Origin of the sequence: Luteibacter rhizovicinus DSM 16549 (genome assembly GCF_001887595.1) — a bacterium.
Taxonomy (GTDB): Bacteria; Pseudomonadota; Gammaproteobacteria; order Xanthomonadales; family Rhodanobacteraceae; genus Luteibacter; species Luteibacter rhizovicinus.
This window is the reverse complement of the sequence record NZ_CP017480.1, coordinates 4,706,092-4,759,548: the sequence shown is the minus strand read 5'-3', so window position 1 is coordinate 4,759,548 and position 53,457 is coordinate 4,706,092. Positions and strand designations below refer to the sequence as shown.

General features: G+C 64.5%; 63 protein-coding genes, 2 tRNA genes and 1 other RNA gene (2 of these 66 cut by a window edge). 44 read left to right on the top strand and 22 right to left on the bottom strand.

Going from position 1 to position 53,457, the window contains the following annotated elements:
• Positions 1-393: the 5' portion of a PP2C family protein-serine/threonine phosphatase gene (locus BJI69_RS21825; protein ID WP_046968804.1), read on the bottom strand. Its footprint begins 312 nt before the window's first position; 393 of the gene's 705 nt are visible here — the first part of the coding sequence; it begins with the start codon at positions 391-393; the stop codon falls past the left edge of the window.
• Between the two features lie 142 nt (positions 394-535).
• On the opposite strand from BJI69_RS21825, the gene BJI69_RS21820 reads away from it, so the two are divergent.
• The 4 genes from BJI69_RS21820 to BJI69_RS22460 all read left to right on the top strand — a co-directional run bounded on the left by BJI69_RS21820 (position 536) and on the right by BJI69_RS22460 (position 2,128).
• A tRNA-Ser gene (locus BJI69_RS21820) sits at positions 536-625 on the top strand.
• A 143-nt stretch (positions 626-768) separates the two neighbouring features.
• Positions 769-1,107: a hypothetical protein gene (locus BJI69_RS21815; protein ID WP_125903160.1), complete on the top strand. Its 339-nt coding sequence runs from the start codon at positions 769-771 to the stop codon at positions 1,105-1,107.
• A gap of 88 nt (positions 1,108-1,195) precedes the next feature.
• The gene (locus BJI69_RS21810) at positions 1,196-1,522 is read left to right on the top strand and encodes a hypothetical protein (protein WP_046968772.1); all 327 of its coding nucleotides are present in this window, start codon (positions 1,196-1,198) and stop codon (positions 1,520-1,522) included.
• A 66-nt stretch (positions 1,523-1,588) separates the two neighbouring features.
• A complete protein-coding gene (locus tag BJI69_RS22460; RefSeq protein WP_125903159.1) occupies positions 1,589-2,128 on the top strand; it encodes a hypothetical protein in 540 nt (179 codons plus the stop codon).
• A gap of 235 nt (positions 2,129-2,363) precedes the next feature.
• On the opposite strand, the gene BJI69_RS23215 is transcribed toward BJI69_RS22460, so the two are convergent.
• Entirely contained in the window at positions 2,364-2,525 is a 162-nt protein-coding gene (locus BJI69_RS23215) for a hypothetical protein (RefSeq protein WP_425476888.1), read from the bottom strand.
• A gap of 28 nt (positions 2,526-2,553) precedes the next feature.
• Between BJI69_RS23215 and BJI69_RS21795 the strand changes: the two genes are divergently transcribed.
• Both BJI69_RS21795 and BJI69_RS22455 read left to right on the top strand, forming a co-directional pair.
• A complete protein-coding gene (locus BJI69_RS21795; protein WP_162200997.1) occupies positions 2,554-5,196 on the top strand; it encodes an RHS repeat-associated core domain-containing protein in 2,643 nt (880 codons plus the stop codon).
• Between the two features lie 11 nt (positions 5,197-5,207).
• Positions 5,208-5,417: a hypothetical protein gene (locus tag BJI69_RS22455; RefSeq protein WP_125903158.1), complete on the top strand. Its 210-nt coding sequence runs from the start codon at positions 5,208-5,210 to the stop codon at positions 5,415-5,417.
• A 145-nt stretch (positions 5,418-5,562) separates the two neighbouring features.
• Here BJI69_RS22455 and BJI69_RS21790 read toward each other — a convergent pair whose 3' ends face one another.
• The 3 genes from BJI69_RS21790 to BJI69_RS21780 form a co-directional block, all read right to left on the bottom strand.
• Positions 5,563-6,852, bottom strand: coding sequence for a peptidoglycan-binding domain-containing protein (locus tag BJI69_RS21790; protein ID WP_046980296.1), 1,290 nt, complete (start codon positions 6,850-6,852; stop codon positions 5,563-5,565).
• 29 nt (positions 6,853-6,881) lie between these two features.
• The gene (locus BJI69_RS21785) at positions 6,882-7,751 is read right to left on the bottom strand and encodes a DUF4189 domain-containing protein (RefSeq protein ID WP_046968769.1); all 870 of its coding nucleotides are present in this window, start codon (positions 7,749-7,751) and stop codon (positions 6,882-6,884) included.
• A 372-nt stretch (positions 7,752-8,123) separates the two neighbouring features.
• A complete protein-coding gene (locus BJI69_RS21780; protein ID WP_046968768.1) occupies positions 8,124-8,423 on the bottom strand; it encodes a hypothetical protein in 300 nt (99 codons plus the stop codon).
• Positions 8,424-9,112: 689 nt separating this feature from the next.
• Here BJI69_RS21780 and BJI69_RS21775 point away from each other — a divergent pair.
• The 4 genes from BJI69_RS21775 to BJI69_RS21760 all read left to right on the top strand — a co-directional run bounded on the left by BJI69_RS21775 (position 9,113) and on the right by BJI69_RS21760 (position 11,761).
• Positions 9,113-9,526, top strand: a complete 414-nt coding sequence (locus BJI69_RS21775; RefSeq protein WP_046968767.1) for a hypothetical protein — start codon at positions 9,113-9,115, stop codon at positions 9,524-9,526.
• Positions 9,527-9,687: 161 nt separating this feature from the next.
• Positions 9,688-10,566 carry a tetratricopeptide repeat protein gene (locus BJI69_RS21770; RefSeq protein WP_162200996.1) on the top strand — a complete coding sequence of 293 codons (879 nt, stop codon included), beginning with the start codon at positions 9,688-9,690 and terminating at the stop codon, positions 10,564-10,566.
• 151 nt (positions 10,567-10,717) lie between these two features.
• Entirely contained in the window at positions 10,718-11,368 is a 651-nt protein-coding gene (locus BJI69_RS21765; RefSeq protein ID WP_244890725.1) for a sulfite exporter TauE/SafE family protein, read from the top strand.
• A gap of 42 nt (positions 11,369-11,410) precedes the next feature.
• Entirely contained in the window at positions 11,411-11,761 is a 351-nt protein-coding gene (locus tag BJI69_RS21760) for a DUF3147 family protein (RefSeq protein WP_046968765.1), read from the top strand.
• 6 nt (positions 11,762-11,767) lie between these two features.
• Here BJI69_RS21760 and BJI69_RS21755 read toward each other — a convergent pair whose 3' ends face one another.
• Entirely contained in the window at positions 11,768-12,289 is a 522-nt protein-coding gene (locus tag BJI69_RS21755; RefSeq protein WP_052767296.1) for a lipocalin-like domain-containing protein, read from the bottom strand.
• 143 nt (positions 12,290-12,432) lie between these two features.
• Here BJI69_RS21755 and BJI69_RS21750 point away from each other — a divergent pair, with 143 nt between their 5' ends.
• On the top strand, positions 12,433-13,341 hold the full coding sequence (locus tag BJI69_RS21750) for a LysR family transcriptional regulator (protein WP_046968764.1): 909 nt from the start codon (positions 12,433-12,435) through the stop codon (positions 13,339-13,341).
• Between the two features lie 63 nt (positions 13,342-13,404).
• On the top strand, positions 13,405-14,421 hold the full coding sequence (locus BJI69_RS21745) for an alpha/beta hydrolase (RefSeq protein WP_046968763.1): 1,017 nt from the start codon (positions 13,405-13,407) through the stop codon (positions 14,419-14,421).
• Here BJI69_RS21745 and BJI69_RS21740 read toward each other — a convergent pair.
• The 3 genes from BJI69_RS21740 to BJI69_RS21730 form a co-directional block, all read right to left on the bottom strand.
• Positions 14,418-14,870, bottom strand: coding sequence for a tautomerase family protein (locus BJI69_RS21740; RefSeq protein ID WP_046968762.1), 453 nt, complete (start codon positions 14,868-14,870; stop codon positions 14,418-14,420). The two genes, BJI69_RS21745 and BJI69_RS21740, sit on opposite strands and share 4 nt — an antisense overlap.
• Before the next feature lie 93 nt (positions 14,871-14,963).
• Complete coding sequence (locus tag BJI69_RS21735; RefSeq protein WP_046968761.1) at positions 14,964-15,344, bottom strand: tautomerase family protein; 381 nt, start codon at positions 15,342-15,344, stop codon at positions 14,964-14,966.
• Between the two features lie 34 nt (positions 15,345-15,378).
• Positions 15,379-15,825 (bottom strand): MarR family winged helix-turn-helix transcriptional regulator, encoded by a 447-nt coding sequence (locus BJI69_RS21730; protein WP_071925117.1) that lies wholly within the window; start codon positions 15,823-15,825, stop codon positions 15,379-15,381.
• Positions 15,826-15,883: 58 nt separating this feature from the next.
• Between BJI69_RS21730 and BJI69_RS21725 the strand changes: the two genes are divergently transcribed.
• Positions 15,884-16,744 (top strand): fumarylacetoacetate hydrolase family protein, encoded by an 861-nt coding sequence (locus BJI69_RS21725; protein WP_046968760.1) that lies wholly within the window; start codon positions 15,884-15,886, stop codon positions 16,742-16,744.
• A gap of 24 nt (positions 16,745-16,768) precedes the next feature.
• Here BJI69_RS21725 and BJI69_RS21720 read toward each other — a convergent pair whose 3' ends face one another.
• From BJI69_RS21720 to BJI69_RS21705, 4 genes are all read right to left on the bottom strand, one after another.
• The gene (locus BJI69_RS21720) at positions 16,769-17,698 is read right to left on the bottom strand and encodes a VirK/YbjX family protein (protein WP_052767294.1); all 930 of its coding nucleotides are present in this window, start codon (positions 17,696-17,698) and stop codon (positions 16,769-16,771) included.
• A 96-nt stretch (positions 17,699-17,794) separates the two neighbouring features.
• On the bottom strand, positions 17,795-18,037 hold the full coding sequence (locus tag BJI69_RS21715; protein WP_046968759.1) for a hypothetical protein: 243 nt from the start codon (positions 18,035-18,037) through the stop codon (positions 17,795-17,797).
• Between the two features lie 78 nt (positions 18,038-18,115).
• On the bottom strand, positions 18,116-19,042 hold the full coding sequence (locus tag BJI69_RS21710; RefSeq protein ID WP_046968758.1) for an alpha/beta hydrolase: 927 nt from the start codon (positions 19,040-19,042) through the stop codon (positions 18,116-18,118).
• Positions 19,043-19,077: 35 nt separating this feature from the next.
• Positions 19,078-19,506, bottom strand: a complete 429-nt coding sequence (locus BJI69_RS21705) for a ferredoxin reductase domain-containing protein (protein ID WP_046968757.1) — start codon at positions 19,504-19,506, stop codon at positions 19,078-19,080.
• A gap of 149 nt (positions 19,507-19,655) precedes the next feature.
• Between BJI69_RS21705 and BJI69_RS21700 the strand changes: the two genes are divergently transcribed.
• Positions 19,656-20,939 carry an Nramp family divalent metal transporter gene (locus tag BJI69_RS21700; RefSeq protein WP_046968756.1) on the top strand — a complete coding sequence of 428 codons (1,284 nt, stop codon included), beginning with the start codon at positions 19,656-19,658 and terminating at the stop codon, positions 20,937-20,939.
• Positions 20,940-20,941: 2 nt separating this feature from the next.
• On the opposite strand, the gene BJI69_RS21695 is transcribed toward BJI69_RS21700, so the two are convergent.
• Both BJI69_RS21695 and BJI69_RS21690 read right to left on the bottom strand, forming a co-directional pair.
• Positions 20,942-22,051: an FAD-dependent oxidoreductase gene (locus tag BJI69_RS21695; RefSeq protein WP_046968755.1), complete on the bottom strand. Its 1,110-nt coding sequence runs from the start codon at positions 22,049-22,051 to the stop codon at positions 20,942-20,944.
• Between the two features lie 64 nt (positions 22,052-22,115).
• Positions 22,116-23,078: an NAD-dependent epimerase/dehydratase family protein gene (locus BJI69_RS21690; protein WP_046968754.1), complete on the bottom strand. Its 963-nt coding sequence runs from the start codon at positions 23,076-23,078 to the stop codon at positions 22,116-22,118.
• 90 nt (positions 23,079-23,168) lie between these two features.
• Between BJI69_RS21690 and BJI69_RS21685 the strand changes: the two genes are divergently transcribed.
• A complete protein-coding gene (locus tag BJI69_RS21685; RefSeq protein ID WP_046968753.1) occupies positions 23,169-24,092 on the top strand; it encodes a LysR family transcriptional regulator in 924 nt (307 codons plus the stop codon).
• Between the two features lie 17 nt (positions 24,093-24,109).
• Entirely contained in the window at positions 24,110-24,514 is a 405-nt protein-coding gene (locus BJI69_RS21680; protein ID WP_046968752.1) for a DUF6165 family protein, read from the top strand.
• An 87-nt stretch (positions 24,515-24,601) separates the two neighbouring features.
• Here BJI69_RS21680 and BJI69_RS21675 read toward each other — a convergent pair whose 3' ends face one another.
• A complete protein-coding gene (locus BJI69_RS21675; RefSeq protein WP_046968751.1) occupies positions 24,602-25,627 on the bottom strand; it encodes a glycosyltransferase family 9 protein in 1,026 nt (341 codons plus the stop codon).
• A 96-nt stretch (positions 25,628-25,723) separates the two neighbouring features.
• Here BJI69_RS21675 and BJI69_RS21670 point away from each other — a divergent pair, with 96 nt between their 5' ends.
• The 8 genes from BJI69_RS21670 (at position 25,724) to BJI69_RS21635 (ending at position 30,634) form a co-directional block, all read left to right on the top strand.
• Entirely contained in the window at positions 25,724-26,452 is a 729-nt protein-coding gene (locus tag BJI69_RS21670; protein ID WP_046968750.1) for a 3-deoxy-D-manno-octulosonic acid kinase, read from the top strand.
• Positions 26,449-27,207, top strand: coding sequence for an MBL fold metallo-hydrolase (locus tag BJI69_RS21665; protein WP_046968749.1), 759 nt, complete (start codon positions 26,449-26,451; stop codon positions 27,205-27,207). Before BJI69_RS21670 ends, BJI69_RS21665 begins: the two co-directional genes overlap by 4 nt.
• A gap of 94 nt (positions 27,208-27,301) precedes the next feature.
• Positions 27,302-27,392 (top strand) — tRNA-Ser (locus tag BJI69_RS21660).
• Between the two features lie 25 nt (positions 27,393-27,417).
• Positions 27,418-27,514: signal recognition particle sRNA small type (gene ffs / locus BJI69_RS21655), an RNA gene on the top strand.
• Positions 27,515-27,605: 91 nt separating this feature from the next.
• Complete coding sequence (dnaX, locus tag BJI69_RS21650) at positions 27,606-29,330, top strand: DNA polymerase III subunit gamma/tau (protein WP_046968748.1); 1,725 nt, start codon at positions 27,606-27,608, stop codon at positions 29,328-29,330.
• Entirely contained in the window at positions 29,327-29,650 is a 324-nt protein-coding gene (locus BJI69_RS21645; protein WP_046968747.1) for a YbaB/EbfC family nucleoid-associated protein, read from the top strand. The genes dnaX and BJI69_RS21645 overlap by 4 nt, the downstream gene beginning before the upstream one ends.
• Positions 29,651-29,669: 19 nt before the next feature.
• A complete protein-coding gene (recR, locus tag BJI69_RS21640) occupies positions 29,670-30,272 on the top strand; it encodes a recombination mediator RecR (protein ID WP_046968746.1) in 603 nt (200 codons plus the stop codon).
• 17 nt (positions 30,273-30,289) lie between these two features.
• Positions 30,290-30,634 (top strand): histidine triad nucleotide-binding protein, encoded by a 345-nt coding sequence (locus BJI69_RS21635; RefSeq protein WP_046968745.1) that lies wholly within the window; start codon positions 30,290-30,292, stop codon positions 30,632-30,634.
• Positions 30,635-30,675: 41 nt separating this feature from the next.
• On the opposite strand, the gene BJI69_RS21630 is transcribed toward BJI69_RS21635, so the two are convergent.
• The 4 genes from BJI69_RS21630 to BJI69_RS21615 all read right to left on the bottom strand — a co-directional run bounded on the left by BJI69_RS21630 (position 30,676) and on the right by BJI69_RS21615 (position 35,216).
• On the bottom strand, positions 30,676-31,278 hold the full coding sequence (locus tag BJI69_RS21630) for a Slp family lipoprotein (protein WP_046968744.1): 603 nt from the start codon (positions 31,276-31,278) through the stop codon (positions 30,676-30,678).
• Positions 31,279-31,321: 43 nt separating this feature from the next.
• The gene (locus BJI69_RS21625; protein ID WP_046968743.1) at positions 31,322-33,322 is read right to left on the bottom strand and encodes a transglutaminase TgpA family protein; all 2,001 of its coding nucleotides are present in this window, start codon (positions 33,320-33,322) and stop codon (positions 31,322-31,324) included.
• Complete coding sequence (locus BJI69_RS21620; RefSeq protein WP_244465315.1) at positions 33,319-34,212, bottom strand: DUF58 domain-containing protein; 894 nt, start codon at positions 34,210-34,212, stop codon at positions 33,319-33,321. The genes BJI69_RS21625 and BJI69_RS21620 overlap by 4 nt, the downstream gene beginning before the upstream one ends.
• Before the next feature lie 62 nt (positions 34,213-34,274).
• On the bottom strand, positions 34,275-35,216 hold the full coding sequence (locus BJI69_RS21615; RefSeq protein ID WP_046968741.1) for an AAA family ATPase: 942 nt from the start codon (positions 35,214-35,216) through the stop codon (positions 34,275-34,277).
• 83 nt (positions 35,217-35,299) lie between these two features.
• Between BJI69_RS21615 and BJI69_RS21610 the strand changes: the two genes are divergently transcribed.
• The gene (locus BJI69_RS21610) at positions 35,300-36,883 is read left to right on the top strand and encodes an ArnT family glycosyltransferase (RefSeq protein ID WP_052767293.1); all 1,584 of its coding nucleotides are present in this window, start codon (positions 35,300-35,302) and stop codon (positions 36,881-36,883) included.
• Here BJI69_RS21610 and BJI69_RS21605 read toward each other — a convergent pair.
• Together BJI69_RS21605 and BJI69_RS21600 are read right to left on the bottom strand one after the other, a co-directional pair.
• The gene (locus tag BJI69_RS21605; protein WP_244465314.1) at positions 36,851-37,435 is read right to left on the bottom strand and encodes a Maf family protein; all 585 of its coding nucleotides are present in this window, start codon (positions 37,433-37,435) and stop codon (positions 36,851-36,853) included. The genes BJI69_RS21610 and BJI69_RS21605 overlap by 33 nt on opposite strands.
• Entirely contained in the window at positions 37,436-37,882 is a 447-nt protein-coding gene (locus BJI69_RS21600) for a hypothetical protein (RefSeq protein WP_046968740.1), read from the bottom strand.
• A gap of 157 nt (positions 37,883-38,039) precedes the next feature.
• Here BJI69_RS21600 and BJI69_RS21595 point away from each other — a divergent pair, with 157 nt between their 5' ends.
• The 19 genes from BJI69_RS21595 to nuoE all read left to right on the top strand — a co-directional run.
• Positions 38,040-38,555 carry a YceD family protein gene (locus BJI69_RS21595; protein WP_046968739.1) on the top strand — a complete coding sequence of 172 codons (516 nt, stop codon included), beginning with the start codon at positions 38,040-38,042 and terminating at the stop codon, positions 38,553-38,555.
• 17 nt (positions 38,556-38,572) lie between these two features.
• On the top strand, positions 38,573-38,767 hold the full coding sequence (gene rpmF / locus BJI69_RS21590; RefSeq protein ID WP_046968738.1) for a 50S ribosomal protein L32: 195 nt from the start codon (positions 38,573-38,575) through the stop codon (positions 38,765-38,767).
• A gap of 137 nt (positions 38,768-38,904) precedes the next feature.
• Positions 38,905-39,873 carry a beta-ketoacyl-ACP synthase III gene (locus BJI69_RS21585; protein ID WP_125903157.1) on the top strand — a complete coding sequence of 323 codons (969 nt, stop codon included), beginning with the start codon at positions 38,905-38,907 and terminating at the stop codon, positions 39,871-39,873.
• A gap of 257 nt (positions 39,874-40,130) precedes the next feature.
• Positions 40,131-41,081, top strand: coding sequence for an ACP S-malonyltransferase (gene fabD, locus BJI69_RS21580; protein WP_046968736.1), 951 nt, complete (start codon positions 40,131-40,133; stop codon positions 41,079-41,081).
• Positions 41,082-41,107: 26 nt separating this feature from the next.
• Positions 41,108-41,851, top strand: a complete 744-nt coding sequence (gene fabG, locus BJI69_RS21575; RefSeq protein ID WP_046968735.1) for a 3-oxoacyl-ACP reductase FabG — start codon at positions 41,108-41,110, stop codon at positions 41,849-41,851.
• A 186-nt stretch (positions 41,852-42,037) separates the two neighbouring features.
• Positions 42,038-42,277 carry an acyl carrier protein gene (gene acpP, locus BJI69_RS21570; protein WP_046968734.1) on the top strand — a complete coding sequence of 80 codons (240 nt, stop codon included), beginning with the start codon at positions 42,038-42,040 and terminating at the stop codon, positions 42,275-42,277.
• 149 nt (positions 42,278-42,426) lie between these two features.
• Positions 42,427-43,743 (top strand): beta-ketoacyl-ACP synthase II, encoded by a 1,317-nt coding sequence (gene fabF / locus BJI69_RS21565; protein ID WP_046968733.1) that lies wholly within the window; start codon positions 42,427-42,429, stop codon positions 43,741-43,743.
• Between the two features lie 5 nt (positions 43,744-43,748).
• Positions 43,749-45,095, top strand: coding sequence for an aminodeoxychorismate synthase component I (locus BJI69_RS21560; RefSeq protein WP_046968732.1), 1,347 nt, complete (start codon positions 43,749-43,751; stop codon positions 45,093-45,095).
• 2 nt (positions 45,096-45,097) lie between these two features.
• Positions 45,098-45,925: an aminodeoxychorismate lyase gene (gene pabC / locus BJI69_RS21555; RefSeq protein WP_244890702.1), complete on the top strand. Its 828-nt coding sequence runs from the start codon at positions 45,098-45,100 to the stop codon at positions 45,923-45,925.
• Positions 45,925-46,953: an endolytic transglycosylase MltG gene (gene mltG / locus BJI69_RS21550; RefSeq protein WP_046968730.1), complete on the top strand. Its 1,029-nt coding sequence runs from the start codon at positions 45,925-45,927 to the stop codon at positions 46,951-46,953. Before pabC ends, mltG begins: the two co-directional genes overlap by 1 nt.
• Positions 46,944-47,594, top strand: coding sequence for a dTMP kinase (gene tmk, locus BJI69_RS21545; protein WP_046968729.1), 651 nt, complete (start codon positions 46,944-46,946; stop codon positions 47,592-47,594). The genes mltG and tmk overlap by 10 nt, the downstream gene beginning before the upstream one ends.
• Positions 47,591-48,526: a DNA polymerase III subunit delta' gene (holB, locus tag BJI69_RS21540; RefSeq protein WP_046968728.1), complete on the top strand. Its 936-nt coding sequence runs from the start codon at positions 47,591-47,593 to the stop codon at positions 48,524-48,526. The genes tmk and holB overlap by 4 nt, the downstream gene beginning before the upstream one ends.
• Positions 48,527-48,589: 63 nt before the next feature.
• Positions 48,590-49,552 carry a PIG-L deacetylase family protein gene (locus tag BJI69_RS21535; RefSeq protein ID WP_052767292.1) on the top strand — a complete coding sequence of 321 codons (963 nt, stop codon included), beginning with the start codon at positions 48,590-48,592 and terminating at the stop codon, positions 49,550-49,552.
• A 37-nt stretch (positions 49,553-49,589) separates the two neighbouring features.
• Positions 49,590-49,949 carry a PilZ domain-containing protein gene (locus BJI69_RS21530; protein ID WP_046968726.1) on the top strand — a complete coding sequence of 120 codons (360 nt, stop codon included), beginning with the start codon at positions 49,590-49,592 and terminating at the stop codon, positions 49,947-49,949.
• A gap of 268 nt (positions 49,950-50,217) precedes the next feature.
• Positions 50,218-50,574, top strand: coding sequence for an NADH-quinone oxidoreductase subunit A (locus tag BJI69_RS21525; RefSeq protein WP_046968725.1), 357 nt, complete (start codon positions 50,218-50,220; stop codon positions 50,572-50,574).
• Complete coding sequence (locus BJI69_RS21520; RefSeq protein ID WP_046968724.1) at positions 50,565-51,119, top strand: NuoB/complex I 20 kDa subunit family protein; 555 nt, start codon at positions 50,565-50,567, stop codon at positions 51,117-51,119. Before BJI69_RS21525 ends, BJI69_RS21520 begins: the two co-directional genes overlap by 10 nt.
• Positions 51,120-51,132: 13 nt before the next feature.
• Positions 51,133-51,861 carry an NADH-quinone oxidoreductase subunit C gene (locus BJI69_RS21515; protein WP_046968723.1) on the top strand — a complete coding sequence of 243 codons (729 nt, stop codon included), beginning with the start codon at positions 51,133-51,135 and terminating at the stop codon, positions 51,859-51,861.
• 27 nt (positions 51,862-51,888) lie between these two features.
• On the top strand, positions 51,889-53,118 hold the full coding sequence (locus BJI69_RS21510; RefSeq protein ID WP_244465317.1) for an NADH-quinone oxidoreductase subunit D: 1,230 nt from the start codon (positions 51,889-51,891) through the stop codon (positions 53,116-53,118).
• A gap of 21 nt (positions 53,119-53,139) precedes the next feature.
• Positions 53,140-53,457 carry the 5' portion of an NADH-quinone oxidoreductase subunit NuoE gene (gene nuoE / locus BJI69_RS21505; protein WP_046968721.1) on the top strand. 210 nt of this gene lie beyond the right edge of the window, so 318 of the gene's 528 nt are visible here — the first part of the coding sequence; its start codon is at positions 53,140-53,142; the stop codon falls past the right edge of the window.

Below are 53,457 nucleotides of genomic sequence, written 5' to 3'. Positions count from 1 at the left end.
CAGGGCTTCCACGATGGAATGATCGTGCGAGAGGCGCTTGAGTTCGCCGTCCCAGATGTAGATGCGACTGTCGCCGACCCAGGCGGCCTCGTAGGAGCGCCCGACCAGCCGTACGGCGGCGATCGTCGTGCCCATCGGCCGGGACTCGGAGAGCCCGCTGGAGCGGGCGATCAGCGCCTCGTTCACCCGCTGGATCGCGTCCACCAGCGACTGGCCGGCGGTGACCTGGGCCACCACGCCGTCGCGCGCCGTGGCCGACGCCACCTCGCCATGCTTATGGCCGCCCATGCCGTCCACGACCAGGAACAACCCCAGCCCGGCGTCGGCGTAATAGGTGTCCTCGTTACGCGTGCGGCGAAGACCCGTATGCGTGCCGTGTCCGAACTCGATCATGGTGGCCTTGGAAGCGGGGAAGGGCGCCACGGCGCCGGAATGCACCGGCAGAATGCCCCATCAAAAGTCTGTTGTCACGGCAAGAGAGACCCACTATCATTGCGGGCCCGGCAGAGCGAAAGCCCTGCCGTCGACCGTTCACGGAGAGGTGGCAGAGTGGTCGAATGTACCTGACTCGAAATCAGGCGTTGGTGAAAGCCAACCGTGGGTTCGAATCCCACCCTCTCCGCCAGCTGTACTAAGGGGTCACGCCAAAAGCGTGACCCCTTTTTTATTGCCGACGAACGGGCCCAGTCTCGCTCGGTGGCGTCGATGGCTCGATAGGTGAATACTCTGACGAAGCCTTCGGTGGCAGGGACAGCGGCAGGGGACAATATGAAGCTTCTTATTGGCATCGCGCTAGTTGGTGCGCTCGTCGGGTGCAGCACGTATCAAGCGCATAGCAATGTACCGACGCCTTACGCGCGGACAAACGCAAGCCAGGTGCAGATTCTTTACTCGCCGCCGCAGCGTGCGTACACCTCGATTGGCATCGTTTCTGCCACGCGCTATAAGCCGGGTTGGACTGATCCCTCGGTAAGCGATGCCATTCCGCAGCTACAGGCAGCGGGTGCCGAGATCGGCGCCGATGCCGTGATCGTGCGCAGCGATCGCAGCAATAACGACAGACATGTGGTGGTCGAGGGTGAGGCGATCAAGTTCACGAGTCGTTAAAAAGTCACGAAGGTAATGTCGCAAACGGTGGCAACTAACCAGTCGGTGGCTTGTCCGGAATGCCTACGTTCTTAAGGAGCTACGATTGATGAAAGTCGTGTTGACTATCGCGATGTTCGCCTTGTTAGGTCTCCCTCTCGAGGCTGCCTCCGCCCAGCCCCGCGCTGTCGCTTTCGAGGTTTCTGGCTGTGGAGGGTGGGCCGCCTTCGCCAACGACACCATTGAGCGCAACAGCGAGCTCAATTGGTTCCGGGGTTTCGTCTCCGGGCGTGATTTCACAGCGAACTCGAAGCGCAGCAGTGTTCGTGTCGTATCGGACGCTACCATCGTGGGTAGTGTCGACGCATTCTGTCGAGATCACCCGGACCAGAACATGCTCCACGCGGCCCTGAACCTGGCCTCCCAACTGCCTTGAGGCTGACTTTATCCGAGAGGCGCAAGAAGACGGTTGGCCAAGCACGCGTTAACAGGGGACGTGGACATGAAGCGGTTTCGATCGTGGCTCGCAGCATCCATCGTGCTTGCCTCAACTTCGTCCTCATGCTTCGGCGAAGGCTTGGTGACTTGCAAAGATCTCGGAGCGGTATCGACCGGCATCGGATGGCCTGCTCGTGGAAAGTTCTCGAACGAAGACTATGGATTCTCAGTCCGTGTCCCGAGGAACATCACGGCCTGGTCCGGTGTCGCCAAAGCGGCGCCCTTCCACGGTTTCGGCTTCAGTCTCGATAAAACGCGTCACAGTTGTATCGACTTTTATCTGGAATGGCGGGTGGACAGAGACGAGCCGCCATCGTTGTCGACCGGATTGAAGCCTATTTCGATGGTGGGCGCTACGGCGAACGTCGGTGAGACTCGTGGTGAGATCCAGGGCAAACCGTATCTAAATAGGGTCGTATATTTCACGAGAAAGCACGGGAAAGGCTTCGTTGACGGTCGTATCAGCCTGATCGTCGCTACCCAGGATGAGAAGCGAGCGCGCGAAATATTCGATGCGTTCGTGCGCTCGCTGACGTTTCCGTGAGTGCGGTGGCATCCGTGTCGACTAACTTCCCGATCCCATGGCTCTTATCACCGTGTCATCGTCGGAGCCGCTGATTGCTGGACGGAGTCGGTGATGCGGTCGACGCCACCTGGTGCTGGACCTGCTGTTGATCTTGCATCTGCTGACGAGCGTTGTTCTGCACGTCGACCGCCGAATCACGGCTGCTCTGAGCCAGCGGCGCCTGCTATGGCAAGTATGCCTTAAACGAGTCGCTTCAAAGAATTCCCTCGGAACAATCCGTGCGAACTTCCCTGCACGTTTGTCCGCCGGCTGCGTTGCATGCAGCCATGGCTTTCGTTACCGCTGCTTTCTCATCCTTTGGGTCGGGTGTTCCGGCCCCGAATGGACGGTCGGATGCGTCACGTACGAGGGAGATGCATCCGTCCTGTTGCTGGACCAGGATCGTGCAGTCCTGGCGATTGCAGTCGCCTTCCTCGCTCTTTCACGACACGGTCTCGTACGCCTGGTATCCGACTACCGATGAATCGGGTTGCGACACTTCGGGCGGCGCCTGCCACCACCTTGGTGACCTCAAGTCCAGCACCGATGGCGCCGGTCTTGTCACGACGTACGTGAGCTACGACAAGGCCGGTCGGGTGACCCGGGTCAAGGACCCGAACGGTGTCCTTACCGACTTCGTCTACACGCCACGCGGCTGGCTTGCCAGCAAGACCATCCGTGCCAACGCCTCGGCCGTCGCTTCGCCGTCAGACGCGGTCACCACGGTGGCCTATGACCCGACCGGCACGGTCCATTCGGTCACGGACCCTGACGGTGTGGTGACCACATACACCTATGACGCCGCCCATCGGCTGACTGACATCACCGATGCTTCGGGTAACCACATCCACTACACGCTGGACCTCGCAGGCAATCGAACATCCTCTCAGGTCCTAACGCTGGCCGGCACCGTAGTCCGCTCGCAGGGGCGTACGTTCAATGCCCTGGGGCAGCTGACCGTGCTCGCGGATGGCCTCAACCGAACCGTGTTCAGTGCCGCCTTCTCCGATAGCTATGACGCCAACGGAAATCTCGTCCACAGCCAGGACGGCCTCGGGCACCAGACGAAGCAGGCGTTCGATGGGCTAAACCGCCTCGTGTCCACGTTGCAGAACTACCAGGGCACCGACACGGCAACGGCCAACAGCCAAACAGCCAGCAACCTCGATGCCCTCGACCGGGTCAATGTTTTCAGTGACCCGGATGGACTGAACACGACCTATGACATCGACGCCCTCGGCAACTCGGTTGGCTTGCACAGTCCGGACACGGGCACGACGACGCATTCGTTCGACGTCGCGGGCAATGCCGTCACATCGATCGATGCGACGAACAACAGTCGCGCCAGAACCTATGACGCTGACAACCGGCTACTGACGGAAACCTTCGCCGACACCTCCCTCAATGTGCAGTACAAGTACGACGAGGCGGACACGGTAACTGGTTGCGCCGGGAGCTTTGGCAAAGGACGTCTGACGCGCGTCATCGAAGGCAGCGGCGGCATCATCTGGTGCTATGACAATCGCGGCAACGTGGTCACGAAACAGCAGACCGTTGGCACCGTTAGCAGAACAACGAGCTATGCCTGGACTGCTGCCAACCGCCTCGCCTCGGTGACCACGGCCAATGGAACGCTGATTGCCTACACGAGGAATTCCCTCGGCCAGATTACGTCCATCCTGACGACGCCCGCGGTAGCCGGGGTGACGACCGTGGTGAGCAATGTCGTCCACATGCCGTTTGGCCCTGTGGCTTCGTACACGCTCGGCGACGGGCAAGCTGTCACGCTGACCTATGATGCCAACGGTGCATGGACCGACGTTGCTAGCACGGCATTTTCCCTGCATGTCAAACGCGATGTGGCGCGTAACATCGTTGCTGTCGGCGATGCCGCAGGTGTTCCCACGCCGACGGAAACCTATAGCTATGACCCGCTATACCGACTCACCGGAGTCAATGCGGCCGACGGCACCGCCATCGAGGCGTACACGTACAACAAGACCGGCGATCGGTTGAGCAAGGTAGGGCCGGGTCTGCTCACCGGCACCTACAACTATGCGGCTGGCACGCATCACTTGACTGGCGTGGGTACCACCACCCGAGTGGTTGATGAGCGGGGCAACACCACCGCTGACGTGCTTGCGTCGGGCGCCTATGGGTATGGGTACAACGGACGGAACCGCCTGACGGTTGTCCAGAATGGCGGCGTGACGGTGGGTAGCTATGTTCTCAATGCTCTGGGTGAGCGGGTGCAAAAGACGGCGGGGGGCCTGACCACCCGGTTTGACTACGACGAAGACAGTCGTCTGGTCTCGGAGAGCGCCGGCACTGCCAGCCGGGACTACATCTGGATGGAGGGCATGCCCGTAGGCGTCGTCGACCAGACGGGGACCGCCACCACGGTCAACTTCATTCATTCCGATGGTCTTGGCTCACCGCGTGCCGTGACGAGCTCAGCGGGTGCCGTGCTTTGGCAGTGGGCATACGCCGGCAACCCGTTTGGTGAAGTCCCGCCGACCGTATCTACGGGCTACATGTTAAACCTACGGTTTGCAGGTCAATACTTTGATGGTGAGTCGGGGCTGAGCTACAACGTCAACAGGGATTACGACGCTGCGACAGGCCGATATCTTCAGAGTGATCCAATGGGCCTGCCCGCTGGCCCCTCGACCTACGCGTATATCTCGTCGCAGCCCCTTACGGCGACAGACCTTCTGGGGCTTTGCAACGATGATGGGGACGATCATGATGAATGTGAGGAACTTCTTCGCGTCGACACAGATACCTGCAATGCGATCACCAAGAGGCGTGGCGCGCGGGCTGGCGAAGCATGTCATGCCTCCGCTAGTGAACGTTATGCAGCATGTCTTCGTGGTCGCCCCATTCCGAATCTCAACACCTGGAACAACCGTGAGGCCCTCTCGCCAAGAGATTGGGGATGGTGGGAGCAAACAACGGGATTGACAGGCGCTGCACTCGTAGCATATTTGATTGTCTCCGAAGGCACGAGAATCATTCCGGCTAGAAACGCAATTCCGGTCCCTTGAGGGTTGTTTGCATGAGCGAATTTACACACGTCGTTGAAGTCGATTTACCTGAAAGGCGCGTAAAGATTTGGCGTCTGTTTGACGATGGCAGGCGGCAATTTTTTACAGAGGTTCACTTCGATGAGGGGATGCAAAGGGATGCGGAGAATCTTCTCTTTCAGCAGATTTCTGAGAATATATTGCTCGACTCTTCATCTGGAAGGTCTCTTCTGAATTTATGACATGCGGCACATGGATCGAGCAATTGCCGGCCGCTACCTATTAGTGCGATTACGTTCCTGCGACTTCTGACGCGGATGCCTTGGCGTCCGCGCGCGCCGTTTCCAAGTACAGCCTGATTTCGTCGGAGCTCATGTTGCTCTCGACCTATCGGGTCATCGACGGTCCAGCCTGCTGCGCCGGTTCTGGAGCCTGCGGTGCCTGCGAGATCTGCTCCTGTTGCTGCGCATGGTCCTGCACATGCGTGGCGGCCTCTTGGCTACTTCGAGCCAACGGCGTTTGAATCGCCTGCATTACATCGACTTCCACATATCGCTTAAATGGCGAGTTCAGATCGCCCTGTATGGCGTAGCCCCGAACCGCGTCGTCCGAGAGTGCGACATGATCGATGCGGCTGAATCCAGCCATGGTCGCCGCTGAGGTTAGTCCGCCAGCGAAGGCCTGTGTATGTGGACCTGGAACGCGACCGCGTTCCTCGTCGATCTTCGCAACGCACGAATAGGCCTGCTCGTAGATACCGTGAGCAGGGTGGCGAGCATCGAGCATGTCGGGAACCGGTGCTTGGGCTGCCGTCTGGGTGTTAGCTCTTGCTTCAGCGAGCGCCAAAAGGGTCGCGGGGCCCGCCACTCCGTCTGCGCGAAGGCCATGGGATTGCTGAAAGGCCTCCACGACCTCTTTGGTATGTGGACCGAATCTCTGGTCTGCATGGACGGGGCTACCGTCGCGCGCAGTGAATCCAAGCGCCGCCAGGTCGGCTTGCATCGTGCCGACGGCCTCACCTCGGTCGCCCTCGCGGTGGACACTCGATCTTGCGTGCTGTTGAGCTTCCGTACTTCCGTGAGCATTTGGCCGTATCGCCGCCGCGAGTTGCTCGTCGGTCAACGGAGGGGTCTGATTAGTGCTGCCGGGCTTCCATGCCTCCGCGCGGGCAATGCCGTCGATCAAGGCATTTCGTTCGTCTGGGCTCATGTCGATGACCTTCTTGCCGTGCAGGTCGAACCCTTCTGCTGTTGCAGTTGCATAAATCGTATTTGCCTGGCTGGCGTGGTGCGTCGCCCCGCTGTAGTCCGCCTTGGAATAGCCTTTTACGATCTGTTCTACCGTGCTATCCGGGAAACCGTCGACGATGAGTTGCTTCTGAGCCTCGCGACCAGCCTCGTAGCTCTCGAAGACCGCGTTGCCCCAATGATCGAGACCCACAATGCCGTCATACCGTTTCTGCGCACTCGCCAGCGCATTTTCCTTGCTTCGTTTGGAATGCACGGTGCGATCTGCACTCCCTTCGAACTCGAATTTAAGGTTGCCGGGGTTGTTGTTTCGCCACGATACGGTTCCGTCTTTGGCGGTCACCCATGTGCTGTCCTCCATTTCATATACGCGGGTCATGCCCTGGCTTGCGACCAGGCGGGTAACTTTCTTGTCTGACAGAACGTCCATATATCTTCCTTGCTGTGGCCATCAGGCCGTCAAATGCCGCGCCGGCACTGCGTGTCGATTTCTTTGCAGGCCTTGCCACCCGCTGCAGAGCAGGCGCTCATGGCTTGAGCCACGGCTTGCTTCTTGTCTTTGCTGTCCGGGCTGGCTCCGCCGAAGGGGCGAGACGATTCGTCCCGCACGAGCGAAATGCAGCCGTCTTGCTGCTGGACGAGGATCTTGCACTCGTCCTTGCCGCAGCTATCTTCCAGATGCTTCCAGACCGCTTCTTGTGATTCATCGCCGCCCAGAAGCCATGCCTTGCCCGTCTTCTCGTTGACGATGAGAGAGTTGAGATACACCGGAATGATCCATTTAGCATCGAGATCTTTTGCTAGTCCGGATGTCGGTAATGGGATGGCAACCGTTCTCTCCTCATATCTCCCCAACCTTACGACACGTCGGCTAGCCGTTGTCACGCGCCATTCGCCTGACTGTCTGGTCAGGTCGATGATCGTGGTTGTCGGCTTCTCCCCACCGTCCTCTTGGTCGATATTTACGTGACCGTGCTTAACGTCGAGACCTTCGGTCATAAATGGATCGTCGTGGAACTGGCTGCATTTCGAACAAGCGATGATCTTGTCGCTAGTCACTTCCGGGACGAACTTGCCGGCCTTCTTGCCGAAAATGACCAGGCTCCTGTGGGACACGCCGTCCTTGTCGGACGGTGTCTCAAAGACGGCTGCGGCGTCCGCGTCCAATTGATTGCCACTGGTATTGAAGGCGAGCAGGTGAGTGCCTTGAGGCGCGGCAGCAAGGACCTCTGCAGGAGCGCTTTGCGGAGGAGGCGCCGACTTGGACACTACCGAAAACGCGGCGAGGGCAGCAAAGGTACCCAGGAGGTATGTACGCGAGTTCACCATGTGTTACATGGTCCTATCCTTGATTTCGCACCGAGTCTAACCGCACCGGTCGCAATGCTGGGAGACGAAGCAAAAAGCAGGCGCTTGGGACACGGCACTCATAGGCCGGAGAATCGGAAAGGGCCCCGAAGGGCCCTTTGATCACCGGAAGCTCTTTCATATCCCACTCTGGGTGAGGACCTTCATCGAAGGCGGCAGGGCCTCTTTCACCGGCTCGAGGTACCTGTAGGAGAGTCCCGAGGGCGTCTCCAGGGTCGATGCTATTGATAGGCGGGGATCAGGTAAACGGTCGTGCGAGGCGATTCGATCTAGAGCTTCGCTTTGGGATTCTAAGTGAGTTCGTGAATATTCTTTGCTGCCTTGATGCCAGCATCAGTGGGTATCTATTGTGTCAGTCTTTGCGGCGCTTCCCTCCCAAGACAACCGAGCATGCGCCTCAGCCGCACAATGCGCGCCCATCTGCGTCAATGCCGCAACCGCATCAAGCGACAGCGCCATGCGCCGGCAGTCGACCGTATCCGACTCATGCACGAATTCAGCCAGCAACTCCGTGAGCCCTCGTGCGTATTGCAGAAGTTCGGCCGCGTTGTTGAGCAGCTCGTGCGCAGAAGCGTCGGGATCGGCGTAGTAGCGGGCGCGGCTGACCGTGCCGTTTTCGTTGTTTGTAGACATGACTGCTCCTCGATGAAGCCATCGTTCGACTGAGTGGCGCGCGCACGAGGCAGCGCGCCGCGGATCAAGCGGACTCGCGTTTTCACGGCTGTCCGTGGCCGGACGCCGGGCTTCGTTGGTTAACGACGTGGATGAGCGTCAGCTCTGTGCACCAGCGCGCGAGAGCACGCGCCGGGTTACACGGCCAAGAAACATCTCAGAGTCAGCTGACGCCCTGGTCGGTCAACCGTGTCTGCGACGAATGCAGACAGCCCGGTAACCGTTGAGGGTGTCGCCAAGGGGATTCGGCGGGCGGGCGAGTCCAGTATGATCGTTGGAAGCCACGATTGACTCCTTGTTAGTTAGTTGTGGTCAGCGGTCCGGGAGTGTTCCTAGCACTCTCGGGCCGCGCTTCTCACCGCATCGAGCGATGGTTGTCTGCGCAGCTGGCTAAGCGACGACGCAGGCAACGGGATGACCGTAGCAAAACAACATTGGGTTGTCTGTAGTCGCGAGTGCATGGCTGATGCGGTCGGTATCCTGCTCCGAAAGCCGCGTAGCGACACACGCCTTCCATCTTCGCGAGATTGCGAAAGACCTCAGTCTGATGAATGCCTCGCTTGCGCTTCGCCCTAGGTAAGCTTTCGCTGATAGACCAGAGAAGACGTATCGGCGTAGCCTCTGTGTCCTAAGAAGAAAGGGAGATACACATGGCTATGGGTGACACCTCAAAAACGTTGACCATTGATCTGTCTGAAGGGGCTGTGGACGACATCCTGACTCGGGCTCAAGGTCAGGGTATCTTCGACATGCTTGTTCAATTAACGGGCACGGTAGCTCGCGTCGAGCAACGAGTCGAAAGCTTGGACCAAGGCGTCGAAAGGCTGGATCAACGAATCGACCGACTCGAAGGAGTCGTGGCGGGCGTGGCTGCCGACGTAAGGGATCTCGTTTACTGGAAGCACAAGTTGTGGGGGATGGTCATTCTCATGGGGTGGCTTGCGGCTGGATGCGCTGGTGTTTGGGCTTTCATCGGGAGTCATGTCTCCTGGACTTCTGCTCCGGCTAACGCGATGCCTGCTTTATCAGCTGCTCCGGCTGAAACTCCCACGCAGGTTCGATGAGAGACGAGTAAGCCTTCAGCGGCGCCGAGATCCGCCCCATCGTCAAGGCAGGGCGTCTCCGCGGCCCACGAAGAAATCCACGCTGAACAGCATTTTCTTGCGGCTCGCAAACTCTCGACCGACGCATGACACTAAGCGTCTTCCTGAGCTCCGAGAACGTCATGCATAAGCCGATTCTCACGTTAGTCTTGCTGGCCCTCACCTCGGTCGCGGCCAGCGCTGCCGATTCCCCGAAGGACGTGCAGGCCCTGATCGCCCGTGGTGACTACCCTGGCGCCGAAACGGCCCTGCGCCAGGCCATTTCCGAGCATCCGGAGAGCGCCAAGGCGCACTACGTCCTGGCGGAAGTCCTCGCCCACGAAGGCAATATCGGCGAGGCCAAGACGGAGGCGACCAAGGCGGCAACCCTGGATCCGTCGACCAAGTTCACCGATCCGGTCAAGTTCCAGCATTTCCAGCGCGAGCTGGACGCCGCCCTCGCGCCGCCTTCCGTGCGCCCGTCAGCGGCGACCCCCGCGCGTTTTAGTGAGCCCCAGCCGGCCGCCCGGACCGAAGCTGGTGGCCAGTCGCACATGACGGGTTGGTTGATCGGCGGCGTGATCCTTGTCCTGATCATCTTCTTCCTGATGCGTCGCCGACAGAGCCCGACCAACCAGTTCGGTAACGGCTATCCGCCGGCACCGCCGATGAACGGTGGTCAGCCTTACGGTAACCAGCCCTACGGTGGGTACCCGGGTGGCAATCCGGGGTATGCGCCGCCCCCGTCTTCGGGCGTGGGCACGGCGGTTGCGGCCGGTCTTGGCGGCCTGGCGGCTGGCGCGCTTCTCGATGAAGCATTCCGTTCCCACGGTGGCGGTGAGCAAACGCGCGATGCGGCCGGGAATGGCTTCGCCAACCTCGGCCCCGACTCGTCCACGCAGACGGATTCATCTTCGCAGGCGTACAACGACCTCCGCGAAGACCCGATCGACATGGGTAACAACGACAGCTCGTGGGACGACAGTTCGTCCGGCGGTGGCGACGACGACAACCAGTGGTGAGGTAAGTCGTCGGCCGGTGATTCTGGCTGAGAAGCTAGAATCACCGGTCCGCTGAATTCACTGGTTTCGCTTGTTCTCCTTCTTCCTCGTTCTTGTCGTCGGTCTCGTCGCGGGTTGTCTTAGCGGCGTCATCGGAACCGGCTCGTCCTTGATGCTGCTGCCCGTGCTGACGTATCAGTTCGGGCCGAAGCACGCCGTGCCGGTTATGGCTGTCGCCGCCGTGATCGCGAACGTCTCGCGCGTTGTCGCCTGGTGGCGGGAGATCGACTGGAAGGCTTTGCTGGCCTACGCCGCTCCCGGCGTTCCTGCCGCCGTCCTTGGCGCGCGAACGCTTCTTGCCTTGCCGCCGCGATGGATCGATGCAGGGCTCGGGCTTTTCTTCCTGTCGATGCTGGCGCTCCGTCGGCTACGTCCCTCGTCCCGGCCGATGCCCTTGTGGGGGCTCTCCCTGTGTGGAGCGGCCATCGGCTTCCTGACCGGGCTCGTCCTGTCGACCGGTCCGCTGAGCGTTCCTGTCTTCACGTCATATGGCCTTGTCGGCGGGCCTTTCCTCGGCACCGAGGCTGCCTCGGCATTGGCGCTTTACCTGAGCAAGGTCACGACCTTCCGAGAGTTCGGCGCGCTGTCGGCAGATGTCGTCCTTCAGGGGCTGATCGTCGGTGCGTCGCTCATGGCGGGAACGTTCTTTGGCAAGTCCATCGTGGGCCGCATTCCGGCCAACCGCTATGCTCACGTGGTCGACGCCCTGATTCTTTGCTCGGGTGTTTCGCTGGTGTGGGCGGCATTGACCGGTAATGCCTGATCGAAGAAGCGGTGTTGCCGATACCACCTGTTGGGGGAAGCCATGTACTGGATCATCACCAAATACCTGATCACGGCCGCCGTGGTTGTCGCCGTGTCCGAAGTGGCAAAGCGAAGCGATCGCCTCGGCGCGCTGATCGCTTCCTTGCCGTTGGTCACGCTACTTGCGCTGACATGGCTCTACATCGAGAAACAGCCTGCCGAGAAAATCGCCAACCACGCGTGGTACACGTTCTGGTACGTCGTGCCGACCTTGCCGATGTTCCTGGCGTTTCCCGCCTTGCTCGCGCGGTTCGGTTTTTGGCCTGCATTGGGCCTCAGTGCCGTCATCACCATCGCGTGTTTCGCCGTGTTTGCGGTGTGCGTCAAGCCGTTCGGGATTCGCCTGCTCTGAGGCACGTCACGGACGCATGCGGCGCCAGACGACCTCACCGTGGGCACCTTCCGCTGCGCCACTCGATGGCTTCGCCACGGTGTACGTCAACTCGTCGCCCTTGATGACAAACGTACTGTCGCCGCCTTTGCCGTCCCAGTTAGGAAACGACGCCTGCTTGATATGGCTGTGCATGACCATGCCCTCGACGCTTACCGTGCCGTAGTGCGCGTTGAAGTCGAGCGAGGCGGCGCGGTATTCCTCCGGTGTGCCCTTGGACTTGTCGTTGACGGCGAAAGGCATGCGCTTGGCCCGCACGATATCCATCATGTAATTGCCCTGCGCATCGATCAGCCACAGGCCTTCGGGGTTCGGCCCGTAGAGTTCGACGCGGTGGCCATCCGGGTAGACGTTGTCGCAACGGACCAGGGTCCAGGCGCCGGCCAGCACGCCCGGTCCGGTCGAGGGAGCGTCCGCGGCCGAGGCGGCGAGCGGCGAGGCGGACACGGCGAGGACGGTCGCGAGGGCGAAGAGTGGGGCGTGCTTCATGACGGGAGGACCTTGGGTGAGGGTGGGTAGGGCCATCCTCGCCGTCGGCCTGGGTTTTGATAATTGGCCTGGTTCTTCATTGACCTTCAAATGCCATTTGAAGATGATCCGACCAGGCAACCCGCCTGACCGGATGCGACGCCATGAATCGTCTGAGCGACATGCAGCTGCTCGTCGACGCCGCCGACCTGGGTAGCCTGTCCGCGGCAGGCCGTCGTGCTGGGCTTTCGCCGGCGGCAGCCAGCGCCTGCGTGCAACGCATCGAAGCCGCGGTGGGAGCACGGTTGTTCGAACGGACCACACGACAGCTTCGCCTCACTGACGAAGGTCGCACCTACCTCGGTTATTGCCGCATCGCCATCGATGCGATGAAGGAAGGCGAGCGCGCCGTGCGTAGTGGCACCGACACGGTGAGCGGCACGTTGCGCGTTTCTGCGCCGTCCGATCTCGGGCGCAACCTGCTGCTCGACGTCCTCGATGGATTCATGGCGATCCATCCCGATGTGCGGATTGTCCTTTCGCTTGCTGACTCTATTTCTCGATTCGTTCCCGATGACGTGGACGTCGCGATTCGCGTCGGGCCGCTGGAGGACAGTGCGCTGGTGGCTCGGCATCTGATCGACAGTTGCCGCGTGGTTTGCGCCTCACCGGCGTGTATCGCCAAGCACGGCACGCCTTCGCGACCCGAAGATCTTGTCGAGCTACCCACCTTGGTACTCACCACAAACGCAGGCCCGCGCGATGAATGGCGCCTCGGCGACACGACGATTCGCGTGCGGCGCTATCACGAGTGCACCGACAGCGAGGTCATCCGCAAGTGGGCGATACGCGGTCACGGGTTCGCCTATCGCCAACAATGGGCGGTGGCAGACGACGTGCGGGAGGGGCGCCTCGCACTGGTCAACGCTCCCGCGTGGTCGGCCCCGTCGCCGATTCACGCGATGTATCACGCGAATACCTACCAGCCGCCACGGGTCAGACGATTCATCGATTTTCTGCAGGCTGAGATGGCGGATAGGCTCGCACCGACCGGTCTGCCGCATGACCGTTGACGGTGATCCGAGGCGAAGGAAGAATCAACGGGCCCACCGAGGGCACTGCCATAGGGGATGGGGATGAAGAAGACGATCGCGGCGCTCTGCCTGCTCGCGCCGTGGGTACCATGTTTCGCGCAGGCAACGTTGCCCAAGCCTGCCGTGATCGATGACGTCATCTACACTCGGCCCGTTCTTCTGGTCGACATCGGCGGCGGCCAGCGGCTCAATCTGTACTGCGTGGGATCCGGTTCACCGGCGGTGATCCTGGATGCAGGCATGGGTGATTCGACGATTTCCTGGGCGATGGTCCAGCCGGTGATTGCAAAGACCACGCGCGTCTGTTCATTCGACCGCGCAGGTCTCGGCTTCAGCGATGCCGCGCACCGGCCGGGCACGCCGGTCAATCAGTCCGAGGATCTTCACGCGTTACTGCGTGCGGCGGGCGTCAAGCCGCCTTACGTGATGGTCGGCCATTCGCTGGCAGGCATGAACGTGCGTGTATTTGCCGATAGATATCGTGATGACGTTGCTGGGATGGTTATCGTCGATGGGTCGCACGAAGACCAATCGAAAGAGGGCTGGGCGCTAGGTGCGCCGGGGGAAAAGGAAAAATACGACCAGTACCTGAAAGACCAGCACGCATGCGTCGATGTCGCGCGGAAGGGGCTGGTGAAGGGGACGGCCATGTTTGAGAAGTGCCTTGGCGATACGAACGACCCGCGGTACAGTCCCGCGATCAACCAGGCGCAGGAAGCGTACGGCACAACGGAAAAATGGCAGGCCGCCGTTGCGTCCGAGCGCGAGAACGTCTTCTACGCCAGTGCTGATGAAACCCGGAAAACGCGTAGTGATTTCGGGGATATGCCGATTATCGTGCTTACGCATTCGCCCTTCCCGACGCGCACCGGCGAGTCGCAGAACGAACGCAACCGGAAGACTCTGTCGTGGGAAGGGCTGCATCTCCGTGTGGCTGCGATGTCGACGCGCGGCGTGAACGAAATCGTTCCGGATGCGGGACACTACATTCAGTACGACAAGCCGCAGGTGGTCATCGATGCCGTCAATCAGGCGGTGCGGATTTCGCGAGGGGGTTAAGAGCGTGCACGTTCCGCAATCGCCGCGAGCCTGCGGCGATCGTCTTCGGGCAGGGCATCGAACCACGCCGCTTCTTCACCGGGCTCCGGAAGTACGTGACCAAACTCGGCCATGAGGCTGGGGCGGATTTCGCTGAGGTAGATCCAGATCGCTCGCGTTGGCAGGCCTGACGCTTCGGCGACATCGCGAACTAGGCGTTCGACGAGCATCCGCTTCTGGTGGTCGGTGCGGCCGCTGCGAACATGGCCGTGAACGAAGAGGGTGGCGTCTTCAACGGGCACGCCGCCGATGAACCAGTCGTCGCCCGGGGCGTGGTCGAAGACGACCTGGGCGAAGAAGGTGTTGGCGCCGGTGATGTCGGCGTGGGCGGCTGTGATCGCCTGGGCGATGCGTTGTTTGGTGGGGGCGGTGAGTGAGGGTAGGGTGCTGCGGACGATGTAGGTTGGCATGGTTGGGTTCCTGCAACAGGGATCGTTTGGCTAGCACCCTTCGCCGACAAGTCGGCTCCCGCATGGAGCGACTACTGAGCGCCTGTGTTCGGGTTACGGAGCGTATTGCGCTTCGCCGTTGCCGAAGGACCAGTTTTCTTTCTTGATTTCGACCAGGTTGATGAAGACGTCCTGCGGACGCATGCCGACCGAATCGCCCATGTTTTTCACGATGGCCTTGTAGAGGGCCTTCTTTTGCTCGAGCGTGCGCCCTTCGTTGAAGGTGATCTGTATCGCGACGAAGTTGTCGCCGCGATCGATACCCAAGTAGGTGCGATCGAAGATGAGGTCGTTGGGATCGTGTTCGGCGATGACCTGGAAGCGGTCGTTCTCGGGTGCGCCGATACTGCTCAGCGCGTCGTAAACGGCCTGGCCGAGCTTGCTGCGGTAGGACGTGTCTTTGCCACGAAGCAGATCGATGCGGACGAAGGGCATGGGAGTCTCCGGATGGAATGGCGTAGGAGATGGATCAGGCGTTGAGCCCGACACTGAGTCGGGTCAGTTCGGCAATCGCGCTTTCGAGCACCTGCCAGCGATCGGCGCCGTAGGTGCCGACCACGCGGTTCTGCGCGTCGTCCCAGAGCTGGCGCGCTTGCACAAGCAGGGATTCTCCCTCCGTGGTGAGGGTGGCCGTCTTGGCCCGGCCCTTCGTCGGCGAAGCGATGGCGATCCAGCCGGCCGACGTCATCGGGGTGAGCATTCGGTAGAGCGAGGTGCGGTCCATGACCATCTCATCGGCCAGGCGACTTAACGCCAGCCCCGGCTCACGCCAGATCGCCTTGAGGATGCCGAACTGGGCGACGGTCACGTCCAAGGGCGCCAGCGTGTCGTCGTAGAGGCGGCTGAGGGCGCGGGTGGCTTTGCGCATCGTGGTGCAGGCGCAGGGCAGGTCGGTGGCGGGTATGGACTGATGCATATACATAGTGTAAATACATCATCGACGAAGTCAATGCCCTCGGGAGGCTCGAAAACCCATGAAGTACGCCACGTATCGCCATGAGGGCGAAATCCGTGTGGGGCAGGTCTCGCCCGATGGCCTTTCGGTCACGCCAGTGAGGGTCGCAGGCCGACCGGTGTCCGACCTGCACGACGTCTTCGCGGGAGCCGCCGGAGCGAGCGGCGCTCCTGTGGCCCTCGCGAGCGTCGAACTCCTCGCCCCGATCCCCCGTCCGCGACGCAACCTCTTCTGTGTCGGCAAGAACTATGCGGCCCACGCGAAAGAGTTCGCCGGCAGCGGTTTCGATGCAGGGCACACCGGGGCGCCGGAAGACCTGCCGACCGATCCCATCGTGTTTACCAAGGCGCCCGAGTGCGTCATCGGCCACGGTGCAGCCATCTGGGCGGCGGAGGGCGTGACCGACTTCCTCGACTACGAGGCCGAGCTGGCCGTCATCATCGGCGTCGGCGGGCGAGGCATCACGCGCGCCGAGGCCATGCGTCACGTCTGGGGCTACACGATCATCAACGACGTGACCGCCCGCGACTGGCAGAAGCGACACAAGCAGTGGTTCATGGGGAAGTCGTTCGATACGTTTGCGCCGATGGGACCGTTCGCGGTGACTGCGGACGCGATCGACGGCGCGTCGCTCGACCTGTCGTGTTGGGTGAATGGCGAGCGTCGCCAGCACGCGAACACGCGCGACCTCATCTTCGACATCCCGACATTGATCGAAACGATCTCGGCCGGTATCACCCTGATGCCCGGCGATATCATCGCGACGGGCACGCCGGAAGGCGTGGGCATCGGACGCAAGCCGCCGACAGCGTTACGCCGTGGCGACCTGATCGAGATCGAGATTGCCGGCATCGGTCGCCTCGGGAATCGCGTGGGCTGAGCGACCCCGCGCCATCGCAAAGGATCAGGCGGCGCGAAGGCTCTCTTCGTGCATGGCGTCCATCGCGTCGATCGTCGGCAGGCTCAGGGCGAACAGCGTGCTGGCAACGAGTTCGCGGCGCAGCGCCTCGCGCTGGCGGAAGGCCGAGCGATGCTTGCTGGCGACCTCGAGCTCACTGCGTTCCGGCTCGGTCGGCGGCAGGTCGAAGAAGCCGTCACCGGCGAGGACGCCAGCGGACTCGATCCAGAACGTGTCGTAGCTGGCCTTGATCCGCCCCGAGCGCGCATGGCCGTCGTTGCTGATTCCGCGCAGGCGTGGCAACCCGTGCTGCGCCGCGAAACCGTACAGCAGGGAAAGCAGCAGGTTCTTCGGGCGCAGGCCGTGGCACTGGCGGGTGACCAGGCGCACACGCTCCTGGCCATCCTCGGTGTTGGGGCCTTGCAGGCAACCGACCAGCAGCTCGCCCGTGGATGGTAGGACGGTGAGGGTGACGGAGAAGAGCAGGGTGTCGTCGACCGTCGTCAGCGCGAGGTTGAGTTCGCCTTCGCAGCCCTTGCGTGTCGGCGGCATGAGCAGCACGCGCAGCGGTTCGCCGTTTTTCATCGCGGCCTCGGCAAGCACCACCTGGCCGTCGGCGTACATCTGCTCTAGCAGGCCCCGGGGTAGCAACGAGACGACGAAGCCGTAGTGGTCCATGAGGGCGTCGAGTCGCTTACGCGCGCTGAAGCGACGGCTGATGAAACGGTGCTGCCAGCGCTCGACCAGGCGGCCGTCGCGGTGCGCGGCCTCGCGCAGGGCGGGGTGGCTCTGGAGCAGGCCGAGCCAGCGCAGGTGGCGGAGCGGTGCAACGAGGCATCGCGCCGCGTAGGCGGCAGCGTAGACACGCGGGGAGCGACGCGACTGCCAGTCGTTACGCTGGCGGAAGCTCTGAACAATCCGTTGCAGGGCGATCATGTGGGGGAGCTTCGCGGGGACGAGCGCGGAGTCTCTTCGTAAAATCTTTCGTTCGCCTTTCAGTTTTCGAAAGGATGTGCGACAGGCCTCCTGGCCTCACACCTCCAGCGGATCGTCCTCGTGCAGTTCGTCCATCCAGCCCTTTCGTCGGTGCAGCGCCCACTCCACATGCTGGGAGAACAACACGTCGATGGGGCCGCCCTGGGCCATGGCAGCGAGGCGACCTTCCGTGACGTTGCCCAGGTGCTCGGCCTGATCGGCGTAGCCGACGATGCCCTCGGCTTCGAGCTGGGACAGGACCAATTGCAGGTTGACGTGGCGGGCGTGCTGGACAGGCATGGCGTCTCGACTCCAGGGTCTTCCCTAAGAAAGATCGGCGAGGGTCGCCCGGCCTTTAGCGCGGGTGTGTGAAGAACGTCACAGGAAACCGTTGCGTCGTGCCCAGGTAGCGAACAACCCAGGCCACGCCGCCACCTCCGAGCCGGGCGTGCCCATGCCCCAGCCGTGGCCGCCCGTGTCGAACACATGCAGCTCGGCGGGGACACCGTTCTTCTTCAGGGCCTCGTACATGATCTGGCTGTTGCCGATGTTCGCGATGGGGTCGTCCTTGGCCTGGGCGAGGAAGGTCGGCGGCGCGTTGCGGGTCACGTGCAACTGCACGGAGTACGCCTGCGCCGCATCGGCCTGGGTCGATAACTCGCGGCCGGAGCGGGTGGTGTCGTAGGGCTGCTCGAGCGAGATGACCGGATAGAGCAGCGCCGCGAAATCGGGTCGCGCCGATAGTTGGTCGGCCGCGTCGACGGGGCGGTAGAAGCTGGCGGCGGAGCGCGTCTCGGCGATGCCGGCGAGGTTGCCCCCGGCGGAAAAACCGAGGACACCGACACGCGCCGGGTTGATCCCCAGTTGCTGGGCGTGCGCGCGCAGGACGCGGATGGCACGTTGCGCATCCTGGAAGGGAGCGACCGCCGGCCAGTGGTCGGCTGGCAGCCGGTAGTAAAGGACCACGGCGGTGACGCCCTGGGTTTCGAGCCATGCCGCCGTCGGCATCACTTCGTGCCCCATGCCGATGCGTGCGTAACCGCCACCGCCGATGACGATGATCGCCGTGCCGTTGGGATGGGCCGGGCTGTAGATCTCGATGCGCGGCACGCTCACGTTGGAGACGGCGCCGCTGGTAGAAACGCGTTCGGGACCGCGCGGGCCAGGACCCTCCCCGGGCGGCGTCGATGGCCACAGATCGATGCTCACGGGGCTGGTCGGTTCGGCCGCCCCTCGCGTGGCAGCGTGGCCGGTGCAGGCCACGAAAAAGGACGCGGCCAACAGCGCGATCCGGACACGATGCATGGATAAGCCTTGAAGTCAGTGCGGACCCGACCGTATCAGCCCGTCGCTTTCCCCTGGCTTGCGGGCGCTCCCTGTTCGGCCCACTCGGGCAATGCGGCGTTCACCTGGTTGAGCAGGTCGTCGAGATCGTGCGACTTACGTGCCAGGGCATCCGCGCGTTCGGCGTCGAGGCGTTGTTGCTCGTCATAGTCGGTGCTGGCACCCGTGGCGGCTTCAACGATCAGGCGAGCGTACTCGCCGACGAGTTCGGGGGAGGGCACACGAAACCAGATCTTGTTTTCCACCCATCGAATGTCTGGCGAGGTGTGCCGGGAAAACACGGCCTCGCAGCGGGTGGCGAACAGGCGCAGCCAGGGATCGGTCGGCGGACTGCTCAGGTCGGCGAGCACGCAGTAGCCGATGTCGTCTTGCCTCGCGGCGGAAAACCCGCTGACACGGGGACCGGGTTGGATGATCGTGGTCATGGCGCCTCCGGGAATCCCCACGAGATATAGGCCGCGTCTTGTGGAGGAGCCGCGAAGTGCCCGCGCACCGGTTTCACACATTAACGTCCTGTGTACGCGATGCTGTTCTTAATCCGGCTACGGGCGCCTTTCGCCCATCGGACGCTGCGGTGAGAGACGAAGTCAGGCGCGCACGCGATACCCAGGTCATGCAGGACGTCCTGCAAGGCCGGCGGACGGGGCTGGCCGGGCTGGCGCCGTTCGCTGGGCCGGCGATCGTCGTGTCGGTGGCTTACATCGACCCCGGCAACTTCGCGACCAATATCCAGGCGGGTGCGCGGTACGGCTACGGGCTGCTCTGGGTGGTGGTCCTGGCTAACCTCGTCGCCATGCTGTTCCAGAGTCTGTCGGCACGCCTGGGCATCGTGACCGGTCGTGACCTGGCCCAGCTGTGTCGCGAGCGTCTGCCCAAGCCGCTCGTCTACGTGATGTGGGTGGTCAGCGAACTGGCGGCGATGGCGACCGACCTCGCCGAGTTCCTCGGTGGCGCGATCGGTCTGAGCCTGCTGTTTCACCTTCCGCTGCTGGTCGGCATGGTGATCACCGGCATCGTGACGTACGCCTTGTTGCTGCTCGAAGGCATGGGCTATCGGCGACTCGAACTGGCGATTGGCGCCCTGGTCGGCGTCGTTGGACTTTCGTATCTCGTCGAGCTGTTCGTGGCGCCGGTGGGCTGGGCGTCGCTGGGGCAGCAGATCTTCGTACCGAATCTGCCGGACAGCGCCGCTGTGGCGATCGCGGTGGGCATCATCGGAGCGACGGTGATGCCGCATGCCTTGTTCCTGCACTCGGGGCTGACCGAGCGGCGGGCGCGACCGAAGACCGACCCGGAGCGGCGACGGATCATCCGGCTTTCCAATCTCGAAGTCGTGCTGGCGCTGACCGTGGCTGGCCTGATCAATCTGGCGATGGTTGTCATGGCCGCGGGTGCGTTCCACGGCAGTCATCCGGACGTGGCGAAGATCGAGACGGCCTACCAGACTCTGGTGCCGTTGCTCGGTGGCGCGGCGGCGACGATCTTCCTGATCTCCCTGGTCGCCTCCGGTTTTTCGAGCTCCGTCGTGGGTACGATGGCCGGGCAGATGATCATGCAGGGCTTTGTCGCCTTCCGTATTCCGCTGTGGTTGCGGCGGTCCATTACGATGGTGCCCAGCTTCATCGTCGTCATCGCTGGCGTGGACGCGACGCGTGCGCTGGTGTTGAGTCAGGTAGCGCTGAGTATCGCCTTGCCGTTCCCGATGATTGCGCTGGTGTGGTTCACCAGTCGCCGCGACACCATGGGCGTGTTCCACAACCGCTGGCCGGTCGTCGTGCTGGCGAGTCTGGGTGCCTTGGTGGTGTTGAGCCTGAACGTGGTGCTGCTGCTTGATGCGGCGGGTGCGATTTCGCTCTGAGCTCAGGGCGCCGGCGCCGGGTGATCGAGTCCGGCAACGGTGCGCAGCACGCGCTCGCTGAGGGCCGGCATACGCGACATCCACGGCAGGGCCGTGTGGCGAAAGCTCGCGACGAGGTGGTTACTGCTGCGTGCCATTGCCGTTACGGCGTGCACGCGGCGCACCACGCCCTTGTGCACCGCATGACGTTCCCGGTGGTAACGCTCGAGTGCATCCATCGGATTCGCTCCCGGCGCGGTGAAGTACATGGCGAACGCGGCGGCATCTTCGATGCCCAGGTTCATGCCGCGCGCGCCGACGGGTGAATGCACGTGGGCGGCATCGCCGCCGAGTGCGATGCGATCGATGGCGCAGCGATCGGCGACGCGGTGTGCCACGTGGAATGACGATTCCCAGATCGGTTCACTGGAGACCGTTCCCGTCGGTAGTCGGGCGAGGGGGTTCGGCAGGTTGGAAATGACACGCCATATCTCGTCGTTCAGTGCGAGCAGGAAGATCATTCCTTCGGGATAAAACAGGATGTGAGCATGATCGCGGTCGAGCGGCGTCTCCAGCGGAACGTCGTAAAGCGGCCAGGGTTCCGGATAGGACGAGCCAGAGAAACCGATCTCGAGCGTCCCACGGAAATCGCTGCGCGCGCCGTCTGCGGCGAATACCGCAGCGTACCCGCGCTCCCCGTCGCTGGCGCCGTTCAATGCCACCCGTACTTCGTTGTCGTCCTGACCCACGCATCCGGCGCGCAGGCCGCGTTCGATGGGGATGTTTCGCGCGAGCAACGCCTCGGTGAGAAGCGCTTCGCTGCGTTCCTGCGACAGGACGGTGAGGCCGTAACGCGGATGCATCGATTCGGCTTCGACCGTCGCCAGCACCTTGCCGTTCTCATGAAAACGCACGCCGCGAATGCGGCGCCCCTCGGCGAGCATGCGTTCGGTCACGCCTGTCCCGGCGAGAAGATCCAGCGTCCGCGGATTGACCACCAGGGCACGCGAATGGGCTGCTGGCTGCAGCGCGGCATCCACGATCCGCGCTTTGACGCCGTGAACGTCGAGAAACAGGGCGGCGGCCAGTCCGGTGGGGCCGGCACCGACAATCAGGACAGGCGGCTGGCTCATGCGTGCACTCCGCGATGGCGTTGCGCCGATCATAGCGGTGCGACGTCGAGCCGGCGTCAGTGCGTCAGGCGCTGGTGTCGAGCACCCCTAGCGATGACAGGGTCGTGTGCAACGCGGCGTCGATCGGCGTGGAGGGAACGACACCGAGAAACGCGTGCAGTCGCTTACCGTCCAGTTGCAGCGGCGCGCGCCAGAGATAGCGCATCTTGCGCACCTCGCGCATCGTCGTGGAGAAAGGCGACGCCAGGGTGACCACGATCCACGGGAAGGTACGCAGTGGCAGGGCGGGCTTGCCCGACGCCCGACGCACGGCGGCATGGAGAGCGTTGCCGGTGATGTAGTGGCCGTCGAAATGAAAGCGCGAGAACGTGTCGAGGCGATCCTCCCGATCGAGAAGCGCGGCGGTCGTCGCACCAACGTCGGGCAGATACGCCCATGCGTGGCCCAGGTCGCGCGGCCCCGGATAGTGCATAACGCGCAGGGGCTTGCCCGGCTTGACCAGGCCCTGCGCGAACCAGCTGCTTCCCGCGTTCGGTCCGTAGAAGTCACCGCAACGAAGGTTCAGTGAGCGCACGCCATCGCGAGCCGCCGCTTCCAGGCGTCGTTCGAGCTCGACGCGGATCTCGCCCTTTCGCGTCGGCGGGTGCTGCGGGCTGTCCTCGCGAAGCAGGGGAAACGTATCCAGGCCGTAGTTGTAAACACTGCCGAAGATGACGATGCGTGCGTCGACGGCACGTGCGGCGGCGATGGTGTTGTCGATCATCGGTAGTACCTGCGTTTCCCAGTTCCGGTAACCGGGAGGATTGACGGCGTGCACGATGACCTGCGCACCCGCCGCGGCTGCGAGGACGTCGGCGGCGTTCATCGCGTCTCCCTTGATCCACTGGATCGGGCCGTCGGCAGGCATGCTGCGGCGCGTGAGCGCTTTGACCTTCCAGCCCTTGTCGAGGAGGGCCCTGGCGGTCGCGCCGCCGACGCCGCCGGTGGCGCCCAGGACAAGTGCGGTTCGGTGCGTGGTTGTCTGCATGGCGTCGACTCCGTTGGGATGAACGAAGTCTGGTCGCCTCGAGGCCATACGGGAATTGCCTAAAGACGTTGATGTGATATACGTTTTTGCATGGCTACGACTGACCCGACGTGGGATCTCTTCCGCTCTTTCCTCGCCGTACTCCGCGAGGGCAGCCTTTCCGGAGCGGCACGCAGGCTTGGCATGACCCAGCCGAGCCTGGGCCGGCATATCCGCGAACTCGAGGCATCGCTCGGCGTGCCGCTGTTCTCGCGCGCCTCGCACGGGCTGATTCCGACGGATGCCGCCCTGAAACTCCGGCCGCACGCGGAGGCGATGGCATCGGCCGCCGCTTCGGCCCTGCGCGCCGCCTCGGGCGCGAAGGACGAGTTGCGTGGCGTCGTGCGTATCACGGCGAGCGAGGTCAACGGCGTGGAAGTCTTGCCGCCGATCCTGGCCGCCATGCGACATCGTTCCCCAGGTCTGATCTTCGAGTTGTCGACAACCAATCGCACCGAGAACCTGCTGCGTCGCGATGCCGACATCGCCGTCCGTAGTTCGCCGCCGGATCAGGACGCGCTGGTCGCCCGCAAGGTCTGCGTCATTCCCATCGGCCTTTTCGCGCACGCGGATTATCTTGCCGCCGCCGGCCGGCCGAAGACGCTTGAGGACCTGACCCGCCACGCCTTGATCGGTTACGACGAAGAGACGCCCTATATCCGCGCCACCCGTCCGGCGGACATGCCGTACCGACGCGAATTCTTCAGCTTGCGTACGGACAACGATCTCGCCGGACTGGCCGCTATCCGGGCGGGTTTCGGGATCGGCGCCTGCCAGGTGCCCCTGGGACGGCGCGCCGGGCTGGTGCGACTGTTTCCCAAGGCGGTGGATATTCCGTTGCCGATCTGGGTGGTCATGCACGAGGACCAGCGCAGCAGCCTTCGCATTCGCGCGGTATTCGACCATCTGGTGGAGGGCCTGGCGGCCTATGGCGGCAGTCGGGCCGGCGCAAAACTGCTAACCTCCGGCGCCTGACCGACCGGAGATTTGCCATGAGCCTGATCCAGACCCCCGTTTCTTACGGCGAGCTGATCGACAAGATGACGATCCTTCAGATCAAGCTGCAGGAAATCAAGGACGACGCCAAGCTGGCCAACGTGCGCAACGAGCTCGAACTGCTCGATGCGACGTGGAAGAACGACAAGGCCTCGGAGACCGATATCGCGCACGAAACCGCGCGTCTGCTCGCGGTCAACCAGCGCCTGTGGAAGATCGAGGACGACATCCGCATGAAGGAGCGTGCCCAGGCCTTCGATCAGGCGTTCATCCAGCTCGCCCGCTCGGTGTACATCGAGAACGACGAGCGCGCGGCGATCAAGCGCGAGATCAACATGAAGCTGGGTTCGACCCTCGTCGAAGAAAAGTCCTACCAGGACTACCGCGCCCCGCAGGCCTGATAACGCACTCTCGCCACTCGGGTAGGAGCCGATTTATCGGCGATGCCTTTTGTGGGAGCCGATGAATCGGCTCCTACAAGGCTGCGGTTATTTTGCGAGGGCGATTCCCAGGTGGTCGGCGCAGGCTTCGAAGCGCGCGATCATGTCGTCGACTTCGACCAGGTCCATGACGCCGGGCTTTTCGATCTTCGTGCCCCACGGAATTTCTGAAGCCGGCTTGCCGAAGAACTTGCGGGAAGCGGCATCGTATTTGTCGACGCACCAGCGGCGGTCCGAGTACGGTCCGGAGCGCTCGGGATTGCTCGCCGCATGCAGGCCGAGCACTTTCACGCCGGCCGCGTTGGCCATGTGCATCGGGCCCGAATCCGGCGTGAGAATCATGGAACTGCGCGAGAGCAGGGCCATGAAACGCTTCAACGTGTCCTTGCCCGTCAGGTCCATGGGGGCCTGCTTCACCGCCGCGAGAATGCTGTCCGCCAGTGCACGCTCCGGTGCCGACGGACCACCGACGAGCGCTACGCGCAGGCCACGAGCCATCGCATGGTCGATCAGCGCCGCATAGCGTTCCACCCGCCAGTTGCGCACCGTATGGCTCGACATCGGGCTGACCAGCAGCGTCGGTGCATCGCCGGGCAGCTGTTCGGCCGCCCAGGCATGGGCTTCGTCAGGCACCGGGATATCCCAGCGCACCGCGGTCTGCTTCAGGCCGAGCGGCTCGATGAAGCTGGCCATGGCATCCAGGACGTGCTCGCCGGTGCGAGCGGGGATGCGTTCGTTGACGAACAGGCCGTGCAAGTCCTTGGACCGGGCGTGGTCGTAGCCGATGCGGCGATCCGCTTTTACGGAAAGACTCAAGAGGTTCGAGCGCAGGGCCACCTGCATGTGCAGCAGGGCATCGAAGCGACGGCCGGCGAGGGCCTCGCGCACGGCGCTCACGCCAGCGCGACCCTGGCCCTTGTCGAAGGTGATGAACTCCACCCCCGGCAGGTCGCCTACCAGGCGGCGCTCGAGCTTGCCGATGATCCAGGTGAGCCTTGTCTGCGGCGCCTTTTCCTGCAGGGTGCGTATCAGCGGCGTTACGTGCGTCACGTCACCGATGGCGGACGTCCGCATGATGCAGAGGCTGGAGTCTCCCGGCGGGAGGGGGCGGCTTGTTAGACTGGGCAAGATCGATCACCGGATAGGAGGCCGCTCCACGGCGGCCCGAAAATGACAGAAGAACGCGTAGCGGAGGCGGCGGGCGGCACGATTCTGTTCGACGCCACCCGTACATCTCAAGTCGACAGCCTCTGGTTCTCGCCCGCCCATTGGAGTGAGCGCGATGCCCTGCGCTCGCAGGCCGGCGGTCGCGGCGGCGTATCGGTGATCGAAACGCCGGCCGGTGAGGCCGTGCTTCGCCATTATCGGCGCGGTGGCATGGTGGCCCGAATCTTCGGCGACCGCTACCTGTTCACGGGCCGGGGTCGCACCCGCAGCGTACGCGAATTCCGCCTGCTGGCTGAGCTGGAGCGCCGGGGTCTGCCGGTATCGCCGCCGTTGGCCACACGTTACGTGCGCTACTGGCTGCGTTACTCGGCGGACCTGATCACCTTGCGGATTCCCGAGGCGGCCACCCTGGCCGAACGCCTGAACGATGGCGCCTTCAATGTCGCCCTGGCGGGGAAGGTGGGTGAGTTGATCGCCCGTTTTCATCGTGAGGGTGCCTGGCATGCGGATCTCAATGCGCACAACATCCTGGTCAATCCACAAGGCCTCTACCTCATCGACTTCGATCGCGGCCGCCTTCGCCGACCGTCGCTGCATTGGCGGCTGGCGAACCTGGCTCGCCTGAAGCGATCGCTGATCAAGATCGGCGCCCGCGATGCCGGCGGCGACACCTTCGACGCCGAGCTCTGGCCGGCCCTGATCGAGCACTACGAGCGGAGTCTTAAAGGGTGAGCTGGAACCTGCACTTCCTTGGCACGGGCGCGGCGCACGCCGTGGAGCTCGGATCCTCCGCCGTCGTCGTCGAGCGCGACGGCCGGCCCCTGCTCCTGGTGGACTGTGGCCCGGACACGCTGGACCGCTACGTGGCGGCTTACGGCGCCCCGCCGCCGGCGCTCTACGTGACCCACGTCCACATGGACCATGTCGCCGGCATGGAGCGGTTGTTCTTCCGTCTGTGGTTCGACGAAGCCTTGCGCGGTCGCACGCGGGTCTACCTGCACGCGGGGCTCCTGCCGTGGCTGCAGGGCAGGGTGGCCGACTACCCGGGTGCCCTGGCCGAGGGCGGAGTGAACTACTGGGAGGCCTTCCACCTCATCCCCTGCACGCGTGGTTTCTGGCACGAGGGTGAGTGGTTCGACGTCTTCCCGACCCGCCACCACGTGCAAGGCACCTCGTACGGCCTCGCCCTGCGTGGCAGCTTCGTCTACACCGGCGATACGCGGCCGGTGCCCGAGGCGCTGGCGCTGCATGGCGCCCACGGCGAACTCATCGCCCACGATTGTGGCGTCGTCGGCAACCCGTCCCACACCGGGGTGGACGATCTCGAGCGCGAATACCCGGAGGAGGTCCGCGCCCGTATGGCGCTGTACCACTACGGGAGCGTCGACGACGGCGAAACGCTGGTCTCACGTGGCTACCGGATCGCCCGTCCGGGCGAGCGACTGCCGCTTCCGGCGCCCGAACCACCGCGTCCGACGGCCGGTTGAGGCGGTTTCGTCGTTCCGCCCTTGTCTCGCCGCACCGCTGAAGTTATCCTTCCGCTTCTTTGCCGGACAGGAAGCCGGGGAAGAGGATGTAAGTGGAGAGGTGTCCGAGTGGTTGAAGGAGCACGCCTGGAAAGTGTGTATACGCTAATAACGTATCGAGGGTTCGAATCCCTCTCTCTCCGCCAGTTTCAAACGTCTTTATGGTGACCCTGTCGGTCCCCCCGCGACGATAGTCCGTAAACTCCGCCAGGTCCGGAAGGAAGCAACGGTAGCGGACGACTCGGGTGCCGGGGTGTGGCTGGCAGGGTCATCGCCTTTTGAGGGCCGCGCTTTTCGGGCCGCGCTTTCACCCGTCCCGGGTCCTTGGCACAATCCACCGTCGTCCCAAGGTAATACGCATGTCCTATCAGGTCCTCGCACGCAAGTGGCGCCCGCGCAAGTTCGCCGAACTGGTGGGCCAGGAGCACGTGGTCCGCGCGCTCACGAATGCGCTCGACTCCGGGCGCATGCATCACGCCTATCTATTCACCGGCACCCGCGGCGTCGGCAAGACGACGATCGCGCGCATCTTCGCCAAGTCGCTGAACTGCGAGCGCGGTGAATCGGCCGATCCCTGTGGCGAGTGCTCCGTCTGCACGGCGGTGGACGCCGGCCGCTTCGTCGACCTCCTCGAGATCGATGCGGCCAGCAACACCGGTGTCGACGATGTCCGCGAGGTGATCGAGAACGCCCAGTACGCGCCGTCGCGCGGGCGCTTCAAGGTCTACCTGGTCGATGAGGTGCACATGCTCTCCAAGCCGGCGTTCAATGCGCTGCTGAAGACGCTGGAAGAGCCGCCGCCGCATGTGAAGTTCCTGCTCGCCACGACCGACCCGCAGAAACTGCCGGTGACGGTGCTGTCGCGCTGCCTGAAGTTCAACCTCAAGCGCCTGCTGCCGGAGCAGATTTCCGGCCAGATGCGCCATATCCTCGCCGCCGAAGGCATCGAGTACGACGATGAGGCCATCGGCGAGCTCGCGCATGGCGCGGACGGTTCGCTGCGCGACGGCCTGTCGCTGCTCGACCAGGCCATTGCCTACGGCGGCGGTGCCCTGCGCGCGGCCGATGTACGCGCCATGCTCGGCAGTGTCGAGCGCGGACAGGTACTGGGCGTGATCGAGGCACTCGCCGCTGGCGACGGCGCGGCACTCATGGGTGAGGCTGACCGCATCGCCTCGTACTCGCCGGACTTTGCCGGCGTGCTCGACGATCTCGCCACCGTGCTCCATCGCATCCAGTTGATCCAGCTGATTCCCGGCTATCGCGAGGAAGAGGGTGACGCCGGCCTGGCCGAGATCGCCAACCGCCTCGCACCCGAAGACGTGCAGCTCTACTACCAGATCGCCACCACCAGTCGCCGGGAACTCCCGCTCGCGCCGGATGCGCGGATCGGCTTCGAGATGGCGCTGCTGCGCATGTTCGCCTTCCGTCCGGCGGAAGCCGGGCAGGGCGCCGCGCCGTCCGCGCCTCGGGCTGTCGCGCCTGCGTCGGCCCGTGCCGCGATGCCCGCGCCGTCGCCTGCGCCTGTTGCCCCGTCGCGCGCGCCTGCCCCGGCGGCAGCGCCTGTCGCGAGCGCCCCGGCGCCTGCACCGGCCCCGTCACGCCCGGCGCCTGCCGCACCTCCGGTCGCCGCGCCTGTCGCTGCGCCGCCGGCACCGGTGGCACCGCAGGGCCCGCTGGTCCTCGGTGCCAATGGCTTGCCTGACTGGCACGAAGTGATCGAGCGCGCCAACCTGCGCGGTCCGATCGGTCAGCTGGCGCAGAATTCCTCGCTGCGCGAACTCGACGGCGAAGGCATGGTGCTGGCCTTGCAGCCCTCGCACATGCACCTGGCTGTCGAACCACTGACCAGCCAGATGGAAGAAAAGGTCTCCCAGGCGCTCGGTCGTCGCATTCGCATCCGCTTCATTGCCGATCACGGCAATCTGGGCACGCCGGCGGAGCGCCGGGCCCAGGCGCAGGTCGACGCGCAGGCCAACGCGGTCGCCTCGATGGAGTCCGACCCCTTTGTACGGACGCTCAAGCGCGAATTCGACGCGCGCGTCATTCCGCAATCGATCAAACCCGTGGAGCCAGGAACGTGAAAGGTCAAATTGGTCAGCTGATGCAGCAAGCCCAGCGCATGCAGGAAGATATGAAGCGTGCGCAGGATGAACTCGCCAAGACGGAAGTCACCGGTTCCGCCGGCGGCGGTCTGGTCTCCGTGACGATGTCGGGCGGCCACGAAGTGCGCGCGGTGCACATCGATCGCCAGGCGTTCGCCGATGATCCGGAGATGGCCGAGGATCTGGTCGCCGCCGCGGTGAACGACGCGGTGAACAAGATCGCCGAAATCAGCCGTTCGCGGCTGGGTGGCGTCACCGCCGGGCTGAACCTGCCCGCCGGCTTCAAGATGCCGTTCTGACCGGACGTCACGTCACACGATGACTAACGGCTCCCGCCTTCTCGGCGAACTGATCGATGCCTTGCGTTGCCTGCCGGGCGTCGGTGCGAAAAGTGCCCAGCGCATGGCCTTCCAGCTGCTCGAACGCGAGCGGCAGGGTGGTCTTCGCCTGGCAGCGGCGCTCGAGTCGGCGATGCGCGACGTGGGTAACTGCACGCGCTGCCGCAATTTCAGCGAAACACCGGTGTGTTCGCTCTGTGCGAGTCCGAGTCGCGATGCCCAGGTGCTTTGCATCGTGGAGTCGCCGTCCGATCTCGCTGCCATCGAAGGTGCGACCGGGTATCGCGGCCAGTACTTCGTGCTGCTCGGACGCCTTTCACCGCTGGATGGCCTGGGGCCGGACGAGCTCGGCTTGCCCCTGCTGGTCGAGCGACTGGGTGAGGGCGATGTTGCCGAGATGATCATCGCGACCAATCCGACGGTGGAAGGTGAAGCGACGGCGCATTACATCGGCCAGCTGGCGAAGGCTGCCGGCATTCGCGCCACCCGGCTCGCCCATGGCGTACCCCTGGGCGGCGAACTCGAGTTCGTCGACCGCGGCACGCTCGCCCATGCCTTCGGCAGCCGACAGTCGGTCGGCTGACCTTCCAGGGAGTTTTCATGACCGACACCATCTTCGCGAAGATCGTTCGCCGCGAGATCCCTGCCGACATCGTCTACGAAGACGATGACGTGCTCGCCTTCCGTGACCTCAATCCGCAGGCGCCAGTGCACGTGCTGTTCATTCCCAAGCGCGCCATTGCCACGCTCGACGACGCCGTCCCCGGCGATGCCGAGGTGCTGGGCAAGCTGCTCCTAGCCGCCGCGGCGTTCGCGCGGGCCCAGGGGCTGGCGAAGGATGGCTACCGCACGGTGATCAACACCAACGGGCACGGGGGGCAGACCGTGTTCCATATCCACGTGCACCTGCTAGCCGGCCGCCAGATGCATTGGCCGCCGGGCTGAGCGAAAAAAAGCCGGCGTGAGCCGGCTTTTTTCTTTGTCCATCAATGACCGCGCGGCGCCGGAGGCGGACGTACGATGATCGTGCGCGGGCGGTACCAGTAGGGATCGCCCCAGGGACCGTAGCCACCGTAACCGTAGCCACCCCAACCCGGACCGAAGCCCGGACCCCAGAACGGGTCGTAGAAGCCAGGGCCGTACGGCTGGATCGGCACGCGCTTCGGCCAGAGGTAGACCACATCGGCCTCGACGCGCGGGTAGGCGTAGTCGAAGTCGCCGACCTTCTGCGAGACGGCACCGTGCAGCGTACCGGTCACCGTGATCTCGCGACCGCGAGTGAAGACTTCCGGATCGTAAAAGCCGTCGCGGCAGGCCACGAAGCGGCCCTGGCTGTCGGACTTGCTGGCGGTCGGGCGGGCTTCACTGTCGAGCGGCTCGGACAGGACGAAGAAGCAGGTCTGCTGAGGACCCGGCTCCGTCTTGATGATCTCCCCGCCCCAGCGAACCTTTGCGCCCGGGGCACCGCCCTGCTGCGCGCCGGACGTCGAGACGTCGTTGAACTGGCCCTGCAGCGGCTGCGGCACCGTGGCGCACGCGCCAAGGGCCAGCGTCGCGGCGGCGATGACCAGCGGTTTGTACATGGACATGTCACATCTCCCAGAGGCACCGGACACGGCCGATGCCATGTCCTTATTTGACCACGCGGCGCACCTTTAATTCCTTCACCCGCTGCCGGAATTCACTGAGTGATTCAGGCGGCGGTTCGTCAAAGGCATAACGCGACCACAAGTAAAGCTGGCTCAACCTTTCCAAGCCATTTCGTTCGGCAGGCAACGAGCGGGCAGCGCGTGCGAAGAAGTGTCGCGGACCTTCACCTGTCCGTCGAGTCACCCCAGCGCGTGCGAGCTTTCGTTCCAGACGTCTCATCCACGCATCCAACGCGTCGCCTTCACGTCGCTGGAACATCGCCCAGCCAAGCGCAACAGCGACGAGCAGCGCGCAGCCCACCGCCAGGATGATCGCAAGATCGCCGACCTCCGTCCGGCGAATGCCGAAGGGTTGCAGCATGCCTTCCTGACGAAGTGCATCGAAGCCGTTAACGGCCTGGTTCCACCATTGGTTGACCACGTCCCAGCGGTCGCGTGCGTTGTGCAACCAGGCGATGTCGAAGAGGCCGCCGTCGCTGCTGTTGCCGGCGGCTGCGGCGGCCGCGGCACCCAGGCTCACGCGTTCCGGGCGCACCGCGCCGGTGGGATCGAAGCGCACCCATCCGCGGCCTTCCAGCCACACTTCCGACCAGGCATGCGCGTCGGCATGACGGACCAGAAGGTACGAGCCGAGCTTGTTCCAGTAGCCGCCCTGGTAGCCGGTGACCACACGCGCCGGAATGCCGGCGGCGCGCATCAGGAAGGTGAAGGTGGAGGAAAAGTGCTCGCAGTAACCTTCGCGTGTCTGGAACAGGAAGTCATCGATGCGATCGCGACCGAGCGGTGCCGGCGCGAGGGTGTAACGGAAGCCGCCGTCGTGGAACATGGCGAGCGCGGCGCGCGCGATGGCGAGGTGGTCGTTGCCGTAGTGGCTGGCCCAGCTCGCGGCGAGTTCGTGGGCTTGCGGGCCGATGCCGTCCGGAAGCTGGAGCGCCTGCCGACGCTGCCGCGGGTCCAGTGTCGTATCGAGTCGGTAGTCGACGGTCGCCGAGGCCTGGTAGCGATAGACCTCGTCGATCCGGCGATCGGCCACCGCGGTGCGGTCAGGACGCAGCCTTGCATCGGCCGGTGCCTCCATGGGCATGTCCATGAGGGGCAGTACGCGTTGGCGCGTCGGTTCCAGCATGATCTCGTAGCGAAAGCGCGGCCTGCCTTCGAGCAGGCCTGGCTGGCGCGGAGCGACGTCGTAGTCGGGACTCCAGCTCTCCCCGTCGAAGTTCGTCATGGTGTACGCGCGGAAGTAGCGGCTCGCGTTCATCGGCGGCGTGCCGTCGAACGTCACGCGCATGGCGGGCGTGTCGTCGGTCAATACCTCGGCCATCTCGCCCGGCGCCATGCGATCGGACAGTCCGGTGACCGACTTGTCGGCGGTAGGCGCGCCCCACAAGGGCGAATTCAGGCGCGGCACGAAGACGAAGGCGAAAGCCGCCAGCGGGACGGCGGCGAGTAAGGTGATCAACACCGGTAGCAGTTCGCGTCGTAGGGGCAGTGCCGCCGGATCGACTTTCTCGAGCGAGCGCAACGTCGCGACGGCAGGCACCAGGCCCAGGGCCACGACGAAGGTGGCAGCGAGACCCTGGTTGAAGAGCAGGGCGCTCATCAGGCCGAAACAGGCAAAAGCCATCGCCACCCGCGCGTCGCGACGGTGCTCGCTCTCGAGCATCTTCAGCACGAGCAGGCCGACGGCGAACGCGCTACCGGGTTCACGGCCGAACAGCGTGCCGTAGTACGCGATAACGACGGCGAGCAGGAGGCCGATCAGGGGCAGCTTGATCCAGAACGGCGCCTGGCGTCCGCCCGTGCTGCGTTGACGCCAGCGCGCTGCGAGCACCACACCGAGGGCGAGGGTGAGCCACCACGGCAGATGCAGCGCGTGCACGACGAGCACGCTGGCCATGGTCAGGCAGAGCAGGTCGAACGGACGCCGGCCGAGCAGGGGTTCGTCGATCGGCGCGCGGGTGAGCGACAGGCGGAAGCGCGTCATGGGCGCAGGGCCAGGGCGGTCATGCAGCGGTGGTAATGCTCGTCGCCCTGGGCGATATCGAAATAGCCGTCCGGCAGGCGCAGGCTCCAGCGTCTTCCGGAGTCCTTGGCTTCGTCGACCCAGCGAGCGAGGCGGGAGATGCGCGACTCGTCGTCCAGGCCGTGCATGCTGTCCCAGTCCAGGCGCCAGTCTTCCTTCGGTGCAGGTTGTTCCAGGTCTTTTACCAGCAGGCCGTGGTGGCGCGCGCTGAGCTTCCAGGCGATTTGCCGGCGCGGGTCACCGGCGCGATAGTCGCGCAGGGCGGCCAGTTCGTCACCGGCGCGGGGGCGGCCACGGTCGGCATCGCCCTCCGGTTCGAAAGGCGTCGGGCCGAGCGGTTCGGGACGCGGATAAACGAGCACCGGGTTGTCCGGGTTGAGCCAGCTCCACGCGCGGAACATGCCGAGGGGCCAGCTTGTATGTATCCGCATGCGCGGAAGCGACAGCCAGCCGCGAAAATCGGTGGGCAATGCAAACTCGATAGCGGTCGGTGCGCCGGGAGTCACCACGACGACCTGTTCGCCGTCGGCGACGTCGAGCCGGATCGCCATGCGTTCGCGCTGGCTTGCGGCGATGTCGAGGGAGATGCGGATCGCTTCGCCGGCGCGAGCGGTGCCGGCGCGCAAGCCGCCGACGGAGACCCCGTTGAGGGTACGAAAGGCGACCAGCATGCTTCCCGCCGTGGCGGCCCCGAGCAGGCAGGTGAGCATGAGGGCGGCGTTGTTCGCGTAGTTCAGGGCGCCGATGAGCATCACGGCCAGCAGTACGGCGAAGCCGAGGCCGAACGCCGTCGGCACGATGTAGATGCGCCGCCGATGCAGCAGGATCGGCAAGGGCTCGCGTTGGCGCATCCGGGTAAGCGACGGCAGCCGCCGCTCCGCCCACGCCACGATCCGTTCCCCCGCTGGCGGCATCAGGGCACCGCGGTCTCGGCAAGAATCGCCCTGGCGATCGCCTCCCGGTGGCTGCCCCGGCCCGGTACCAGGCGATGAGCGGCCGTCGGTACGAACACCGTCTGGACATCTTCGGGAATGACGTAGTCGCGTCCGCTGATCATCGCCCAGGCACGCGACGCGGCCAGCAGGGCGAGTCCGGCGCGCGGTGAGAGACCGACGCGAACTTCGTTGTGCTTGCGGCTTGCCGTGAGCAGGGCCTGGAGATAGTCGAGCAAGCTGCTGCTGACCTTCACTGCCTGCGCGGCGGCATGCAGCTGGCCGATCGCCGCGACGTCGAGGCGCGGCTTCAGGGAGGCCATCAGCTCGCGGCGGTCTTCGCCGATCAGCAGCGCGCGCTCGGCAGCGGGATCGGGATAGTCCAGGCTCAAGCGCAACATAAAGCGATCCAGCTGCGAATCCGGCAACGGAAAGGTGCCGGCCAGGTCGAGCGGGTTCTGCGTAGCGACAACGAAGAAGGGCCGGGGTAGCTCGTGGGTCACCCCATCCACCGTGGTCTGCCCCTCGGCCATGGCCTCGAGCAGGGCGCTCTGCGATTTCGGCGTCGCGCGGTTGATTTCGTCGGCGAGCAGCAGGCTGGTGAAAATGGGGCCCGGATGGAAACGGAACTGACCCGTCTCGCGCTCGTAGACGCTGACCCCGATAATGTCGGATGGCAGGAGGTCGCTGGTGAACTGGATGCGCTGGAATTCGAGATCGAACGTGGCGGCCAGCGCGTGCGCCAGGGTGGTCTTGCCCACGCCGGGCACGTCTTCGAGGAGGAGATGGCCGCCGGCGATGAGGCAGGTGAAGGCCAGCTTGACCTGGCGCGGCTTGCCGAGCAGCACGCCGTTCACCTGGGCCAGTGCGCCGTCCAGGCGGTGCCGGAGCATTTCATCGTTGAGCGGAGTAGTCGCTGACATGATCGATGCGTGTGCCCCCAGGCCTGGCAATGTCGATGTTTGAGCGTTCCAGTGTAGCGGCGGCGACGCGATCGTGGCGAGGGATGTTCCTCATCATCTTCGTCGTGGCCTTGCTGCTGAAAGTCGTCATAGCGGCCACGTTGTCGCCCTTCGGTGACGAGGCCTTCTACTGGCAGGAGAGCCTCTCGCCAGCCTGGGGTTACAGCGACCTGCCGCCGCTGACGGCCTGGTTGATCGGCTTGTCAGAGGGTGTCTTCGGCCACGCGCTTCTGTCCATGCGCCTGCCGTTCCTGCTCATCGGCGCCGCGTTGCCCTGGCAGGTCGGCGCCATCGCGCGACGCTTCGGTGGCGAGATGGCGCGATGGCAGGCGGCGACGTTCGCCGCGCTCCTGCCGCTGGTCGGCAGCATGGGCGTGTTGGCCTTGCCCGATGTGCCGCTGACCTTTGCCATCGTCCTTGCCACGCATGGTTTGCTGGCGGCGCTGGAGACCGATCGCCGCCGCGACTGGGTCCTGCTTGGTACGGGTCTGGCCATCGCCTGGATGACGCACTATCGCGCCGCGATGCCGATGCTGGCGGGTTTGCTGTTCCTCATCGCGACTTCGCGAGGCCGCCTGCAATGGAAGCGCCCCGGCCTGTGGCTGGCCATGGCGGTGGCGTCGCTCGGCCTGTTTCCCCTGGCGATCTACAACCTTGCCGCACATGGCGCGGGCCTGGCGTTCCAGTTGGTGGAGCGCAATCCCTGGCGCTTCCACGCCGATGCGCTGGTCCAGCCGCTGGAGCAGGCCATCGCCTGCACGCCCCTGGCCTGGGTCGTGCTCATGTGGGCCCTGTGGCAGGCCTGGCGCCGTCGTGGCGACGCGCCGTTCGACGTGATCGCGATGGTCGCGGGCAGTTTCATCGTTCTTTACTTCGTGCTCGGTCTGTTTGCCGACGACGTCCGTTTTCGTGCGCACTGGCCGTTGCCGGGCTTCGTGCTTCTCTGCGCGATCCTGCCTTCCTTGCTGGCGCATGCCGGGCGAGGCTGGCGCCGGTTTGCGTTCGTCGGCTTCGTGCTCGCCGGCGTTGGCCTGCTCACTGGGTTGGGCTACCTGGCGCTGGCCGCGTCACCGAATGGTGCCCGCGTGCTGGCCGATGTGAAGGCCTTTCCGTCGAACTTCACCGGCTGGCGTGAAAGCAGCGAGGCCGTGCGGACATCGCTGGCCAAGGACCCCTCGGCGCTCATCGTTGCCGACAATTTCATGCTGGCGGCGGAGTTGCGTTTTGCCCTCGGCGGGTCCCACGTGGTGTATGCGCTCGACAGCCCGTTGAACACCAAGCATGGTCGCGCGCCGCAGCTGGCTGTTTGGGGCATCGATGAATCGGGCCTGGCCAGGCGCGCAGGCCAGCGCGTGCTGCTGGTGGTCGACGAAACCTCGTTGCGCGAACGCGAGAAGCGCGACTGGCTGGCCTCGGTGTGCTCGCGGGTCGAGATCGGCGAGCCGCCGATACGTCTCGACCTGTTCGATGGTCGTCGTCGCTTCGCGCTGTACGACGCCACCGCGCGAGCCGTCCCGGGTCCGCGCATCGCTCCGGATGAATGCATCGTCTGGCGTGAGGCCTACCGGGCCTCGATCGTGCCCGTGGGCGGGTCGTCAGGGCAGGGCGATGCCGGCGTCGCGAAGTAAGCGGCAGGTGGCGATGAGAGGCAGGCCGATCAGGGCGGTCGGGTCTTCGTTGACGATGCGCTCGAACAAGGCGATGCCGAGCCCTTCGCACTTGAAGCTTCCTGCGCAGTCCAGCGGGCGTTCGCGTTCGATGTAACGCTCGATGTCCAGCGGCGACAGTGGACGGAAGTGCACCCGCGTTTCGTCGACATGGAGGGCTGCCACACCCGCGGTGTCGATCACGCAGACGGCGGTATGGAAGACGACCTCGCGCCCCGAGCTCGCCGACAGCTGCTTGTGTGCCGCGTGGACGGTGCCCGGCTTGTCGAGGACGGTTCCGTCGAGATCCGCGACCTGGTCCGAGCCGATGACGACGCAGCCAGGACGTAGCACGGCGACGGCGCGGGCCTTGGCCTCGGCCAGTCGCGCGGCGCGCGAAGCGGGAGCTTCTCCGGGCAGGGGATCTTCGTCGGTTCCCGGCGAGGCTTGCTCGAACCGGTCCAGCAGGCGCCGGAGCAGGCTGGCGCGGTAGGCCGACGTGGATGCAAGGATGACCACAGGCTGGCTGGACACTCAGAACTCCCTGTGGATGTGCTCGCGCACCGCCGTGTCGAGGGCGGTCTGCGCATCGTCCAGGGCGCGCAGGCGCGGTTCCAGTTGATGACGGGCCCGGACCAGGCCTTCGACGGCCTCATCCAGCTCGCGCTGGCTGGCCTCGGGCGCGCGGTCGCGGATCCACAGGCGTTGCTGAAGCAGGGCGCGCAGCCCCGAGTCCACGGCCTGCTGGGCCTCGACTTCACCGGCGGCGGGCACGTCGGGACTGACCGACATGACCGAGTGAGCGCGCTGGAGTCGGTCTCGGCAGTCTTTGAGATCGGCTTCGAGGCGGTCGGCGTTATCGAGCAGGTCCTGCATCGCGCCATGGCGTCGCCGCGTCCGTTGCTGGGACACGGCCCAGGCGCAAAGGCCGATAGCGGCCACGATGATGGCCGCAAGTACATAATAAGCAAAAGAAAACACGCTAGCTCTTCCCCCTGTTGGGTGTGCTGCGGCAAACTACATCCTGGCCTGCGAGTCTGCACGAAAGGGCCCGGCCTGCGCAAAACCACGCGCCGTTGCGCTTTGCACTCGCTAACCGGTTGACTTCAGGTAGGTTGATGCCTACCATTTCCCGATTATGTCCGTGACCTTGCCATCGTCCGTGGACGCTTGGCGCGAAGTTCGTGCGCGGCGTTCGTTCCAGGGCTCGCTTCCTGTGTCGGCTTTTGCCCGCCTCGGTGAAGTCGTTGCGTCGCCCGAAGGCGACGTAACCTACGAGCTGGACTTCGGTCGCGACGAGTTCAATATCGCCTATGTGGCCGTCCGTGCGAAGGCGCCGTTGACCGTTATCTGTCAGCGTTCGCTCGAACCGTTCGTGCTCTCGGTCGAGATCGATACACGTCTCGGACTGATCGTCGAAGAAAGTGAGGAAGCCGCGTTGCCCCCGGGCTACGAGGCATTGCTGATCGAACAGGATGGAAAGCTCAGCCTGGTCGCGACGATCGAAGATGAATTGCTGTTGGCGCTGCCCCTGGTCCCGGTCAATCCGGACTACGAGTTGCCTGACGACATCGTTGGTGCCGACGAGGAAGAAGAAGCCTCGCCGGATCCGTCTGAAAACCCGTTCGCGGCACTCCGCGGACTCATAAAGTAAACCGCTGGAGATTTGTCATGGCAGTTGCCAAGAGCCGCAAGACCCCGTCCACCCGTGGCATGCGTCGTTCGCACGATGCGCTGACGACCGTTCAGCTGTCGACCGATCCGACCAGCGGCGAAGTGCACCTGCGTCACCACGTGACCAAGGATGGCTTCTACCGTGGTAAGAAGGTCATCGAAACCCGCGGTGCGGTTGAAATCGAAGACTGATCTCCCTTCGTAAGGGATGATCACGACGCAGGCGGCGCGGTAACGCGCCGTTTTGCGTTTGTGGCCTATGGCCACGCGCACCTCCGGCCCCGGGCCATCGCCGCCCGGGCGAGTCCGCCCTGACGAGGGGAACGGTTCTGAAATACGCCCGCATCATCGGTACCGGCAGCGCACTTCCCGATAAGGTCGTGACCAATGCCGACCTCGAAAAAATCGTCGAGACCACCGACGAATGGATCCGCACGCGCACCGGCATCTCCGAGCGCCATTACGCGGCCGACGGCGAGACCACCGGCGACCTTGCCTTCCTTGCTGCCCAGCGCGCCCTCGAGGCCGCCGGCGTCAAGGCATCCGAGATCGACCTGATCATCATCGGCACGACCACGCCGGATCTCATCTTTCCGTCCACGGCCTGCCTCGTGCAGCACCGCCTGGGTGCGAATGGCTGTGCCGCCTTCGACGTCAACGCTGCCTGTTCGGGCTTCGTCTACGCCCTGGGCATCGCCAACGCGTTCGTGCGCAGCGGCCAGTCGAAGAAGGCCCTGGTGATCGGCGCCGAAACCCTCACCCGCATGGTCGACTGGACGGAGCGCGAAACCTGCGTGCTGTTCGGCGACGGCGCGGGTGCGGTCGTGCTGGAGGCCTCGGACGAGCCGGGCATCTTCACCACGCGCATGCGCGCCGACGGTGGTTTCAAGCATCTGCTGTTCAATCCGGTAGGCGTGTCCGTCGGGTTTACCAATGCACCGAACCACGGTGTGAAGATCAACATGCTGGGCCGCGAAGTGTTCAAGGTCGCGGTCAAGACGCTCGACTCGCTGGTCGGCGAGACTCTCGCGGATGCCGGCATGAAGGAAGACGAGATCGACTGGCTGATTCCGCACCAGGCGAACCTGCGCATCATCGAAGCGACGGCCAAGCGGCTGAACATGTCGATGGACCGGGTCATCGTCACGGTGGACAAGCACGCCAACACCTCGTCGGGTTCGGTGCCGCTGGCACTCGATTACGCCGTGCGTTCGGGCAAGGTCAAACGCGGGCAGAACCTGCTGCTCGAGGCGTTTGGTGGCGGGTTTACCTGGGCCTCGGCGTTGCTTCGATACTGAGCCCCGCGTGGCCCTGCCTTGGGTAGGAGCCGGGCTTTGTGTAGGAGCCAGGCTCTGTGTGGGAGCCGGCTATGCCGGCGATGGCCTCACCGGCTACACCGCTCCGTTGGCTTTTCGCCGCTGAAGCGGCTCCCACAGGGGTGCCCCTCCCGGGACCCCTATGGGGTCCCGGGAGGGGCACCACACGCCTGCGAATGGTGCATTCGCCCCCAAGTTACTGGCACCATTCGCGGTTTGACGTTCCGGAAACCTCTCGCATGACCGCATCCAGCGCCTCACTCGCCGTTGTCTTCCCGGGTCAGGGCTCACAGTCCGTCTGCATGCTCGCCGAACTCGCTGCGACCCATCCCGAGGTCCGTGCGGCCTTCGACGAAGCCTCCGAAGGTGCTGGCATCGACCTGTGGGAGCTGAGCCAGAACGGTCCCGAGGAGCGCCTCAACAGCACCGAGAACACCCAGCCGGCGCTGCTGGCTGCCAGCGTCGCCGTATGGCGCGTGTGGGTGAAGCAGGGTGGTGCGCGTCCGGCCTACCTGTCCGGGCACAGCCTGGGCGAGTACAGCGCCCTGGTCGCCGCTGGCGCGATTTCCCTGAAGGACGCCGCCGGCCTCGTCGCCGAACGCGGTCGCCTGATGCAGGCCGCTGTCCCGGCCGGCGTGGGCGCCATGGCCGCCATCCTCGGTGGTGACGATGCCCAGATTGCCCAGGTCTGCGCGGAAGTCGCCCAGGGTCAGGTCGTCGCGCCCGCCAATTTCAATTCCCCCGGCCAGTTGGTCATTGCCGGCCATGCCGAGGCCGTCGACCGCGCCCTGGCCCGTCTGGCCGAGCTCGGTGTGAAGAAGGCCGTGAAGCTGGCCGTTTCGGTGCCGTCGCATTGCATGCTGATGCGCGACGCCGCGGACAGGCTGGGTGAGCGGATGGCGGCCATCGCCTGGTCGATGCCGTCGATCCCCGTCATCCAGAACGCCGACGCCCAGGTCCATACCTCCGTCGAAGACATTCGCGGCGCCCTGATGCGCCAGCTCTACCTGCCGGTGCGCTGGACCGAGTGCGTCCAGGCGCTGGCGGCGAACGGCATCACGCAGGCGCTGGAGTGCGGTCCGGGCAAGGTTCTTTCCGGCCTGATCAAGCGCATCGACAAGTCCGTCGAGGCCAGGCCGATCGGTACGCCCGCCGAGCTCGATGCCGCACTCGCGCTCGCCAGCGCCTGACTTTCCCCGTTATGACAGGAATTCCCATGACCCAGACCCTCAAGGGCGAGATCGCGCTTGTCACCGGCGCCAGCCGCGGCATCGGCGCGGCCATTGCCGATCGCCTCGCCGCGCTTGGCGCGACGGTGTTCGGCACGGCGACCACCGAGGCCGGCGCCCAGGCCATCGGTGAGCGCCTTGCCGCCCATGGCGGCCACGGACGCGTGCTCAATGTGACCGACCCGGCAGCCATCGAGGCGCTGATCGACGGCATCACCAAGGAGGCCGGTGCGGTCTCCGTTCTGGTCAACAATGCCGGTATCACCCGCGACCAGCTGCTCATGCGCATGAAGGAGGAGGACTGGAGCGCCATCATGGAGACGAACCTGACCTCCGTGTTCCGTACGTCCAAGGCCGTGATGCGGGGCATGATGAAGGCGCGCAAGGGCCGCATCATCAGCATCGCTTCCGTGGTCGGTGTCACCGGCAATCCCGGTCAGGCCAACTACGCGGCGGCGAAGGCCGGGATCATCGCGTTCTCCAAATCGCTGGCCCGTGAGATTGGCTCGCGCGGCATCACGGTGAACGTGGTCGCGCCGGGCTTCATCGATACCGACATGACCCGTTCGCTGCCGGAAGAGCAGCGCACGGCGCTTCTGTCCGGCATCGCCCTGGGTCACCTGGGCGATGCCAACGATATCGCCGAGGCGGTGGCCTTCCTGGCTTCGCCCGCGGCGAAGTACATCACCGGCGAGACGCTCCACGTCAACGGTGGCATGTACATGCCCTGACGGGCACGGCCTTCATCGGCCAGGGTCAATGGCAGTCGCCAGCGGCCCGTTTTTGAGAGACAATCATCGTTTCGCGCCCGGCTTAAGAAAAACCGGGCGTCATCCACGTGACGGCAGTGTGTTGGCGGGCCAAGTCCTTAGCCACTACAATGCCGCCGGAATTTTCCCTCGGGAGGTAAAGGCAACATGAGCACCATCGAAGAACGCGTTAAGAAGATCGTCGTCGAGCAGCTGGGCGTCAAGGAAGATGAAGTCACCACCAACGCGTCGTTCGTGGACGATCTGGGCGCCGATTCGCTGGATACCGTTGAGCTCGTGATGGCTCTCGAAGAAGAGTTCGAGTGCGAAATCCCGGACGAAGAAGCTGAGAAGATCACGACGGTTCAGCAGGCGGTCGACTACATCAAGGCCCACGTCAAGGCCTGATCGAGCGACTGGTTGTCGATCGGAGGCTTGCCTCCCGTCGATCTCCGAGCGACACGGAAGCTGCGCCTATAGGCGCAGTTTTCGTTTCCGCTTTTCGTAACCTGCGCTCGCGTATGGTTGCGTGCATAAAGTGCTAAGGAAACAAACGCATGAGTAAACGACGTGTGGTAATTACCGGCATGGGGATTCTCTCGCCGGTCGGTAACGATGTCGCCACCGCCTGGAAGAATGTCGTCGAAGGTAACAGCGGCATCGGCGCTGTCACCGATTTCGATACCAGCGCCTACAACACCCGCATCGCGGGCGAAGTCCGCAATTTCGTTGCGGCCGACGCCTTCTTCGACGGCGTTCCGACGCCGACCGACGAGGCGGGCATCAAGGCGCTGGAAGACGAACGTCGCTCCATTGCGAAAGACTTCAAGCGGATGGACCCGTTCATCCATTACGGCATCGTTGCTGGCGCCCATGCGTTCCGCCAGTCGGGTCTGGTGGTGACCGAAGAAAACGCCGGTCGTATCGGCGTCGCTGCGGGTGCCGGCATCGGTGGCCTGCACACGATCGAAGCCACCGCGATCGAGTTGAACGAGAAGGGGCCGCGCAAGGTCTCGCCGTTCTATGTGCCCAGCTCCATCATCAACATGGTGGCCGGCAACCTGTCGATCTACTTCGGCCTGAAGGGCCCGAATATCGCCCTGGTCTCGGCATGCACGACGGCAGCGCACAACATCGGCATGGCCATGCGCCTGATCCAGTACGGCGATGCGGATGCGATGCTGGCCGGCGGTTCCGAGCATGCGACCACGACGACGGCCATGGCAGGCTTCTGCTCGGCCAAGGCGATGTCCACGCGCAACGACGATCCGACGCACGCCAGCCGTCCGTGGGATATCGGCCGCGATGGCTTCCTGCTGTCGAACGGCGCCGGCATGCTCATGCTCGAAGAGTACGAGTTCGCCAAGGCGCGTGGCGCCAACATCCTGGCCGAGCTTGTCGGCTTCGGCATGAGCGGCGACGCGTATCACATCACCTCGCCCAGCGGCGACGGTGCGGAGCTTGCCATGCGCAATGCCTTGCACGATGCGCACATCACGCCGGAAGACGTGCAGTACGTGAACGCGCACGGCACCTCGACGCCGGTGGGCGATCTTGGCGAAGCCAAGGCCATCCGCAACGTGTTCGGCGACCATGCCACGGCGAAGGGCAAGTTCGCGGTCAGCTCGACCAAGTCGGTCACCGGTCACCTGCTCGGCGCTGCCGGCGGTGTCGAGGCGATCTTCTCGGTCATGGCTATCCGCGACGGCATCATGCCGCCGACGATGAACCTCGTCGACGTGGATCCGGAAGTCGCGGCGCTCGGCATGGACCTCGTGCCGAACAAGGCGGAGAAGGCGGACCTCAACATCGTCGTGTCGAACTCGTTCGGCTTCGGCGGCACCAACGGTACGCTCGTCTTCCGTCGCGTCTGATCGGCGTGGCTTTCGTCACGCGAACCCTGGCCGGCCGGCGCGATCTCCTCGCGCCGGCCGCGTCGTATCCGGCGCGCTATCCCGCCCTGCTGGCCAGTGCGGTCACGGGTACGCCACAGTCACGTTTCGACATCCTCTTCGTCGCAGGTGACGCGTCGCTCACGCTCGGCGCGGACATGCTCGTTCGCGATTCGGCGGGCGACATCGTTCCTGGGACGTTTCTCGATGCACTCGATGCCGCCTGGGCGACGCGCCATCATCCGCGTGTCGAGGACGGCTTGCCGTTCCACGGCGGCTGGATCGTCTACCTCGCGTATGAGCTGGTCGGACAGATCGAGCCGAGCCTGGAGCTGCCGTCATCGAACGGTGCGGCGCCCGTCGCCTTCGCCCTGCGTGCGCCCGCGGCGGTCATCGTCGATCATGTCGAGCAGCGCACGATCCTCATCGCGGAGGAGGGCGCGGATCACTGGCTGGATGTCATGGCCGCCGATCTCGATGTGGCGCTGCCCGAATTTGCGTTGCCACTGCCCGATGTCGTCGAAGAAGACGAGCCCTCGCGATTCCTCGACGGCGTGCTGCGTATCCACGAGCACCTGCGTGCCGGGGACGTGTTCCAGGTCAATCTGTCGCGGCGCTGGTCGGCGCGGTTCGCCGAGCCGCCGTCGCCATCGACGCTGATGGCCGCGTTGCGTGAGGCCAACCCGGCACCGTTCGCCGGCATGTTGCAGCAACCGGGCTGGGCCATCGTCAGCTCTTCGCCGGAGCGTCTTGTCGAGTCGCGCGATGGCGTGCTGCAGACGCGACCGATTGCCGGTACGCGTCCGCGCGTGCCCGGTGACGACGACGCGGCGCGCATTCGTGAGCTCACGACGCATCCGAAAGAACGTGCGGAACACGTCATGCTGATCGACCTGGAGCGCAACGACCTCGGCCGGGTGTGCGTGCCGGGCAGCGTGAAAGTCGACGAGTTGATGGTCGTGGAGAGTTACGCCCATGTGCACCACATCGTCTCCAATGTGCGCGGCCGGGCACGCGAAGGCGTGACCCCGGGCCAGGCGATCGCAGCGACGTTTCCGGGCGGCACCATCACCGGCTGCCCGAAGGTCCGCTGCATGCAAATTATCGGCGACATCGAGCAGGAGCCGCGCGGCGCTTACACCGGCGCGATCGGCTATCTCGACGACAATGGCGACATGGATCTCAATATTCTCATTCGCACGCTGATGGTCGAAGGTCCGCGTGTCAGCTTGCGTGCGGGGGCGGGGATCGTTACCGACTCGGTGCCGGACAGGGAGCTTGACGAGACGCGTGCGAAGGCGCGCGGCCTGTTGCGTATCTTCGGCGTGGCATGAGCATGCGCACGTCGGTCGACTTCATCGAAACCGACCGGCTGGACACGGCAGACCGCGGCCTTGGCTACGGCGATGGTCTGTTTGAAACGCTGCGTGTGGTTGGCGACGTCGTGCCGCTCTGGCCGCGTCACGCGGAACGCCTGCGCATGTCGGCGGCACGTCTTGGCCTTCCCGAACCAGATACCGATGCGATGCTGGCCGAAGTGCGACGCCTGGGCGGGGACCTGGACGATGCCGTGGCCCGCATCACCTTTACCGCGGGCATCGGTCCGCGCGGGTATGCCCGCCCCGGCGTGGCTAGTCCGACGACGGTGATCGGGGTGGGTCCCTTGTCCCTTGCGGCCGACGCGTATCGCGAGGGGATCGCGCTGCGCCTGTGCGACACCCGTCTGGGCGACCAGCCTCTGCTGGCGGGGATGAAGCACCTCAACCGCCTCGAGCAGGTACTCGCCCGTTCCGAGTGGGACGACGCGCGTTGGCAGGAGGGACTGATGGCCGACCTGCAGGGCCACATCGTCTGTGCAACGGCCGCCAACCTGTTTGCCGTGCGGGAAGGGCGTCTGGTCACGCCGCCGGTGGATCGCTGTGGCGTCGCGGGTGTGGCACGCGCGGAAATCCTCGCCACGGGCGAGGTCGCGATCGAGCCTGTGTCGATGCAAATGCTGCTCGAGGCCGACGAGGTCTTCCTCACGTCGGCGGTTCGGGGCATCCTTGCCGTTCGGGCTTTCGCTGGCCGAACCTGGCAGCCCGGCCCGGTCACCCGCCATTGGCAGGCGCACTGGTGTGGGATCGGCCTGCCGCTACCGTTCCGTTCGAAGGATTCCGATTGATGAAAGTGCGCGGCATCGCCCTCTGGCGGGTCATCTTGCTGGTGGTGCTGGTCGCGGCGATCGCCGTGGGTAGCTGGCTTGTTTTCGACTGGTCGCGCTTTGCGCGCACGCCGCTGAGCGTGCCCGTGGCCGGGCAGAGTATCGACGTGGCACGGGGTGCCTCGTTCAAGGACATCGTGCGCGACCTGCGCGCTCGCGGTGCGAGCCGTGCCTCGCCGCTCTACTGGCGCGTGCTGGCCATCGAGATGCGCGCGTCGGGTCGACTGCACGCCGGCGAATACCTGCTGCGCGCGGGCATGACGCCTCGCGACCTGATCGGCGACATGGCCAACGGCAAGGTGATGCAGCGCAATTTCACCATCGTCGATGGCTGGAACGTCGGCGACCTGCGCCGCGCGCTGGCAGCGACGGACACGCTGTCGCACGACATGGCGGATATCGACAACGAGGCCTTGATGAAGCGCCTCGGCAACGAAGGCGAGCATCCCGAGGGACGGTTCCTTCCGGAGACCTACGCCTACGTCAAGGGCGATACCGACTCCAGCATCCTCAAGCGTGCGCACGCGGCGATGATCAAGACGCTCGACGCGGCCTGGGCGTCGCGTGCGCCGGACCTGCCGCTGGCTACGTCGTACGAGGCGCTGATCCTCGCCTCGATCGTCGAAAAAGAGACGGGCAGGGCGGACGAGCGCCCGCGCATCGCTGGCGTCTTCATCCGTCGGCTGCAACTGCACATGCTGCTGCAGACCGACCCCTCGGTGATTTACGGCATGGGTGAGAGCTACACGGGCAACATCCACAAGAGCGACCTCACGACCGACACCCCCTACAATACGTACACGAGGGTCGGCTTGCCGCCGACGCCCATCGCCCTGCCGGGACGCGCAGCCATCCAGGCGGCGCTGCATCCGGTCGGAGGCAAGGACCTGTACTTCGTCGCCAAGGGCGACGGCAGCCATGTCTTCTCGGCGAATCTCGACGATCACAACCGGGCCGTGGCCTGCTACCAATTGAAGCGATGCCAGTGACGACACCCCAGCGCGGCCGACTGATCACCCTCGAAGGCGGCGAAGGCGCCGGCAAGAGCACGCTGCTGCGTGGGCTCGAGGCGCACCTGCGTGCGCAGGGCGTGGATCTCGTCGTCACCCGCGAACCCGGCGGTACGACCGTCGGCGAGGCGGTGCGCGGCGTGGTGCTGGATGCAGCCAACAACGAGCTTTGCGCGGAAGCCGAACTGCTGCTCATGTTCGCCTCGCGAGCCCAACTGGTGCGCCAGGTGATCGAGCCAGCGCTGGCCGCCGGCCGCTGGGTGCTCTGTGACCGTTTTACCGACGCCAGCTTTGCCTATCAGGGTGGCGGGCGCGGCCAGCCCGTCGAACGCATCGAGGCTCTCGAGGCCTGGGCGGCGTTGGCTCTCAAGCCGGACATCACCTTGTTGCTCGATCTGCCGGTGAGCACCGGACGCGCGCGTGCCGCCGGTCGTGGCGAAGCCGATCGCATCGAAGTGGAGGGTGATTCCTTCTTCGAGCGTGTTCGTGGTGCCTATCGCGACCGGGCCGCCGCGGAGCCCGCGCGCTTCCGTCTCCTGGATGCGACGTCGACGCCGGACGTGGTTCTCGGACAGGCCATCCAGGGTGTCTCCGGTCTGCTCGCCGGAGTGGGTTCATGAGCCTGCGGCCCTGGCATGCCGAGGCCTGGGCACGTCTACAGGCCCGTCGCGAGCGCGATGCGCTGCCCCATGCCTTGTTGCTGGCGGGGCCTGCCGGCCTGGGCAAACGCGATTTCCTGGCGACCTTCGTCAAGGGCCTGCTCTGCCAGCAGACCCACGACGGGACGCCTTGCGGGGTTTGCCGTAGCTGCCACCTGATCGCCGCGGGCACCCACCCCGATGTCGCCGCGCTCTCGTTCGGCCTGCGCAAGGACGGCGTCACGCGTAGCGAAATCGTGGTCGACCAGATTCGCGACCTTTCCGCACGGCTGGCCATGTCCAGTCAGTTCGGTGGCTGGCAGGTCGCTACCGTGGATCCGGCGGATGCCATGAACGCGGCGGCGGCCAATGCCCTGCTCAAAACGCTCGAAGAACCGACCCAGGCGACCCTGCTGGTCCTCGTCGCCGACGAGCCGGCGCGCTTGCCGGCGACCATTCGTAGTCGCTGCCAGCGCATCGATTTCCTCGTGCCCACGCGCGACGTTTCGCTGGCATGGCTTGCCGCCGAGGGCGTGAAGGATGCCGAGGCGGCCCTCGATGCCGCGGGTGGCAATCCCGGCATGGCGCGGACCTGGGCGGCGGACGGCGCGCTGAAACAGCGCGGCGAGGTGCGTCACGATCTCAAGGCATTGGCCGCTGGCCGCGGCGATGCGATGGAAGTGGTCAAGCGTTGGCAGGCCGCCGAGCCGGCTCGCTACCTCTGGTTCGCTGCGCAGGCCGCGACGGACGAGCTCCGCGCCCGGGCCGCTGGCAAGGCCGCGCCGCTGGAAAGCCAGATGGACGACGAGTCGCTCGACGCCTGGTACGGCAAGGCCAATCGCGCCAGGGACGCCCTTCGTGGGCCGCTGCGGGTCGACCTGCTGTTGCTCGAGCTGCTTGCCGCCTGGCGTTGACGCCGTCTTATCGGGCATTCGGACCTAATCGGCTTATCGCCCTGATTCCCTAGGAACCTGCCTTTGTCCCGCGACCCCGTCATCGACGGCAGCACCCGCGTTCTTGTCGTTGCGCCTCATCCCGACGACGAGTCGCTGGCGGCCGGCATGCTGATCCAGCGCACGCTGGCCGCCGGCGGCCGCGCCGATGTGCTGCTGCTGACCGATGGTGACGACAATCCCTGGCCGCAGCGCTGGATCGAGCGGCGCCTCGTGATCGACGCCGCTGGTCGGGCTCGCTGGGGTGCGCGCCGCCGGCTCGAAGTGGCGGCGGCCCTGGGGCGGCTCGGCGTCGGTCCGGAGCACCTGCATGCCCTCGGCTGGCACGATATGCAGGTGACGGACGAGCTGCGCATGCGGACCTCGGCGGCGGTCGGCGCGATCCGTCGCATCGTCGAGCGGGTACGGCCCAATCTCGTCGTCATCCCCGATCTGGGCGACAGCCATCCCGATCACGGCTCGGCGCACGTTCTGGCACGGTTGGCCCTGTCCGCCGCGGGGTCGATGGCCGAGATACTGACCTATATGATCCACGGCACCGAGCGTTCGGCGCCGGAAGACCTGATCGTCCCCGATGCGGATCCGGAGCGCCTGGCGACGAAGATCGACGCCGTGCTGGAGCATGCGACGCAGATGGCCTTGAGTCGCAAGCGCATGCTTGGCGTGGCGTCGCGCCCCGAGCGCTTCGATCGGGCGCCCGCTGCGCCGGGCACGGGTGCGCTGCGCCTGCCATGGCAGCCAGGGCACCTGGCACGCGTCCGGTTGCGCCTGGTTCTTGCGGACGGGCTCGGGGTGCAGGTCTGGCCATGGCGCCACGCGCCGATCGAGCGGGCAGGGGAGCAATGGCTGCTGCCCCTGCGTGGCGCCCCGGGTCCGGCCTTCGCCAAGCTCACCGCCGACCTCTCCACGCCCTGGATCTACGACCGCTACGGCTGGGCCGGAGAAGATCCCGAACCGGTCGGGCTTGTGGCCCGGGCCGCCGGGTAGCTAGGATGACGGTCAAACCAGGGGATTCCACGTGTCCATGAACGCCACCAGCTCCTCGCCGCGACAGGGCATCCTCTCGCTGAAGATCAAGGACGTGAACTCCCTGTACATCTCGTACATGCCGTTCCTGAAGACCGGCGGCCTGTTCGCACCCACGGCCCAGCGCTACAGCCTGGGTGACGAGGTGGCCTTGCTGGTCACCCTGATCGACGAGAACGAGCGCCTCTCCGTGGCCGGTCGCGTGGTCTGGATCACGCCGGTGGGCGCGCAGGGCAACCGGACGGCCGGTGTCGGTATCCAGTTCAACGAGTCCCCCGAGAGCGAAGGCGCCCGTCAGCGCATCGAAGCCTTGCTCGTCGGCACCCTCGCCTCCGAGCGTCCGACCCAGACCATGTGACATATCGGCGCGTTTCGGCGCCGAATGTGGGCGTCCGACAAGTTTTCTCCTTATTAATACTTGTCGTGATACCTGCACGCACTGGTACAATAGATCGGTTCCCCAACGTGAGATTGTGGATATCCGGAGTTGTTGGTACGCCACGCGTCCCGACACGGATCGATCCATTTGGATCGATTCGATAAAAGCTCTGGCGACCCTAGCCGGACCGCTCGTCCCCGCCGACGGTCACTGATGCGCCCAGTGAGGCGCGGAGGTACGCAGCATCGTGCTTGCCCAATACTGGCCCGTCCTGTTGTTCATTGCCGTGGCCGTAGGCCTAGGTGTGGTCCTGATGGCGATCGGCATGCTTGCCGGCCCCAGCCGTCCCGACTCCGAAAAGCTCTCGCCTTATGAGTGCGGCTTCGAGGCCTTCGAGGACGCGCGCATGAAGTTCGACGTGCGCTACTACCTCATCGCCATCCTCTTCATCATCTTCGATCTCGAAATCGCCTTCCTGTTTCCCTGGGCGGTGGTGTTCGACAAGATCGGCGCGATCGCGCTGATCGAGATGGCGCTGTTCCTCGCGCTGCTCGTGGTCGGTTTCGCTTACGTCTGGAAGAAGGGAGCGCTCGAATGGGAGTGATGACCACCATCGATCGGGTGATGCACAACCCGACGCCGCTCAACCTCGTCGACGACATCCTTCGTCCCAACGGCGACGCCCCGGTCGTGAACCGTGGCTTCGGCGTGACCAGCATCGACGCCCTGATGAACTGGGCGCGTACCGGTTCGATGTGGCCGATGACCTTCGGCCTGGCCTGCTGCGCCGTCGAAATGATGCACGCCGGTGCGGCGCGTCTGGATCTCGATCGCTTCGGCGTCGTCTTCCGTCCCAGCCCGCGCCAGTCCGACGTGATGATCGTGGCCGGGACCCTGGTGAACAAGATGGCCCCGGCGCTGCGCAAGGTCTATGACCAGATGCCCGAGCCGAAGTGGGTCATCTCCATGGGTTCCTGCGCCAACGGCGGCGGTTACTACCACTATTCCTACTCGGTCGTTCGCGGCTGCGATCGCATCGTTCCGGTCGATATCTATGTGCCGGGTTGCCCGCCGACGGCCGAAGCGCTGATCCACGGCATCCTGCAGTTGCAGAAGAAGATCCGTCGCACCCACACGATCGCGCGTTAACAGGGCATCGCACATGAGCGTTATTAACGAGACCTCGCTGGTCGAACGGCTCGCCGCGCGCTTCGGCGACATGCTGACGGTGAAGGTCGACCGCAATGAAGTCACCGCCGAGGTGGCTCCGCGTGACCTGATCGCCGTGGCCACCGCGCTGCGTGACGAGGCAGGCTTCCGCTTCACCATTCCCATCGACGTCTGCGGCGTCGACTACCTCAGCTACGGGCAGACCGAGTGGGACACCGACACCGCGCAGGGCGATAGTTTCTCGCGTGGCGTGGAAGGTGAAGCCATGGGTCGCTTCACGTGGGCCGACCGTCCGCGCCAGGTGGAGCAGCCGCGTCGTTATGCCGCGGTGTTCCACCTGCTGTCGATCGAGCTCAACCAGCGCATCCGCGTGCGCGTCTTCTGCGAAGACGACGCCTTCCCGATCGTCCCGTCGGTGACCCCGGTGTGGCCGGGCACGGACTGGTTCGAGCGCGAGACGTTCGACCTGTACGGGATCATCTTCGACGGTCATCCGGATCTTCGTCGCATCCTCACCGACTACGGTTTCGTGGGCCATCCGTTCCGCAAGGATTTCCCGCTGATCGGCAACGTCGAAGTGCGCTACGACCCCGAACAGAAGCGTGTGATTTACGAACCCGTCTCGATCGAACCGCGCGTGCTCGTGCCGCGCACGATCCGTAACGACGCCGATCTCGATCAGGCCAGGGCGGAATCCGCCGATCATTGGCGGGAGAATTAAGCCGTGGAAGAAATTCGCAATTACACGATGAACTTCGGCCCGCAGCATCCTGCTGCGCATGGCGTGCTGCGCCTGGTACTGGAGATGGACGGCGAGACGATCGTCCGCGCCGATCCGCACATCGGCCTGCTGCACCGTGGCACCGAGAAGCTCGCCGAGTCCAAGCCGTTCAACCAGTCCATCGGTTACATGGATCGCCTCGACTACGTCTCGATGATGTGCAATGAGCACGCTTACGTGCTGGCCATCGAGAACCTGCTCGGCATCCAGGCACCGATCCGTGCGCAGTACATCCGCACGATGTTCGACGAAATCACCCGCATCCTGAACCACCTGATGTGGGTGGGTTCGAACGCGCTCGATCTTGGCGCCATGGCCGTCTTCCTCTACGCGTTCCGTGAGCGCGAAGAACTGATGGACGTCTACGAGGCCGTGTCGGGCGCGCGCATGCACGCGACGTACTACCGTCCGGGCGGCGTCTACCGCGACCTGCCGGACCAGATGTCGAAGTACCGCGAGTCGCCGTGGCACAAGGGTGCCGACCTCAAGCGCCGCAACGCGTGGCGTGAAGGTTCGATGCTGGACTACCTCACGGAGTTCACCAACGATTTCCCGGCGCGCGTCGACGAATACGAATCGCTGCTGACCAACAACCGTATCTGGAAGCAGCGTACGGTCGGCATCGGCGTCATTCCGCCCGAGAAGGCCCAGGCCTGGGGCATGACCGGCGCCATGCTGCGCGGCTCGGGCATTGCCTGGGATCTGCGCAAGAAGCAGCCGTATGCCGCTTACGCGAACATGGACTTTGATATTCCGGTCGGTGTGAACGGCGACTGCTACGACCGTTACCTGGTCCGCGTCGAAGAGATGCGCCAGTCGAACCACATCATCAAGCAGTGCGTGGCGTGGCTGAAGGGCAACCCGGGCCCGGTGATGGTGCAGAACTACAAGGTCGCGCCGCCCAGCCGCGAAGAAATGAAGAGCGACATGGAAGCGCTGATCCACCACTTCAAACTCTTCACGGAAGGCTACGGCGTACCCGCCGGTGAAACCTATACCGCCGTCGAAGCGCCCAAGGGCGAGTTCGGCTGCTATCTCGTGTCCGACGGTGCGAACAAGCCTTTCCGCGTGCATCTGCGCGCGCCCGGCTTCGCCCACCTGTCTTCCATGGACGCGATCGTGAGAGGCCACATGCTCGCCGACGTCGTCGCGATGATTGGCACCTACGATCTCGTCTTTGGCGAAGTCGACCGCTAAGTCGACGGAGTGAACTGAATCATGAAAGCCACCGGACATTTTGAGCAGGTCAAGGACGTCGATCCCCTTGTCGTGCTCAACGATCACACCCGCAGCCACATCGATCACTGGGTCTCCAAGTTCCCGCCGGATCGCAAGCGCTCCGCGCTGATCCAGTCGCTCATGGCGGCACAGGAACAGAACGTCGGTTACCTCACCGATGAACTGATCACCGCGGTCGCCAAGTACCTCGAACTGCCGGCGATCTGGGCCTACGAGGTCGCGAGCTTCTACTCGATGTTCGAGACCACGCCTGTCGGTCGCAACAACGTCGCCATCTGCACCAACATTTCCTGCTGG

What these genes read in the sequence shown, in the direction of transcription:
- BJI69_RS21815 (WP_125903160.1), top strand. Translation starts at nt 769, where the DNA reads ATGAAGCTTCTTATTGGCATCGCGCTAGTTGGTGCGCTCGTCGGGTGC.
- BJI69_RS21810 (WP_046968772.1), top strand. Translation starts at nt 1,196, where the DNA reads ATGAAAGTCGTGTTGACTATCGCGATGTTCGCCTTGTTAGGTCTCCCT.
- BJI69_RS22460 (WP_125903159.1), top strand. Translation starts at nt 1,589, where the DNA reads ATGAAGCGGTTTCGATCGTGGCTCGCAGCATCCATCGTGCTTGCCTCA.
- BJI69_RS22455 (WP_125903158.1), top strand. Translation starts at nt 5,208, where the DNA reads ATGAGCGAATTTACACACGTCGTTGAAGTCGATTTACCTGAAAGGCGC.
- BJI69_RS21790 (WP_046980296.1), bottom strand. Translation starts at nt 6,852, where the DNA reads ATGGACGTTCTGTCAGACAAGAAAGTTACCCGCCTGGTCGCAAGCCAG.
- BJI69_RS21785 (WP_046968769.1), bottom strand. Translation starts at nt 7,751, where the DNA reads ATGGTGAACTCGCGTACATACCTCCTGGGTACCTTTGCTGCCCTCGCC.
- BJI69_RS21780 (WP_046968768.1), bottom strand. Translation starts at nt 8,423, where the DNA reads ATGTCTACAAACAACGAAAACGGCACGGTCAGCCGCGCCCGCTACTAC.
- BJI69_RS21775 (WP_046968767.1), top strand. Translation starts at nt 9,113, where the DNA reads ATGGCTATGGGTGACACCTCAAAAACGTTGACCATTGATCTGTCTGAA.
- BJI69_RS21770 (WP_162200996.1), top strand. Translation starts at nt 9,688, where the DNA reads ATGCATAAGCCGATTCTCACGTTAGTCTTGCTGGCCCTCACCTCGGTC.
- BJI69_RS21765 (WP_244890725.1), top strand. Translation starts at nt 10,718, where the DNA reads ATGCTGCTGCCCGTGCTGACGTATCAGTTCGGGCCGAAGCACGCCGTG.
- BJI69_RS21760 (WP_046968765.1), top strand. Translation starts at nt 11,411, where the DNA reads ATGTACTGGATCATCACCAAATACCTGATCACGGCCGCCGTGGTTGTC.
- BJI69_RS21755 (WP_052767296.1), bottom strand. Translation starts at nt 12,289, where the DNA reads ATGAAGCACGCCCCACTCTTCGCCCTCGCGACCGTCCTCGCCGTGTCC.
- BJI69_RS21750 (WP_046968764.1), top strand. Translation starts at nt 12,433, where the DNA reads ATGAATCGTCTGAGCGACATGCAGCTGCTCGTCGACGCCGCCGACCTG.
- BJI69_RS21745 (WP_046968763.1), top strand. Translation starts at nt 13,405, where the DNA reads ATGAAGAAGACGATCGCGGCGCTCTGCCTGCTCGCGCCGTGGGTACCA.
- BJI69_RS21740 (WP_046968762.1), bottom strand. Translation starts at nt 14,870, where the DNA reads ATGCCAACCTACATCGTCCGCAGCACCCTACCCTCACTCACCGCCCCC.
- BJI69_RS21735 (WP_046968761.1), bottom strand. Translation starts at nt 15,344, where the DNA reads ATGCCCTTCGTCCGCATCGATCTGCTTCGTGGCAAAGACACGTCCTAC.
- BJI69_RS21730 (WP_071925117.1), bottom strand. Translation starts at nt 15,825, where the DNA reads ATGCATCAGTCCATACCCGCCACCGACCTGCCCTGCGCCTGCACCACG.
- BJI69_RS21725 (WP_046968760.1), top strand. Translation starts at nt 15,884, where the DNA reads ATGAAGTACGCCACGTATCGCCATGAGGGCGAAATCCGTGTGGGGCAG.
- BJI69_RS21720 (WP_052767294.1), bottom strand. Translation starts at nt 17,698, where the DNA reads ATGATCGCCCTGCAACGGATTGTTCAGAGCTTCCGCCAGCGTAACGAC.
- BJI69_RS21715 (WP_046968759.1), bottom strand. Translation starts at nt 18,037, where the DNA reads ATGCCTGTCCAGCACGCCCGCCACGTCAACCTGCAATTGGTCCTGTCC.
- BJI69_RS21710 (WP_046968758.1), bottom strand. Translation starts at nt 19,042, where the DNA reads ATGCATCGTGTCCGGATCGCGCTGTTGGCCGCGTCCTTTTTCGTGGCC.
- BJI69_RS21705 (WP_046968757.1), bottom strand. Translation starts at nt 19,506, where the DNA reads ATGACCACGATCATCCAACCCGGTCCCCGTGTCAGCGGGTTTTCCGCC.
- BJI69_RS21695 (WP_046968755.1), bottom strand. Translation starts at nt 22,051, where the DNA reads ATGAGCCAGCCGCCTGTCCTGATTGTCGGTGCCGGCCCCACCGGACTG.
- BJI69_RS21690 (WP_046968754.1), bottom strand. Translation starts at nt 23,078, where the DNA reads ATGCAGACAACCACGCACCGAACCGCACTTGTCCTGGGCGCCACCGGC.
- BJI69_RS21685 (WP_046968753.1), top strand. Translation starts at nt 23,169, where the DNA reads ATGGCTACGACTGACCCGACGTGGGATCTCTTCCGCTCTTTCCTCGCC.
- BJI69_RS21680 (WP_046968752.1), top strand. Translation starts at nt 24,110, where the DNA reads ATGAGCCTGATCCAGACCCCCGTTTCTTACGGCGAGCTGATCGACAAG.
- BJI69_RS21675 (WP_046968751.1), bottom strand. Translation starts at nt 25,627, where the DNA reads ATGCGGACGTCCGCCATCGGTGACGTGACGCACGTAACGCCGCTGATA.
- BJI69_RS21670 (WP_046968750.1), top strand. Translation starts at nt 25,724, where the DNA reads ATGACAGAAGAACGCGTAGCGGAGGCGGCGGGCGGCACGATTCTGTTC.
- dnaX (WP_046968748.1), top strand. Translation starts at nt 27,606, where the DNA reads ATGTCCTATCAGGTCCTCGCACGCAAGTGGCGCCCGCGCAAGTTCGCC.
- recR (WP_046968746.1), top strand. Translation starts at nt 29,670, where the DNA reads ATGACTAACGGCTCCCGCCTTCTCGGCGAACTGATCGATGCCTTGCGT.
- BJI69_RS21635 (WP_046968745.1), top strand. Translation starts at nt 30,290, where the DNA reads ATGACCGACACCATCTTCGCGAAGATCGTTCGCCGCGAGATCCCTGCC.
- BJI69_RS21630 (WP_046968744.1), bottom strand. Translation starts at nt 31,278, where the DNA reads ATGTCCATGTACAAACCGCTGGTCATCGCCGCCGCGACGCTGGCCCTT.
- BJI69_RS21625 (WP_046968743.1), bottom strand. Translation starts at nt 33,322, where the DNA reads ATGACGCGCTTCCGCCTGTCGCTCACCCGCGCGCCGATCGACGAACCC.
- BJI69_RS21620 (WP_244465315.1), bottom strand. Translation starts at nt 34,212, where the DNA reads ATGCGCCAACGCGAGCCCTTGCCGATCCTGCTGCATCGGCGGCGCATC.
- BJI69_RS21615 (WP_046968741.1), bottom strand. Translation starts at nt 35,216, where the DNA reads ATGTCAGCGACTACTCCGCTCAACGATGAAATGCTCCGGCACCGCCTG.
- BJI69_RS21610 (WP_052767293.1), top strand. Translation starts at nt 35,300, where the DNA reads ATGTTCCTCATCATCTTCGTCGTGGCCTTGCTGCTGAAAGTCGTCATA.
- BJI69_RS21595 (WP_046968739.1), top strand. Translation starts at nt 38,040, where the DNA reads ATGTCCGTGACCTTGCCATCGTCCGTGGACGCTTGGCGCGAAGTTCGT.
- rpmF (WP_046968738.1), top strand. Translation starts at nt 38,573, where the DNA reads ATGGCAGTTGCCAAGAGCCGCAAGACCCCGTCCACCCGTGGCATGCGT.
- fabD (WP_046968736.1), top strand. Translation starts at nt 40,131, where the DNA reads ATGACCGCATCCAGCGCCTCACTCGCCGTTGTCTTCCCGGGTCAGGGC.
- fabG (WP_046968735.1), top strand. Translation starts at nt 41,108, where the DNA reads ATGACCCAGACCCTCAAGGGCGAGATCGCGCTTGTCACCGGCGCCAGC.
- acpP (WP_046968734.1), top strand. Translation starts at nt 42,038, where the DNA reads ATGAGCACCATCGAAGAACGCGTTAAGAAGATCGTCGTCGAGCAGCTG.
- fabF (WP_046968733.1), top strand. Translation starts at nt 42,427, where the DNA reads ATGAGTAAACGACGTGTGGTAATTACCGGCATGGGGATTCTCTCGCCG.
- pabC (WP_244890702.1), top strand. Translation starts at nt 45,098, where the DNA reads ATGCGCACGTCGGTCGACTTCATCGAAACCGACCGGCTGGACACGGCA.
- mltG (WP_046968730.1), top strand. Translation starts at nt 45,925, where the DNA reads ATGAAAGTGCGCGGCATCGCCCTCTGGCGGGTCATCTTGCTGGTGGTG.
- tmk (WP_046968729.1), top strand. Translation starts at nt 46,944, where the DNA reads ATGCCAGTGACGACACCCCAGCGCGGCCGACTGATCACCCTCGAAGGC.
- holB (WP_046968728.1), top strand. Translation starts at nt 47,591, where the DNA reads ATGAGCCTGCGGCCCTGGCATGCCGAGGCCTGGGCACGTCTACAGGCC.
- BJI69_RS21530 (WP_046968726.1), top strand. Translation starts at nt 49,590, where the DNA reads ATGAACGCCACCAGCTCCTCGCCGCGACAGGGCATCCTCTCGCTGAAG.
- BJI69_RS21520 (WP_046968724.1), top strand. Translation starts at nt 50,565, where the DNA reads ATGGGAGTGATGACCACCATCGATCGGGTGATGCACAACCCGACGCCG.
- BJI69_RS21515 (WP_046968723.1), top strand. Translation starts at nt 51,133, where the DNA reads ATGAGCGTTATTAACGAGACCTCGCTGGTCGAACGGCTCGCCGCGCGC.
- BJI69_RS21510 (WP_244465317.1), top strand. Translation starts at nt 51,889, where the DNA reads ATGAACTTCGGCCCGCAGCATCCTGCTGCGCATGGCGTGCTGCGCCTG.